Source organism: Microbispora sp. ATCC PTA-5024 (genome assembly GCF_000511135.2).
Classification (GTDB): Bacteria; Actinomycetota; Actinomycetes; order Streptosporangiales; family Streptosporangiaceae; genus Microbispora; species Microbispora corallina.
Map to the genome: position 1 here is coordinate 630,465 of NZ_KI866522.1, position 54,030 is coordinate 684,494.

Consider the following 54,030-nt stretch of genomic DNA (forward strand, 5'->3'; position numbering starts at 1 on the left):
GGGACGTCCTTGCGCCCGGCCTGGCGAGCCGCCTCGACCCGGGCCTTCCACTTCTCGTTGCCGAGCAGCCAGTCGAACGACTCGGTCTGCAGGGCGAGAAGGTCGGGAACTTCGAGCGGCTCCTGGATGCGAGAGAAGGAGACGCGATAGGGACCGGCGGGTACGGCGGAGGCGTTGCGCGAGGCTGCCAACAGATGTCCTTCCGAGGGCTCACGGACTGACTACACGCACGCTGGACGACATCACAGCCGATTGAGAGGAGCGGGACGCCGAGGCACACGTGGAAGGGCAGCATAAACCAAAACGCAGACGAGTTCCACTGATATCTCTATCGTCAACCTCAATCCCGTAAGCAGGATCGCACGCCCTCACGGAAACCGTCAAGTCACACGCGACAGTCCCGTTCGCTTCACTGGGGCCGGCGTCATCCCTTGCCCGCCCGGGGTCCGCGTCTCCCCGCACACTGATTTGCCGTTCCGGCAACGACTTTTGTCACCGTCGCCCCGGACCGCGCATCATCTCCGGCGTGAAGGCGAACGGAGGCATCCCATGACCGTGCGGAAAACGGAGCGGTACGACGTGGTGGTCGTCGGCGGCGGCGCGGCCGGGCTGAGCGGCGCGCTGACCCTGGCCCGGGCCCGGCGGTCGGTGCTCGTGATCGACGCGGGCCGGCCGCGCAACGCCCCCGCGGCCCAGGTGCACACCTACCTCGGGCGCGAGGGGACGCCGCCCCTCGACCTGCTCGCCACGGGCCGCTCCGAGGTGGCCGCGTACGGCGGCCGGGTCGCCGAGGGCGAGGTGGTGACGGCCGGACGCGACGACGACGGCTTCCTGCTGGGGCTGGGCGACGGCTCCGCCGTCCGGGCCCGCCGGCTGCTCGTGGCCACCGGCCTGACCGACGAGCTCCCGGACGTGCCCGGCCTGGCGGGGCGCTGGGGCCGGGAGGTGCTGCACTGCCCGTACTGCCACGGCTGGGAGGTCCGCGACCTGCCGATCGGCGTGCTGGGCACCGGCCCCTGGGCCGTGCACCAGGCCCTGCTGTGGCGGCAGTGGAGCGCGGACCTGACGCTCTTCCTGCACACCGCGCCCGCGCTCGACGACGACCAGGCCGAACGGCTGGCCGCCCGCGGCGTCACGGTGGTGGAGGGCCGGGTGGCGGGCCTGGAGGTCACGGACGACCGGCTCACCGGCGTACGGCTCGCGGACGGCCGCACGGTCCCCCGCCGTGCCCTCGCGGTCACCTCCCGCCTGACCGCCCGCGCCGCGATCCTCGAGACGCTCGGCCTGAAGCCGGTCGAGCACGAGATGGCCGGTCACGTCATCGGCACCCACATCGCCGCCGGCCCGACGGGCGCGACCGAGATCCCCGGGGTGTGGGTGGCGGGCAACGTCACCGGCCTCCTCGACCAGGTCGTGGCCGCCGCGGCCGCCGGAGTGCGCGCCGGCGCCGCCGTCAACGCGGACCTGATCGAGGAGGAGACCGCCCAGGCGGTCGCCGCCCGCCGCGCCCGGGCCGCGGACGCCACCACCTGAGACCGACGCCCTCGCCGGGGAACGGCTGCCCATTCGCCCTCTCCTTGCCCGAAGAATGGGTAGATATCGGACAGTCATGAGGGCCGTTGGATCGAAACGGCTCATGCGTCGGCTAGAGTCGTACGTGGTCGATGTGGTTTGTGTCCCCCGGGCCGCAATTACCGCCTTCACGGAATACCGTTCGGCTGGAGCCGTGTTGTGCATCTCGCCGAGGAGGCGACCGCCACATCGGCCTTTATCGTGGGCGCCCCGCGAGGCCACCTGGTCTCGCGGGGCGCTTCGCTTTCCGCCCCTGACGTAGCCCCGCACCCCTCGCCGCCGTACGTCACTTGGCGTAGCCGTACAGAAAAACGGGGGCCGAGTTGCACGGGGCGCACACCCAGCGCGGGGGCGGGGCGTCCTAGGGTGTCCCCATCGCCCTGTGAAGGAGAGCCCGTGCTTTACCGCGCCGCGAAGATCATCAGCGTCCCCCTCATGCACGCGGTCTGGCGGCCGAGGGTTGAGGGCCGCGAGAACGTCCCGGCGCGGGGACCGGCCATCCTGGCCTCCAACCACCTGTCCGTGCTCGACTCGTTCTTCCTGCCCGCGCTGCTGCCGCGCACGGTGCGGTTCGTGGCCAAGAACGAGTACTTCACCGGCAACCGGCTGACGGCCATGTGGATGCGGTCCACCGGGACCGTCGCCATCGACCGGCAGAACGTGACGGCCGCCCAGGCCATGCTCGACGCGGCGGTGGGCGTGCTCAGGGCGGGTGAGCTGTTCGGCATCTACCCGGAGGGCACCCGCTCCCCCGACGGCCGGCTGTACCGCGGCAAGATCGGCGTGGCGTGGCTGGCGCTGACGACGGGGGCGCCGGTCGTCCCGGTGGCCATGCTCGGCACCGAGAAGGTGCTGCCGCCCGGGACGTCCGTCCCCCGGATCCACCGGATCGGCGTGCGGATCGGGGAGCCGATCACGTTCACCGGCGACCCCGGGAACGCTCGCGACCGCCGGCGGGTCACCGACGAGGTGATGGAGGCCATCGCCAAGCTGTCCGGCCAGGAGTACGTGCCGAGGTACGCCACCAGCGTCAAGTCGGAGGCCTGACCGCGCGCGCCCGTCGTCCACAGGCGCCCGCCGGGCGCGTGTGGGAGGAGGCCCGGCCGCGCTAGGCTCGGGACGACTCGGACACAGGGGGTGGCAGGTGCCGCGGGGACGCACTGTGGCGATCGCATCCGCCGTCGCGGTTCTGGTGGCGGCCGGCGCGGCCGGAGGGGCCTACTACGTGCTGCACACGCGGGGCACGCCGGCCGAGACCGCGCAGCGCTTCACCGCCGCGTGGACGCGCGGCGACCTGGCGGCGATGAAGGCGCAGCTCGCCTCCCCCGCCTCCGGCTTCGACGCGGCCTACGCCGAGCTGACGAAGAACCTCGGCGCGACCGGCGTGGCGGTGAGCGGCCTCCAGGTGAGCGCCCCGGCGAACGACAGGGCCACGGCCGGGTTCACGGTCACCGCCGCGCTCAAGAACGTCGGCGACTGGACCTACCAGGGCCGCCTGAACCTGGTGGTCAAGGACCACTACTGGAAGGTCGACTGGTCGCCCGCCGCGGTGCACCCCGCCCTCGACGGCACCGGCCACCTCGCCCTCAAGACGACGTGGCCCCAGCGGGCCGTCATCACCGACGCGAACGGCGACCGCATCGACGGGACCGACGTCGGCGGCTCGGTGCAGCAGCTGGTCGGCTACCTGGACAAGGCGACCCCCAAGGACGTCAAGAAGCTGGGCGCGGCCTACCGCCTGAAGGATCCCGTGGGCCGCGGCGGCCTGCAGGAGACGTTCCAGAAGCAGCTCGCCGGCACCCCCACCACCGAGATTCAGCTGGTCGGCGGCCAGGCCAAGACCCTCCACACCATCGAGGGGAAGCCGGGCGAGGACCTCAAGACCACCCTCGACCTGCGGGTTCAGACGGCCGCGGCCGACTCCGTGCGCGACCTCGACAAGCCCGCCTCGCTCGTCGCGATCCGGCCCTCCTCAGGGGAGATCCTCGCCGTCGTCAACAACAAGGGCGGCTTCAACCGCGCCCTCGACGGCCGCTACCCGCCGGGCTCGACGTTCAAGACCGTCACCGCGGCCGGGCTGCTGGCCGCGGGGCTCACGCCGTCCTCCGACGTGTCCTGCCCGAAGACGGTCAAGGTGGGCGGACTCGACATCCGCAACTCCGACCACGAGGCGTTCGGCTCGCTGTCGTTCCTCGACTCCTACGCCCACTCGTGCAACACGACGTTCGCGCCGCTCGCCGCCGAGAAGCTGAACGCGCAGAAGCTGTACGACATGGCGACCGACCTCGGGTTCAACCGGCCGCTGAACATCGGGGTCCCGGCCACCAGCGGGAGCATGCCGAAGGCGACCAGCGTCGCCGAGCTGGCCGCCGAGTCGTTCGGGCAGGCCCGGATCCTCGCGACGCCGCTGGTGATGGCGACGGTGGCCGCCGCGGTCGCCGACGGCAGCTGGCGGCCGCCCACGCTCGTGCCGTCCCTCAAGCAGAAGGCGTCGCCGCAGCAACTGCCCGACGGGGTGGCCGACCAGCTCCGGTCGATGATGCGCGCCGTCGTCACCAAGGGCACGGCCCACGCCGCCGGGCTCCCGTCGGGCACCGCCGGGAAGACCGGGACGGCGGAGTTCGGGGTGGGCGACAAGCTCGACACCCACGCGTGGTTCATCGGCTTCCGCGGCGACCTGGCCTTCGCCGTCATCGTGGAGGCCGGCGGCATGGGCGGCGAGGTGGCCGCGCCGGTCGCGGCCCACTTCCTCAAGTCGCTCCCCCAGATGTGACGGCCCGTGCATCCGATGAACCGGGCGCCGTTCACCACGGGGAGGCGTCGCCCAGGGTCAGGGCCCGGGATCAGGCCGGACGGCCGGTGAGGAGGGCGCGGAAGCGGGCCGCGCCCTCCCGTTCCAGCCAGGTCCCGAACGTCATCAGGCCGGGGTGGAGCGCCCGCAGGGCCGGGATGTCGGCCCGCCAGCCGCCGAACGACTCGACCCGTTCGAGATCGTCGGTGTTCATGCCCAACTGGGCGAGCGTCTCCTTCGGGACGGGGCCGGTCTCCAGCCGGCGGCCGACGGCGCGGGCGATCGCGTCGACCAGCTCGGCCCGGGTGAGCTCGTCCCCGGCGAGCTCGAACGCCTGCCCGGCGTAGCGGTCCGGGTCGGCGAAGGCGAGCCCCGCGAACGCCCCGATGTCGGTGACGGCGATCAGCTGCACCCGCGCGCCCGCCGGGATGATCCTGATCAGCGCCTTGTCCGCGAACACCCCGAACTCCGGCGACGCGTGGTTCTCCATGAACATCACCGGCCGCAGCACGGTAGCCCGCAGCCCCAGCCCCCGGATGTGCCGTTCGATCTCCCATTTGGTCTCCCAGTGGCTGACCCCGGTGTCGCGGTCGGCGCCGCCGACGGACGTGTACACGATGTGCCCGGCACCGGCGGCGTGCGCGGCGTCGGCCACGTTCACCCCCATCCGCACCTCGTCCTCGAGGAAGTGCGGGGCCTGCCGCGACGGCTGAACGCTGAAGACGCCGTACGCGCCCGCCATCGCGGCGTCGAGCGAGGCGCGGTCGAGCATGTCCCCGGCGACGGGCTCCGCGCCGGCCTCGGCCAGCGCGCGGGCCGCGGGCGCGGAGGGGTCGCGGACCAGGGCCCGCACCCGCCATCCGTCGGCCAGGAGCCGCCGCGCCGCGGCGCCGCCCTGGTTGCCCGTCGCGCCCGTCACGAGGATCGTCCGCTCTGATCTCGGCATGCCGTTCTCCCATCGGATAGCGTGATTACCGGAGCGATGCTCCGATAGTAGGCGGAGCACTGCTCCGGATGTCAAGACGGCGGGAGGGCCGAGTGAGCGAGGCGATGCGCGCGGACGCGCGGCGCAACTACGACATGCTGCTGGGAGTCGCGCGGCAGGCGTTCGCCGAACAGGGCACCGACGCCTCACTCCGGGACGTGGCGCGCCGAGCGGGGGTGGGCATCGGCACGCTCTACCGCCACTTCCCCACGCGGGAGGCGCTGCTCGAAGCGCTCCTGCGCAGCGGCTTCGACGGGCTGCGCGCGAAGGCCGACGATCTGCTGGAGTCGCCCTCGCCCAAAAACGCCCTGGCGGAGTGGCTCCTGGCGTTCGCCCTGGGCTCGGGCACCTACCGGGGGCTGCCGGAGTCGGTCATGGGCGCGCTCGCCGACGACACCTCGCGGCTGCACTCGTCCTGCGAGGCCATGCGGCACGCCGGCGGCCGGTTGCTGGCCCGGGCGCAGGAGACGGGCGCCGTACGGGACGACCTCACGACCGGGGAGATGCTCTCGCTCGCCGCCGGCGTCTCCTGGGCGGCCGGGCAGTCCCGGGCGCGCACCGAGGACCGGGAGGCGTTCGTGGCCCGCCTCCTGGAGGTCACGATGGAGGGCCTGGCGCCCTCCGGAGGGTGAGCGGCTACATCGGGAAGGCGGCGGCGTCGTGCCGCAGGGCCATGACCAGGAGGGTGGCGATCAGCGTCGCGATCAGCAGCCAGCTCACCGCGATGATCACGGTGGACCTGCGCGGCCAGCGCTGCCCGCCCCGGTCGGCCGCCCGGCGCCGCCCGCGCCTCCCGCGCTCGACACGCTGGTTGAACGACTGGAGGCGGGCGGCGAGCCTCGGGTCCTCATCGCTGAGGTGGCGCTCGATCATCGCCAGCATCCGCTCTTCGTCCTGCGACCAGGCCATTGCGCAACTCCACAGAACGCAAGGTGTGTGCGGACGTTCTGCCCAACGATGAAGATCGTTAGCCGTTTCGAGGGCCGCGATTTGCGATCGTTTCACGTTGCGATCACGCTCGAATATTTGTTCTAATGGCGGCATGCGCTGGGACAACCTGCGCCTCGCGGGGGACGGTACGGGCGACCAGGCCCTACCGCTGTTCGCGCGCGGCGCGATCACGAGGACGTTCGACACCCCGGAGTTCCGGGGGATCACGTTCTACGAGATCCACGCGCGTTCGATCATCAACCGGGTCCCGGGCGCCAGCCGGGTGCCGTTCGAGTGGACGATCAACCCCTACCGGGGGTGCAGCCACGCCTGCGTGTACTGCTTCGCCCGCAAGACCCACGAGTACCTCGACCTCGACGCGGGCCGCGACTTCGACTCCAAGATCGTGGTGAAGGTCAACGCGCCCGACCTCGTCCGCCGCGAGCTCGCCGCGCCCAAATGGACGGGCGCACCGATCGCGATGGGCACCAACGTCGACTGCTACCAGCGGGCCGAGGGGCGTTACCGGCTGATGCCGGGCATCATCGCCGCGCTGCGCGACGCGGCCAACCCGTTCTCGATCCTGACCAAGGGCTCGCTCATCCTGCGCGACCTCGACCTGCTCGTGGAGGCGTCCCAGGTCACCGAGGTCAGCACGGCCGTCTCGGCCGGCTTCCTCGACGACGACGCCTGGCGGGCGGTCGAGCCGGGCACGCCAAACCCGCGCAAGCGGCTGGAGGTCTGCGCGACGCTCAACGAGCACGGCGTCCGGTGCGGCGTGCTGATGGCCCCGATCCTGCCCTACCTGACCGACTCGCCCGCCCTGCTGTCCGCGACGGTACGGCGGATCGCCGAGGCGGGGGCCGTCCACGTCACGCCCATCGTGCTGCACCTGCGCCCGGGGGCCCGGGAGTGGTTCATGGCCTGGCTGTCCCGCGAGCATCCGCGGCTCGTCCCCCGCTATCTGGAGCTGTACGGCAGGGGCGCCTACGCCCCCAAGGCGTACCAGGAGCGGATCGGCCGCCAGGTCGCGGAGCTCGCCCGGCAGCACGGGGTGGGCCGGGCCACTCCTCGGGAGGCCCGCCGGATCCGCCCCACCGCCACGCCCCAACGCCCATCCGGGCAGTGGCCCCAGCCCGGATCCGTCCCCCCGCTCGAGCCCGCATCGGCGCGGGGGCCGGACGAGCACACGCCCGATCAGAGGTACGCCCACCGGCCCGGCCGCACGGCCGCCGAGACGCGCCGCCCTCCCACCCCGGAGCAGCTCACGCTTCTGTGAGCCCGGGAGAACGCCGAAACCGGGGGATGCCGGGAGCGACGGCACCGGGCCGGATACGATCCCGCGGCGTGGAAGAGTTCGTCCGCGCCCATACGAGGCTCGCGCCGGCGCCGTACGTGCCGGAGATCCGCCTCCACCTGGCCGTCCCGTCGGGCGGTTCGTCCTCCGGCGCCGGGCCCGGGCACGCCGGCCCGGACGACGAGCTGTACGAGATCTGGGAGCGGGCCGGGAGCCTGCCCTTCTGGGCCTACGCGTGGGCCGGCGGGCAGGCGCTCGCCCGGCACGTGCTCGACCATCCCGAGACGGTGCGCGGCCGGACCGTCCTCGACCTCGCCACCGGCTCCGGCCTGGTGGCGATCGCGGCGGCCGTGGCAGGGGCGGCCGAGGTGGTCGCGAACGACGTGGACCCGCACGCGCTGGCCGCCGCCGCGCTGAACGCCGAGGCCAACGGCGTGCGGATCCGGCCGGTCGCGGGCGACGTCCTCGATGGAACGCCGGAGGAGGACGTGGTGCTGGCCGGCGACGTCTACTACGAGAGGGCGCTCGCCGAGCGGGTGACGCCGTTCCTGGCCAGGGCCCGGGGGACGGTCCTGGTGGGGGTTCCCGACCGCGCCTGCACCTACCTCCCGGCCGGTCTCTTCACCGAGGTCGCCGTGCACGCCGTCCCCGCCGCGCTGGAGGACACCCCCACCAAGCGCACCTCCATATACCGATTTATCGGCTCATTGTGAGCTAGATCACATCAACAACCGGCCCCGTTGGCACGTCGCAGGGAAGGGGGATCGACATCGACGCGAACGGGGCATGACATTGTCGTTACTACGGCGTACCGCGGCACGCACACTCCTTCGGATGCTGGAGGCACGCGACCGCCGGCGCGCGGGGACCGCGCCGCCGCCGGACGACCACGAGGTGCGCATCCTGCTCCTGCACGCCAACGGGATGGGCGGCACCATCAGGACCGTCTTCAACCTGGCCGGGTACCTCGCGCGTACGCACGACGTGGAGATCGTGAGCGTCGTCCGGGAGCGCGAGGAGCCGTTCTTCCCGGTGCCGCCGGGCGTGCGGATCCGGTACCTGGACGACCGCCTCCCCCGGCGCAGGGGCCTGCTGTCGCGTTTCCCGAGCCTGCTGGTGCCGAAGGACGAGGCGGCCTTCCACTGGTTCACGCTCCGGACCGATCTCAAGCTGGTGCGCTACATCCGCTCGCGCCGCGGCGGCGTGCTCATCGGCACCCGTCCGGGCCTGAACCTCATCGCCGCCCGGTTCGCGCCTCCCGAGGTCGTCACGGTCGCGCAGGAGCACGGCAACCTGGCCGGGCACCAGCCGGGGGTGCGGAGCCAGATCATGCGCCGGTACGGCCGGCTGGACGCCCACGTCACGCTGACGGAGACCGACCTGCGGGCGTACGAGCGGGCCTACCGGAAGGCGGGCAGGGGCACGCCGCGGGTGCTCGCCCGGATCCCGAACGCCGTGACCCGGCTCGGCGGCGGCGTCTCCCCGCTGACGGCCACGACCGCGGTGACGGTGGGCCGGCTGACCCACGTCAAGGGCTACGACCTGCTGATCCGCGCGTGGGCGCACGTGGCCGAGCGGCATCCTGACTGGACCCTGCGCATCTACGGCGGCGGGCCGCGCCGGGAGAAGCTGCAGGCGTCCATCGACAAGCGGGGGCTCACGGACGCGGTCGTGCTGGAGGGCCCGGCGGCCGACGTCGGCGGGGCGCTGGCGGCGGCCTCGATGTTCGTGCTCAGCTCTCGCCGTGAGGGCATGCCCATGGTCGTCCTGGAGGCGATGAGCAAGGGCCTGCCGGTGGTCAGCTACGACTGCCCGACCGGGCCGTCCGAACTGATCACCCACGGCCTCGACGGCCTCCTCGTGAAGCCGGAGAAGATCCACGCCCTGGCCGACGCGATCTGCTCGGTGATCGAGGACGAGGACCTGCGGCGCAAGCTCGGGCGGCGCGCCCAGGAGACCGCGGCGGGCTACGACATCGAGGTCATCGGGGCCCGCTGGGAGTCACTCCTCGACCGCCTGGTGCGTGCCCGCCTCGACGGCGGCGCCGTACCGCCGCCGGACGAGTCGGGCGGAGCCGCTGACGGGGCTGCCGACGGAACGGCGAAGGCCGAGCGGCCGGTGAGGGGCGTGACGCCGGACACGAGCGGGGCCGACACCGCGACACGCGAGGGCGACGCCGGCGGCGTCCGTCGGGCGCGTGCGGTCGCCGTTCCCTTCGGAGGCCTGGCCCGGAGGTGAGTCCGTGCGACGGGCCTGTATTTGTCGGTGGCCCGCCCTACTGTGGAGGCGGTTGAGGTCCTCGACGAGGAGGTTTCCATGACGACCCTGCCCGATCGGCCGAACACGGCGTTGCTCGTCATCGACGTCCAGAACGGGGTCGTGAACGGCTCGCACAACCGCGACAGTGTGATCGCGAACATCGACAGGCTGATCGCCAAGGCGCGCGCCGAGGACGTTCCCGTGATCTGGGTGCAGCACTCCGACGACAATCTGAAGCGGGGCAGCGAGAGCTGGGCGTACGTGCCTGAGCTCGTCCGCCGCGAGTCCGAGCCCCTCGTCCACAAGAGCTACGGCGACTCCTTCGAGGACACCGAGCTGGAGGTGCTGCTCGCCGACCGTGCGGTGGGCCGGATCGTCGTCACCGGCGCCCAGACCGACGAGTGCATCCGGGCGACCCTCCACGGGGGTTTCGTCCGGGGGTACGACGTGACGCTGGTCGGCGACGCGCACATGACGGAGGACCTCAGCCCGTACGGCGCGCCCACCCCCGACAAGGTGATCGCGCACACCAACCTCTACTGGCAGTACCACCGGGCACCCGGCCGCCGAGCCGGCACCGTGAGCACGGACGAGGTGAGCTTCACCACGGACGCCGGCTGAGCCGTCGCGGCCCGGAGCTCGGCCGTCCGTCCGCGCGGGCCGGAGCTCGGCCGTCCGGGCGCGCGGGCCGGAGCTCGGCCGTCCGGGCGGACCGGAGCTCGGCCGTCCGGCCCGCGCGGGCGTTCGATCGACGGCGCCCTGCCCCTCGCGGCGCAGGCACGGCCCGTAGGGCCCGTGTTCGGGAGGCGCGGCCCGGGGACCGTCCTGTGGATCTGTCAGGCCCAGTGGTTCTAACCTGGGGCGATGTCGGTTGGCGGTACTGCGGCGTATGCCGACCTCGCGGGGTTACCTCCAGTGGTCAGGCGTGCGGTCCACGCAGCCCGGCAGGCGGGTTTCGCCCCTTCCTGCCGGCCTGAGCAGGGGCGCCTGCTGTATGCGCTGGCGGCAGGGGCCGACATGATCGGGGAGACCGGCACCGGGTGCGGGGTCGGCCTGGCATGGCTGGCCGCAGGCGCCCGGCCCGGGGCCCGGCTGGTCAGCGTCGAACGGGATGCACATCGGGCGTCCCTGGCCGCCCAGGTCTTCCTCGATCATCCGCAGGTCTCGGTGCTCTGCGGCGACTGGCGGGAGATCTATCGGGACGGGCCGTACGACCTGCTCGTGCTCGACGGTGGCGGCCAGGGCAAGAGCGGTGAGCAGCCGGCGGATCCGCACCGGCTGCTCAGACCGGGAGGCACGCTGGTCATCGACGACCTGACCCCGGCCCGGCACTGGCCGCCACGGTTCGGCGGCGCCGTCGACCAGGCGCGGATGCACTGGCTCGACCACCCCGGGCTGGATGCTGCCGAACTTCGGCTCGCCCCGGATCTGGCCGCGCTCGTGGCCACCCGCCGTTTCGGCGAGACGTCCGGCACACCGGATCACTGAACCGCATAGCCCGGCCAGATCCTGATCGAGGCGACCTCGACGGCACCGCAGCTCCGTCCGCACTGCCGGTGCGGGCAGCCGCCGCCGTCGAGGATCCCCGGGACCGTCGAGGAACCGCGGGATCGTCGAGGACCCACGGGCCGGTCCCTACGAGAGCGGGCGGACCTGCACGGCACGGATGAACCAGTCGAACGCCGGCGCCAGGCTCTGCGGGGGCCGCCAGCCGTTGACCACCGCGAGCAGCCGGAGGTACAGCTCCCGGCGGGGGTCGTTCACGGTCTGCGCCCAGGCGAGCAGGTCGCGGCGGAGATCCGGGTCGTCGGGGCGGTCCAGGGCGCGCGCGTACGAGGCGGTCACGGCCGCGACGACCGGTGCGGCCTCGGGCGACGCCGGGTCGACACCGGCCGCGAGAGCAGGTTCGACGAGGTCGCGCACCGTCGCCGCGGCGTCCCTGCGCGGAACCCCGCCCCCGCCACGCCTGGCTCCGCTGGGCTCCCCCATGGCGTCTGCGGCACGCTCGCCCACACCGCTACGGTCCACGCCACGCTCGCCGACACCGCTACGGCCCACGCCACGCCCGGCTCCGCTGGGCTTCCCCATGGCCTCTGCGGCACGCTCGCCCACACCGCTACGGCCCACGCCACGCTCGCCTATGGCGTCTCCGCCTTCGGGCCCGCCCTGCGCGGCACGCTGGCCCACACCGCGCCCGTCCGCCGCACATGCGCCGAGGGCGTCGTCGCCGCCGGGCCGTGCGTCGATGGGGCGCCGGCCTTCGGGGTGTCCGCTCGCGGCGCGCTCGGCGGCGTGGTGTTCGGCGAGGCGGCGCATCACGGCGCGGAACTGCGGATCGCGGGTGAGCTCGGCCAGCCGCACCCACGCCTCGACCTGCTCGGCCGCGGGATGGTCGGGCAGCTCGGGCGTCATCGAGCGCCGCGCGCCCAGGAACCCGTGGTCGGTGTCCAGCTCGCCGAAGGCGGCGTCCAGGAAGTCCCCGACCAGACGCAGCCGTTCGTCCGCGGAGAGCGTGGCAAGGTCGCGCATGAGATCCATCTCCTCAGGTGTGGACCCGTGCCTGGCCACCGCCAGCAGGACCGCGCGCCGCAGGAGCAGCGTCCGGATCTGCACCGCCAGCGCCTCGGCGTGCGACGCCGCGACCTCGGTCAGGGTCGCCTCCCGGTCCACGACCCGGCGGATCGTGGGGAGGTCCAGCCCGAGGTCCCGCAGTGTGCGCACGAGGTCGAGGCGGGCGGCGGCGTCGATGTCGTAGAGGCGGTGGCCGGCCGGGCTGCGGACGGTCGGCGGCACGATCCCCGTGTCCGCATAGAACCTGATGGCCTTGACCGACAGGCCGGTCCGCCTGGCCAGATCCCCGATCGAGTAGAGCGTGTCGCCGTCCATGCGGGCCACTCTCGCGCCTCCCCCTACTGGAGGCGCAAGCCGGGGGTCAGGCCTCACCGAGGAGCCGCCGGGCGAGCGCCCGGACCTCGCCGCGCAACTCGCCGGGCCGCACGATCGTGAACGGCCAGCCGAGGCCGGCCAGCATGCGGGCCATGCCGTCGAGCCGTTCGGCCCGGGCGACCACCCGGACCTCCCCGTCGCTCCCGCTCAGCGTGGCGACCGACGGCGGGATGCGCCGGCGCGCCTCGGCCAGCGTGGTCTCCAGCACCACCTCGACCTCGTACCGGTACGGCACGCCGGCGAGGGACTCCAGGACGTGTCCCACCGGGTCGAACCCGTCCGGCTCGGGGAACTCCTCGCCGGTCGGCACGGCGCCCGACACCCGGTCGACCCGGAACGTGCGCACCTCGCCGCTGCGGTGGTCGTGCCCGGTCAGGTACCAGCGGCCCGAGTGGAAGACCAGGCCGTACGGGTCGACCGGCCGCTCGCTGGCCTCTCCCCGGAACGACCGGTACGCCAGGCGCACCCGCACCCGGCGGCGGGCGGCGTCGGCCAGCGTGAGCAGCGTGCCGGCGGTCGCCGGGGCCGGCACGGCCGCCCGCGCGGTGAGCGCGAGCGTCTCCTCGACCGCGCGCACCCGTTCCCGCAGGGACGCGGGCAGCACCCGCTGGATCTTCGCGAGCGCGCTCTCCGTGGCCGCCTCCCCCACCGACATGCCCGTACGGCGGCCCGCCAGCAGGCCGAGGACCACGGCCGTCGCCTCGTCGTCGGTCAGCATGAGCGGCGGCAGCCGGTACCCCGGCATCAGGCGGTATCCGCCGTACCGTCCCCGCTCAGCCTCCACCGGCACGCCGAGGTCCGTCAGGCGCACGGCGTAGCGGCGGACGGTCCGCTCGTCCACCTCGAGCCGGGCGGCGAGCTCGGGCCCCGTCAGCCCCGGCCGGGCCTGGAGCAGCTCCAGGAACGCCAGGACGCGATTCGTCGACATATCAGGACCGATTCTGCCCGGATTCGGTCCTACGGTCGATCCATGACGACATACGTACTGGTCCCCGGATTCTGGCTCGGCGCGTGGGCGTGGAGAGGCGTGACGGAGCGCCTGCGCGCCGACGGGCACGAGGTCCACCCGCTGACGCTCACCGGCCTGGCCGACCGCGCGCACCTGCTGTCCCCCGGCCTCACCATCGACACCCACATCGCGGACATCACCGGCCTGCTGGTGTACGAGGACCTGCGTGACGTCGTGCTCGTGGGGCACAGCGGCGCGGCGGCGGCCGTCACCGGCGCCGCCGACCGGACGGCCGGCCGCGTCGCCCGCGTCGTGTACGTCGAGAGCGGGCCGGTCCCCGACGGCATGGCCCAGGCCGACCTGTCCGGCCGCGAGCGCATCGAGAAGCAGGCGGCCGACGGCCTCGGGTACCCCTTCCCCACCTGGGACGAACTGGAGGAGTCGGGCGCGAGTCTCGCGGGCCTCGGGGAGGCCGAACGCGCGCTGATGACGCACCGGGCAACCGACCAGCCGCTCGGCCCGATCACCACGCCGCTGCGGCTGTCGGGAGCCGTCGAGACGCTGCCGAAGACCCTGGTCAGCTGCTCGTACCCGCTCGACCAGGTCAGGGCGCTCATCGCGCAGGGCCACCCGTTCTTCGCGGCCCTCGGCGGCCCGGAGTGGGACCTGCGGGAGCTGCCGACCGGCCACTGGCCGATGCTCTCCCGTCCAGCTGATCTGGGTGCTCTGCTCTCCATGATCGCCTGACAACCGAGTTCCTTTACAATGTAGATCACATGGGATATTTGTCCTGGCCGACTGCGGATTGATCGATCTACTGGCCAGGCCCGCGTCTTCCTAGCGTTGGGCCCGTGGATGACATCGCCGTGTCACTGGAATCGGTGACCAAGACCTTCGGCCCCGTGCGTGCCGTCGACGACCTCACGCTCGCCATCCCCCGCGGGCAGACGGTCGCCCTGCTCGGCCCCAACGGGGCCGGCAAGTCGACCACCATCGGCGTCCTGCTCGGGCTCGTCCCGCCCGACTCGGGCCGTGTGTCCCTGTTCGGCGCCGGCCCCGACCAGGCCGTACGCCGCGGCAGGGTCGGCGCCATGCCCCAGGAGGGCGGGCTCATCCCCCGCGTCACCGTACGGGAACTGGTCTCGTTCGTAGCCGGGACCTACGCCGCGCCGCCGCCCGTCGACCAGACCCTGGAGCTTGCCCGGATCTCCGATCTGGCCGGTCGGCGCGTCGACAAGCTGTCCGGCGGCCAGGGCCAGCGCGTCCGCTTCGCGATGGCCCTGGCCGGCGGCCCCGACCTCGTCGTCCTCGACGAGCCGACGGCCGCCCTGGACGTCGAGGCCAGGCGTGAGTTCTGGCAGAGCATGCGCGGGCTGGCGAGCCGGGGGACGACCATCCTGTTCTCCACCCACTACCTGGAGGAGGCCGACGAGCAGGCCGACCGCGTCGTGGTCGTCGACCGCGGACGGGTCGTGGCCGACGGCAGCAGCGCCGAGATCAAGCGGGTCGTCGCCCTGACGACCGTCAGCGTCACCGCCCAGGGCGAGGTCCAGTGGCTCGCCGCGCTGCCCGGCGTCCGTCACCTGGAGGTCAGGGGCGAGCGCGTGCACCTGCGCAGCGGCGACCCGGACGCCACCGTCATGGCCCTCGCCGAGGCGGGAGCCGTACGGGACCTGGAAGTGACCCCGGCCGACCTGGAGGACGCCTTCATGGCGTTGACGAGCAAGGAGACCGTGTGATGCTGGGCTACATCCGGCTGGAGCTGATCCGGACGATGCGCGACGGCGGCTACATCATCTTCGGCGTCGCCACGCCGGTGGTCATGTACCTCGTCTTCACCAACCTCGGGCTCGCCGGCGGCGACAAGCACCACGCCGCGATCTTCGTGATGGTGAGCATGGCCGCGTACGGCGCGCTGGGCTGCGCGTTCAACAACGGCAGCGGCATCGCCGAGGACCGGGAGGCGGGCTGGCTGCGCCAGCTGCGACTGACCCCGCTCACCTCCCTCCAGGTGGTCGCCGGCAAGGTCGTGACCGGCGTCGCCGGCGTCGTGCCGAGCATCGTGGCCGTCCTGCTCACCGGGGCGCTGGTCAACCACGTCACGCTGAGCGCCGGGCAGTGGCTGTCGATCGTCGGCCTGCTGTGGGGGGGCACCGTGCCCTTCTCGCTGCTCGGGCTGGGGAACGGCTACCGCCTCACCGGCCAGACGGCCGGGATGGCCAACATCGCGACGATGCTCACCCTGGCCATCGTCGGCGGCCTGTGGGTGCCGGTGGACGGCTTCCCCACCTGGCTGCGGCGCATCGCGGAGTGGACCCCGTCCAACAGCTACGCCTCGCTGTCCTGGCACGTCGCCTTCGGCCAGACGCCGGCGGTCCGGGAGGTCGCCGTCCTCGCCGGTTGGCTGGCCGTCTTCGGCGCCTACGCCCTGTACGGCTACCGCCGCGCCGGCCGCACGGCCTGACGGCTGTGCAATCATCGAGCGCGATGAGCACGGATCGGCAGCACTGGCTCAACCCGCTCCACGAAGGAGAGCGCGGGCCCGACGCCAAGGGCATGTTCATGTGGGTCACCCTCGCCGGCGGCGCCGTGTGGGACGTGTGGCAGGGCCGGTCCCACCCGCTGTGGGTGGCCTGGCCCGCCGTGATCGCCTCCGCGACGCTCTACCTCGGGGTGATCCACCAGGCGTTCGCGAACCGGCGGCGGGCGGAGCGGCTGTTCCTCCCCGCGCTGGCCGTCGTCTGCCTGTCGGGGGCCGCCGCCTTCGGGGACAACTGGCTCTACCTGCTGCCGATGCTGTCCATCGCGATCGGCACCACCGTACGGCACCGGGGGTTCCCGGTCTTCACCCTCGGCGTCTGCGTGGCGGCGGCCCTCATCGTCACCGCGCGCGGCGGCGGGATCGGCGACGCGCTGCTCCTGTGCTGGGGGATCTTCACGGCCGGGATCATCCCGGCGATCATCATCCGGCTGTGGGAGGCCATCCGGGAGCTCCAGCGCACCCGCGAGGAGCTCGCCCGGGCGGCCGTGACCGAGGAGCGGCTGCGGTTCTCCCGCGACCTGCACGACCTGCTCGGCCACACGCTGTCGGTCATGGTCGTGAAGGCGGAGGTGGTCCGCCGGCTCGCCGCCGCGGACCCGGGGACGGCCGCGCGGCAGGCCGCGGACATCGAGGAGATCGGCCGCCGGGCCCTCACGGAGGTCCGCACCGCCGTCACCGGCTACCGGGGCCGCGGCCTGGCGGCCGAGCTGGAGACGGCCCGCACGGTGCTCGGCGACGCGGGGCTGCGGGCCGTCATCCGCGCCCCCGTCGTACGGCTCGCGCCGGAGACCGACGCGCTGCTCGGCTGGGCCGTACGGGAGGGCGTGACGAACGTGATCCGGCACAGCGGGGCCGGGTCCTGCGAGATCAACCTGCGGGACGGCGACGGGCTGGTGCTGGAGATCCGCGACGACGGCGGCCCGGCCGCGCCGTCCCGGAGCGGCCGGGGCAACGGGCTGACCGGGCTGCGCGAACGGGTGGCGGCAGTCGGCGGCTCGATGGAGGCGGGGCCGCTCCCCCGGCGGGGCTTCCTGCTCCGGGTGGTCGTGCCGGACGACGAGGAGGGGCGGGCGTGATCCGGGTGCTGCTGGCGGAGGACCAGGGCATGATGCGCGGCGCCCTCGCCCTGCTGCTGGGCCTGGAGGACGACATCGAGGTCGTCGCGCAGGTCGCCTCCGGCGACGAGGTCGTGCCGGCCGCGCTCGACGCCCGGCCCGACGTCGCGCTGCTCGACATCGAGATGCCCGGCCGCAACGGGCTCGACGCCGCGGCGGAGCTGCGCCGGCGGGTGCCGTCGTGCCGGGTGCTGATCCTCACCACGTTCGGCAGGCCCGGCTACCTGCGCCGGGCGATGGAGGCGGGGGCCGACGGCTTCCTGGTGAAGGACGGGCCGGTGGAGGAGCTGGCCGGCGCGATCCGCCGGGTCCTGCGGGGCGAGCGGGTCATCGACCCCGCCCTCGCCGCGGCGGCGCTCGGCACCGGGCCGAGCCCGCTCACCGACCGGGAGCGGGACGTGCTCGCCGCCGCCGCGGACGGCTCGACGATCGCCGACATCGCGGCCCGCCTCCACCTGTCGGAGAGCACGGTGCGCAACTACCTGTCGTCGTCCATCGGCAAGACCGGCACGCGCAACCGCATCGAGGCGGCCCGCCTGGCCCGCCACAACGGCTGGCTCTGACCGGCCGGAGTCGTCAGCCTCTCATGAGCTGGGTGAGGCGGTCCCACGCCGGAGACGAGGCTCCGGGCTGAGAGTGCGCGGCCAACCGGGCGATCGCCGGGTTGCCGGCAGGACGGGTCTCAGCCCGGCTGCGGTGATCGGCCAACCAGTTCCGGGTACGGGCCGCGAGGCCGGGGAGGCGGGGGTCGTCCGGCGACCAGTCGTAGGCGGCGTCGTGTTCGAGGTAGAGGGCGCGGAACTCCGGATCGGTCATGAGCTCGCGTTTCTCGGCGATCCACAGGGCGGCGTCCTCGGGTGAGGCCGTTCGCATGAGGATCCAGCCGTCGCGTTCCAGCTGCGTCTGGCGCTCGCTGACGCCGAGTTCACGTAGATCGTCGAGATGGTCGGCGACCTCCGGGGAGACGAAAAGCCGGTCGCCGCCGCGCAGCTGGGCGAGTTGGCCGCGGATTCGCCGCAGCCGCGCGATGCGGTCCTGGAGGTCGCGGTCGATCTCGGCGATGGCGGCCGTGAGCGTGCCCGGCCCGGCGTCGAGGAGGTCTTTGACGCGGGCCAGTGGCACGCCGGCATCGGCCAGGATTCTGATCTTGACGAGGTCGACGGCGTCCTTGGCGGTGTACCGCCGGTAGCCGGACGAGTCGCGGACGGGCTCAGGGAGCAGACCGCGCTCGTGATAGTGGCGGATGGCCTTGATGGTCACTCCGGCGTAGTCCGCGAGCCGGCCGATCGTGAGCATGGTGGACATCCTTCCACCCGGCGGGAAGCCTTCAGGCCCGGCGGGTCAGGCGGCCGCCGGCGTTGCGGAAGCGCGCCCGGCCGTCGCGGATGTCGTGGTAGGAGACGAGCAGCAGCCGCAGGTATACGTCGAACATCTCCACCGGGTAGCCGGCGGGCGCGAACAGGCCCGGTCGCACCGGCACGTAGCGCTTCGGCGGGGCGGAGGTCGTGCCGCCGGCGAACGCGGTGAAGATGCGCTCCTGCGACTCGTCCGCCGGCTCGTAGGTCGTGCGCTCCTCCAGCTGTCCGTCGACGATCGTGACGTCGACGCGAAGCTGGTTGGAGCGGTAGGTGCCCACGTAGGGGGCGAGGTCGACATCCTGCTCCATCTCGGTCACCAGCCGGGGGATCCGGATACCGAGGTGCTCGCTCAGCAGCCATCGCAGGAGCTGGTCGTGCAGGAGGATCGCCCCCGGGGTGTTGCCGTACGCGGTGAAGACCAGGTCGTGCTCGGGGACGACGCACAGCAGGGAGACACCGCCTGGCGACGCGCCGGACATGGCCAGGACGGTCGTGTCTCCGAACGGGTAGAGCACCCAGCCCAGGCCTATCGGCGGGACGTTCGGGGTCGCCATGTCGTACGAGACCTGCCGCATGAGCGCGGTCGACTCGGCCGACAGGACGCGCGCGCCGGATGGGGACACACCACCCGCGAGGTGGGTGCGTCCGAAGGCGAGCAGGTCGGCGACGGTGCCGATCGGCGTGCCGCCAGCCGGCCCCCAGGTGTCGGGAAGCATGAACATGCCCGTGGGTTTGGCCGCCATGGTCTCGGGGTCCGTGAAGTGGCCGACCGCCGTGCCGCGCAGGATGGCCCGCTCGGCCGAGGTGCCGGAGTCCTTCATGCCGACGGGTGCGTAGAGGTCGCGTTCGAGCAGGTCGGGGAAGGACAGGCCGGTCACCGCCTCCAGCACGCGGCCCGCGACGATCACGCCGCCGTTGGAGTAGCTGAGCTGCTCGCCGGGCTCGAACAGGGCGCCGCAGCTGCTCGCGAGGCCGTTCACGTAGGTCTTCAGGGCGTCGCGGCCCTTGGCGTCGGGGAAGAACAGGTCCGCGTCGATGCCGTTGGTGTGGGAGATCAGATGCCGGACCAGGATCCTGTCCGCCGCGCCCGGCGCGGTCAGGGCGAAGTCGGGAAGGTACGTCACCACCGGCGTGTCGAGGTCCAGCAGTCCACGGTCGGCCTGCCGCAGGACCAGCGTGGTGGTCAGGACCTTGGTGACGGAGCCGAAGAGGAATCCGGTGTCGTCGCGCATGGGCGCGCCGGTGGTGACGTTCGCGGTGCCGTGGGCGACGACGATCTGGTCGCCGTCGTGATAGACGCCGGCGACGAATCCGGGGAGGTTGGCGGACTCGCAGTAGGCGGCGACCTGGGCACGGATCTGGGCTTCGACGGTGTGCAGCGAGGTTGTGTCCATGTGAGGCATCGTCGAACCCTGCCCCCGGGGGCAGGGTCAAGCCCGGAACGGAAAACGGTTCGTCAGCCCCCACGTCGAGCCGCGCGCCGCGCGGTGAGGGCGTCGAGCAGGCCGGGGAACGTCTCGTCCATCTCGGCCCGGCGCAGGGCGTTCATCCGCGAGGTCCCGACGTAGTAGTGCCGGATGAGGCCCGCCTCGCGCAGCACGGTGAATTGGTGGGTGGCGGTGGATGCCCTACCTGACCGCGTACGGCGCGATGGTGGAGGTCGGCGGAGTGCGGGCGGGCGACACGGTGGTCCTGAACGCCGCGTCGAGCAGCGTCGGCCTCGCCGCGATCCACACCGCCGTCCGCGCGGGAGCCACCCCCATCGCCGTCACCCGCACCCGCGCCAAGAGGGCGCGGCTGCTGGAGGAGGGCGCGGCCGAGGTGATCGTCTCGGACGAGGAGGACGTGGCGGAGCGGGTGCTGGCGCTGACCGGCGGACGGGGCGCCGAGCAGGTCCTCGACGCCGTCGCCGGGCCCGGCGTGACGGCCCTGGGCCGGGCCGTCGCCCCCGGCGGGACGCTCGTCCTGTGGGGGGCGCAGAGCGGGCAGCCCACGCCGTACCCGGGGTTCGACCTGGGCATGCCCGCCCTGAACATCAGGACCTACACGGTGCTGGAGATCACCCGCGACCGGGAACGCCTGCGCCGGGCCGCGGCGTTCGTCTCCTCGGGGCTGCGGACCGGGGCCTTCCGCCCGGTGGTGGACCGCCTGTTCCCGCTGGAGGAGATCGTCGAGGCGCACCGGCACCTGGAGTCCAACACCCAAGTCGGCAAGATCGTGGTCACCGTGGCCCGCTGAGGCGCGGCCGGCCTACTGGACGTCGAACTCGTTGCCCTCCGGGTCGGCCATCGTCACGTGGTGGTCGCCCGGCTCCTCGACGGTCCACAGCACGGTGGCGCCGAGCCCCTTGAGCCGGTCCACCTCGGCGTCCCGGCGCTCGGGGCCGACGTGCAGGTCGACGTGCAGCCGGTTCTTGACGGTCTTGGGCTCGGGGACGCCCTGGAAGAGGATCCGCCGCCCGAGTCCGACGCCGCTGACGGGATCGGCGGGGTCGTCCGGGTGCCGGACGGCCTGGAGGGTCCGGAACGCCGTCCGGTCGGGGGTGAGCGCGCTGTCGTCGATCGCTCCCTGGTCGAGGAGGCGCCTGATGAGCGCGCTGTTGTCCTCCACCACGTAGCCCAGCGCCTCGGCCCAGAAGGCTGCCTGGCGGTGGGGGTCGGCGGCGTCCATGACGAGCTTCCATGCGATGGTCATGTAACTACTTATACTAGTTACATGCCTGTGACGCTACGCGGTTCGGACGGCGTCTCCTACCGTTTCGACCCGGGGGCCCTCTGCCTGGAGTTCGTGACCACCGGAGGATCCGTCGTGTACCCCCGCTACGAACTGCTCCACGAGCCGGCCGACCTCGGCCGGTGGACGGCGGAGTCCCGGCTGGGCCTGGACCGGGTCGAGACCACCCCCGAGCAGCTCGGCAGGGCCAAGACCCTGCGCGCGGCCCTGTGGAGGATGGCCGCCGACAGGGCGAACGGCCGCGCGACGGCGCCCGCCGACGTCGCGGCGCTGAACGAGGCGGCGCGGCTGGCGCCGCCCGTGCCGGAGATGGACGAGGACGGCCGGACGGCGCGGCTCGCCCCGGCGACCGGCGACCAGGTCGTCTCGGCCATCGCCCGCGACGCGATCGACCTGTTCACCGGCCCGTACGCCGACCGGATGCGCGAGTGCGCGGGGTACGGCTGTCACCTGCTCTTCGTGGACACCTCGCGCCCGGGGAGGCGCCGGTGGTGCTCGATGGAGCGGTGCGGCAACCGTGACAAGGTCCGCCGCCACCGTGCCCAGTCCCGCTGACCACCACACCCCCACCTCAAGCGGTGCCGCCGCAGCGCGTCGGGCGCTCAGACGTGCTCCATGACGACGACGGCGGCGGTGCCGGCGGCGAGGGCCTGGAAGACGTGCGGCTCGTCGCCGGGGTAGACCACGTAGTCGCCCGGTCCGAGCTCGACCGGCTCCGCCGCCGGCCCGGCCAGTGCCCGCCCGGCGCCGAGCACGACGTGCTCGGCGGTGCCCGGCATGTGCGGCTCGGAGACCCGGGGTTCGCCCGGCTCCGCCTCGATCCGGTAGATGTCCCGGCGGGCGGACGGCGGGCAGGAGGCCAGCAGCGTGGCCGCGTAGTCGGAGCGCTCGGAGTACGTCGCCGGGCCCTCCCCCGCCCGGATCACCCGCACGCTGGGGCGCGGCGGGTCGACGAGCCGGCTGAACGGCACGCCGAGCGCGACCCCCAGCGCCCACAGCGTCTCGACGCTCGGGTTGCCGGAGCCCGACTCCAGCTGCGACAGCGTGGACTTGGCGATGCCCGCCCGCCTGGCCAGCTCCGTCAGGGACATGCCGGCGCGCTCCCGCTCCCGCCGGAGGGACGCGGCGATGACCCCGATCAAGCCCGGGCTGCCGGTCTGCATGGTTCGCTCCATACTGTCAATTGTTCGGTTTGACGAACACCGTCATCGGTGTTCATTATAAAAGACATGCGTTCGTTCTGGCGAACAATCGATTCCGGCACGCTGCGCGACATCGCCCTGGTGTGCGCCGCGGACGCGATCGTCGGCGCCTCGTTCGGCGCGATCGCGGTCTCGGGCGGCCTCGACCCCTGGGTACCGGTCGCCATGTCCCTGCTGGTCTTCGCGGGCGGCGCGCAGTTCGCCGCCGTCGGCGTCGTGCTCGCCGGGGGCGGCCCCGCGGCGGCCGTCGCCGCCGGCCTCGTGCTGAACGCACGCCTCCTGCCGTTCGGCTTCGCCGTCGCCGACGCCCTGGGGAGCCGGTGGTGGACCCGCCTGCCGGGCGCTCACCTGATCATGGACGAGGCGGTCGCCTTCGCGATGCGCCACGACGACCCGCGGCGGCGCAGGGACGTGTTCTGGACCTGCGGCGTCGCGTTGTTCGCCTGCTGGAACGCGGGCGTCGCCGCCGGGGTGGCGGCCGGGCGGGCGATCGGCGACACCGCCGCGCTGGGCCTCGACGCGGCCTTCCCCACCGTGCTGCTGGCGCTGGTGCTGCCCTCGCTCGCCTCCCCCGGCGTCCGCCGCGCCGCCCTGACCGGCGCGGGCGTCGCCGTGGCGGCCACGCCGTTCCTCCCGGCGGGGCTGCCCGTGCTGCTCGCGCCGGCCGGGCTGCTGGCCGCCGCGCGGCGGCGCCGGCGCGGCACGCCGGGAGACACGATGCCGGGGGAGACGTGATGCCGCCCCTCGCCGTCGTCCTGCTCGCGGCCGGGACCTACGCGTTCCGGCTGGCGGGGCCGCTGCTCGGGGACCGGCTCCGCCTGCCCGATCCGCTGCGGCGCCTGCTGTCCGACGCCGCGGCCGTGCTGCTCGTGGCCCTGGTGGCCGTGGCCGCGCTCACCGAGGGGCACGGCTTCGCCGGGTGGGCCCGGCCGGCCGGAGTGCTGGTCGGCGGGGCGCTCGCCCTGCGGCGGGCGCCGTTCCCCCTGGTGGTCGTCGCGGCCGCGGCCACCACCGCGGCGCTCCGCCTCGCCGGGCTGCCCTGACGCGGTCCGGGGGCTCAGGGCTCGACGGCGGAGTAGAAGCCCGCGTCGAACGTGACCTTGGCCAGGGCCCGCTGCCCGTCGGCGTTCGGGTGGAAGTAGTCCCAGGGGCTGAGCAGCTTCAGCGTGAAGGGGTAGCCGAAGACCGCTCCCCCGTCGTACCTGCAGGTGGGACCGTACGCGGCGCAGGCCTGCCTGAGCTCGTCGTTGTAGGCCATCACCCGCTCGCGCACCGCGTCGCGCCGGGCCACGTCCTTCTTGGCTGTGGAGGTGGGGGCGGCCAGCATCGACTGGCAGATGCGGCCGACCGCCCAGAACGCACGGGCCCAGGCGTTGTCCTTGCCCACCCGCCACAGCCGCTTCAGGTCGGGGATGCTGGCGACGAAGACCTGGGCCCCCGAGGGCTTGAGGACGTTCAGGGCCTCGTCGATCCGGCGGCGGTAGACGGACACAGGGGTCATGTCCCTCTCGGAGCCCATGCAGGCGTCCTGCGCGCCGATCAGGATCGTCACGTACTGCGCCCCGCCCCGGACGGCCTGCCGCGCCTGGCCCGCCAGGTCGGCGCTGGTGGAGCCGGGAACGGCGAAGTTCAGGTTGTGGCCCTTGATCGCCGGGGCGAGGGACAGCAGCCGGAGGTAATGGCTGTTCACCGAGGGATGGTCCCCGGCCGACCACGAGCGCGAGGTGCACGCGACGTACCAGCCGCAGGCGTTGAAGCCCGCGCTGATCGAGTCGCCGAGCGCGGCCATGACGGCGGGCGTCGTACGGGCGTGGGCAGTGCCGGGCGCGAGCAGGACCCCCGCGACCAGGACTGGCGTGATCTTCTTGATCATGGACACCTCCGGGAGATCAAAGGTAGAGATCACGTGGAGGTGTGCTCTATCGCCCGCAGGGAAGGTGGACCTTCCATGACCAAGTTCCTATCGCCGCTTGACACCGGGACTTCCGGCCTCCGAGGGGGGCTGCGGTCGAACACGTTCAGATCGTGCGTAGAGTGATTCGGGTGAGTGTCGCCCTAATCCGCCCCCTCGCGGTACGCACGGTCGCGGTGAGCGACCCCCACGATCTCCTCGCGCGCCTGCCCGACGCCGCCCCCTACGCCTGGGTCCGGCACGGCGAGGGCCTGGTGGGCTGGGGGGAGGCGGCCCGCGCCGTCGTGCCGCCCGGTCCCGGCCGCTTCGAGTGGGCCCGCGGCTGGCTGTCCTCCCTGTTCGAGGGCGCGCACATCGACGACGAGGTCGGCATGCCGGGCTCCGGGCCGGTCGCGCTCGGCTCGTTCACCTTCGACGCGGACACGCCCGGCTCGACCCTGGTGGTCCCCCGGGTGGTGCTCGCCCGCCGCGGAGGCCGGGCCTGGCTCACCACCGTCGGCGACGACCGGCTCACGCTGGCGACCCCGCCCGTGCCCCCCGGCCGCATCCGGTACGGCGACGGCTCCTTAACGGCCCCCGAGTGGGAGCACCGGGTCGCCCGCGCGGTCCGGCGGATCCGGGACGGCGCGCTGGACAAGGTCGTGCTGGCCCGGGACCTGACCGCGGTCGCCGACCGCGACATCGACCCCCGCGTTCTGCTCGCCCGCCTGGCCGACCGGTACCCGGAGTGCTACACCTTCTCGGTCGGCGGCCTCGTCGGGGCCACCCCCGAGCTGCTGGTCCGGCACACCGGCCAGTCGATCGAGTCGCTGGTCCTCGCCGGCACGGCGGCGCGCGGCGCGGACGCCTCCGAGGACGCCGCCCGCGGGATGGCCCTGTTCGCCTCCGAGAAGGACCGCCACGAGCACGCCTGCGCGGTCGCATCGGTCCGGGAGGCCCTCACGCCCCTGTGCGCCGACCTCGACGTGCCCGACCGTCCCGAGCTGCTCGTGCTGCCCAACGTGCAGCACCTCGCCAGCCGCGTGACCGGCCGTCTGTCGGACGGGGCGTCCGTGCTCGACGTGGTCGCCGCCATGCACCCCACGGCCGCCGTCGGCGGCACGCCCACCGGCACGGCCCTTTCCGTCATCCGTGAGCTGGAGGGCATGGACCGGGGCGGCTACGCCGGCCCGGTCGGCTGGATCGACGCCCGCGGCGACGGCGAGTGGGGCATCGCGCTGCGCTGCGCGTACGTGTCCGGCGACCGGGCCCGGCTGTTCGCGGGCTGCGGCATCATGGCCGAGTCCGACCCGGCGGCGGAGCTCGCCGAGGCGCAGGCCAAGCTCCGCGCCATGCAGTACGCCCTGGAGGGCTGACCTCCGGCGGCCGCGCACTCCCCGGTCCGGCTACCCACAGGTCCTCCTGTCAGGAGCGCAGAACTCGACCTCCGGGTAGCGCGGCGAGCGCCGGTCCAGGATGGTCTGCGGCTCGTGACGCAGGTGCAGGTCGAGGAAGGCCCGGACGTACACGCGGGTGATCTCGAGTGACCGGGCCGCGGACAGACCGTCCGGGAGGGCGATGCCCAGGGGACCCGCGAGGAGCGGCACATCGGTGAAGGACTGATGGTCCGCGCCGGGCAGCGCGATCCAGCGCTTCCATCCGGTCAGGAGTCTCCAGTCACGGTCCCACGAGTTGTCGCGGCCTCCGGGCACGTGGCCCGCCGAGCCCATGAACAGGAACGGCCGCGACAGCCCCTTCTTCGGGATACGGGCGTACGTCGTGCCGTCCATGTCGATCCCGGCGCGCACCCGGCGGTCCTTCAGCATGGCCGCGACGGCGGCGGCCCCACCGATGGAATGCCCGGCCAGCGCGATCTCGGACGGGTCGATCAGGGAGGAGCCCTTCCACTTCGCGTCCGGCCCGGTCAGCCGGTCGAGCACGAAGGAGACGTCGGCCGCCCGGACTCCGGCCACTTTCGCCCCGAAGCCGGGGTCGGAGTCGGAGTCGCACGCGACGCACTCGGCGATCCGCCCATCGGGGAAGGTCGTCGCGTAGTTCTCATACGTGTGGTCGACGCCGGCCACCACGTACCCCCGGCTGGCCAGTTCCTCAGCAAGGGCGGTCAGAGTGCTCCGGGGCATGGTGAACCCGGGAGAGAGCACCACCAGGGGCAGAGACCCCTTGCGCCCCGCCGGTCTCGCGTCGCTGAAGGCGTTGGTGCGCGTCCTGCTCAGCATGTCGTACGGCACACCGGTCACCCTCTTGCCCTTCAGGGTGAGCTCCGACTCCTTCGCGGTCATGTATGGCGCCCGCCGCCCTTCACGCGCCCGGGCCGGGTACCACAGGGTGACCATGAGCTCCCGGGCCTTCGCTTCGGGCACCCACGGGTCGGAGCGGGAGGTGTCCGTCAGATGCAGGGCTGTGGTGCCGACCGGATGCGGCCCGGTGGGCGCGGGCAGGATCGGGGTGCCCGCGGGCGCGGCCGACGGACCGGTGGACGCGGCGGTCTCCGACCTGGGAGGGGTGGGCGCGTAACAGGCGGCCGCAGCCAGGACGGCCAGCCCGGCGGCCGCCGCCAGGCAGGCACGCCGGATCGGCTTCGGTTCGATGGCATGACTCATGGAGGTGTCCGCCCTTCCGGCTGGGACGACCTGATGGCAGGGGGTGTGGTCCACGTGGCGGCCTCCGCCACGGTTCGTCACGGGTGCAGCAGGGTCAGCGCCAGGGCCAGAGCGGGGTCGCGCCCGGCGGCGGCGTCCCCGGGAGTCGGCGGCACGTAGTGGTCGGGCGCCACGCCGATGCGGTCGACGACCTCCCGATCGGGGGCCAGGTGGTGCTTGGACGGAAGCCCCAGGACGGTGTTGTTGCCGAGAAGGTACATCTGCGCCGGGCCAGACACGGCGCCGGCGGTCCGCGTCCCTACCAGCCGGCCGAGATGGAGGTCCTTGACGGCGGAGCTGAAGTGCTCACAGGCCGACGCGCAGCCGCGACCGGTGAGCACCACCAGCGGCAGGCCGAGCAGCGGGACCGTGTCGTCGGTCCGCAGGGTCTCGCAGGCGCCGTCCGCGGCGCACAGGTACGCGGTGACCTTGCCGTGGGCGAATCCGCCCAGCAGGCGGTCGGCCTCATCGGGACTGCCGCCGCCGTTGTCCCGCAGATCCAGCACGAGGCCGGTGAGGGTCCGGCCGGTGCCCAGCCTGGAGATGGCCGTGAAGACCCTGTCCGCGGCGTCGGGGGCGAACCCGTCCAGCCGTACGTAGGCGATGCCGTCCCGCAGCAACCTGGACGACACCGGTTGCGTCACGGCCGGATCGGGCTGGTAGAGGCCGGGCTTCAGGGTCACGGTCCAGCGGCGGCCGGTGCCTTGCCGAAGCAGGCGGAGCGTGACCGGACCGTCCTGCGGATACCGCGGGTAGAGCGCGGTGACCGCGGCCGGGGTGACGAGTCCGTCGACGAAGGGCGCCGATCCGTTGATCGATTCGATGACGTCGCCGGGACGCAGCCCGGCGCCCTTCGCCGGCCCGCCCAGGACGGCGGTGACGAACAGCGGGGGCAGGGCGCTCCCGGGACTGCCGGCCACCTGCGGGCCCACGCTGGCCTTGAGACCCAGGTCGTACCGGTCGTCGTCGTAGGAGTCGGGCGGCCGCTGGACGCCGTACGTCCAGCGGACGTGGTCGTCGCCAAGACCGGCCACGATGGCCTGCAGGGTGGCGGCGGCCAGCCTCTGCCGGAGGCCGGCGTCGTCGGGCAGCTGGTCGGTGGTGCGCCGGTAGGCCGCCTCGAACGCGGCCCAATCGGCCTTCCGGTCACCGGTCAGGGCCGGTGCGGTGGCCCCGGGCAGGTCGCGCCCGTTGCGGTTGAGCTCCTGCGTGAAGGCGGCGAATGCCCCGGTCAGCAGCGAGCGGGTGTCCAGCGTGGCCCCGCTGTAGTAGTAGGCGAGGATGCAGTTGTAGGCCTGCTCGACGACGTCGATCGTGGTGGGCGTCTCCGGCGCGGGGTTGCCCTGAGGCTTCGCGCATACGGCCTTCCCGGCGTCGGCCGCCGTGCTGGGCTGGGTGCGCGGCGGCGTGCTCCCCGTACAGGCCGCCGCCAGGAAGAGCAGGAGCCCGGCCGTCACGGTCCTGACGGTCATGACACGCGCCTGCGGAGCCACCAGAAGCAGAATCCGGCGAGGCCCAGTGCGAGGAGGGCGTAAAGCCCGGTCTCGATCAACTGGAAGGGCCAGAAACGGTCGAATGGCTGGTAGGTGGCCTGTTGCCGGTAACCCAGCCGGTTGATCTCGGCCAGGCACCCGGCATAGTGATCCCCTGCCTGTGCCGTCTCCGGTCGCTGCTCCGGCGGTGCGCAGGGTCCGGAGGACGTGGACACGGCGATGGCGCCAGGGCCGCCGTCGTCGAGCGTGCGCCCGGAGCGGTCGACGAGGTGGCTGGACAGGACCCAGGCGCCTGTCCGGCCGGGTATCGCCGAGTCCAGGGTCAGTGCCAGGGATCCGCCGTCGCGCGGCATGTGGATCCCGTCCACGTTCGCAGGGCTGAGTTCGAAGGCCGAGCTGACCGGGGGGAGCAGGTGGGGCCGGACCACCAGCGGCATGGCGATCTGCACGGCCGCGAAGACGGCCAGAGTGAGGGCCATTGCGGGCAGGGTCCGGCGGACGAGCATCCCCACGGTCACACCGAGGACGAAGGCGAAAGCCGCGTACGCCATGGGGACGATGCCGCGCGCGCCGAACACCAGGGGATCCATCAGCGTGAAGCCCGGGGCGGCGGACTTGTCCAGGGGCTCGGCCCACCAGGTCGCCGCGAGGCTGCAAAGGCCGGCGGCGGCCATGGAGGCCAGGCCGGTGAGCGCGAGTTTGACGGCCAGCCAGCGGGTGCGGGTGATGCTCTGGTTCCACACCAGCAGGTGCGTGCCGGCCTCCAGCTCACGGGCGATCAGCGGCGCTCCCCAGAAGAGCCCGATCAGGGCCGGCAGGATCAGCGTGACGACCGTGACGGCCAGGAAGGGGATCTGGTGATCGTCGAAGAACCGGTCGAAGAAGCGCGCGCAGTCGCCGCCCCGGGTGCAGGCGGTGATTCCGGAGGAGTAGTCGGAGGCCAGGGTCGGGCCGGTCAGGGCAAGGACGGCGGCGAGCGCGGCGAGCGCGACGGCCGTCGTCACGGCGCCGCCGCGCAGCTGGCGCCAGGTCAGCCAGATCATTGCTGTACCTCCAGAAGCGGCCGGGCGGCGGCGGGCTTTTCCATGTAGGCGAGGACGAGGTCTTCCAGACTGAGCCCGCTGACCGTCCAGGCGGGGTCGTGGATCGGCGCCTCGGTGCGTACGACGAAGGTGCTCTGCCGGTCGGTGTGGCTCGCGGAGACGACGTGCTGGCCGGCGGGCAGGCGGCCGGGATCGCGGCGCGGGCCGGTGAGCCGGTGATGGGTGGCCAGCAGGTTCTCGATCTGCCCGGCGACCCGGACACGCGAGTCGACGAGCACGACGATGTAGTCACACGTCCGTTCCAGGTCGGCGACCAGGTGGGAGGAGAGCACCACGCTGAGCTCGTGCTCGGCGACCGCCTCCATCAGGCCCTGCAGGAACTCACGGCGGGCGAGCGGGTCGAGCGAGGCGACCGGCTCGTCCAGGATCAGGAGCTCGGGCCGCTTGGCCAGGCCCAGGGTGAGGGCGAGCTGGGCCCGCTGACCGCCCGACAGGTTCCCCGCCCGGTGCGACGGATCGAGCCCAAGCTGTCCGATCCGGTCCCGTGCCAGCGCCGCGTCCCACCCGCGGTTGAGCCGGGCTCCCAGCCGCAGATGGTCGGCGACGCTCAGCCCGGCGTAGACAGGGGTGTCCTGGGCGACGAAACCGACCTTTGCCAGCTGCGCCGGGCCACCCGCCGGAGGGCCGCCGAGCACGGCGACGCTGCCCGATGTCGGCGCCAGCTGGCCCCCGGCGAGCTTCAGCAGTGTGGTCTTGCCGGCCCCGTTGGGGCCCACCAGCCCGACGACGTGCCCGGCCGGGATGTCGATGGTGCAGTCGCGCAGCGCCCATCGCCTGCCGTACCTCTTGCCCAGCCCCCGGGCCTGCAGGACGGCGGTCACGAGGCGTCCTCCTGAGCCCTCACGACCAGGGTGCTGGCGATGCCCTCGCTACGCTCGGTCACGCTATGTCCTCCTCTGAGGCGGTCCGAAAGGTTGTCGTGAACAGGGCCTCGATGCTCTCGTCGTCAAGACCGGCCTGACGGGCCCGGGCCAGCCAGCGCTGCAGCTCTCGGCGTAACGGGGCGTGCGCGGCCAGCGACGCGTCGGTCAGCGTACTGGTCACGAACGTCCCGACCCCCGGCCTGGCAGCCGCCAGGCCCTCGTGCTCGAGTTCCCGATAGGCCTTGAGGACCGTGTTGGGGTTGATCGCCAGCCGCGCGACCACGTCCTTGACGGTCGGAAGCTGGTCGCCTTCACGCAGCAGTCCCAGCCGCAGCGCGTGGCGTACCTGGTGGACCAACTGCAGGTACGGCGAGACACCGGACCGGCCGTCCAGATGGAACTCGATCACTCAGGCCTCCATTTATCTAGACTCCTAGCACTTTAGGAGTGTAGTTGTTAAGCCGTCGTAAGGATCGCGGCGCGCGCGAGATGTGCGCGGTTCCAGAAGACGTGAGGGCGCCGGCCGGTACGGCGACCGCCTGCGGCGCGCCGCCGCTACCGGGGCAGGTAGACGCGCTCGCCGAAGCCCAAGGCGGCGCGGCCGGCCGTGGCCGTGGCGAGCCAGCGCTCGAACTCCGGCACGCCGTCCTCCGCCACCGCGACCTCGAACGTGACGCGCGCGCCGTAGTCCACCCCCCGCAGCGCGTACGGCGAGGCCCGCAGGTCGTTCTCCAGCCGCCCGGCGTGCCCGTGGTCGATCGACACGGCGACGAGCGTGGCGGGGACCATCTCCACCACCTCGGCCCGGTCGAGCGCCTCGCCCACGGCGCCGCCGTACGCGCGGGCCAGGCCGCCGGCGCCGAGCAGCACGCCCCCGAAGTAGCGGGTCACGACCGCCACGACATCGGCGAAGCCGCGCCGGGTGAGCATCTCCAGCATCGGCGTGCCCGCCGTGCCGCCGGGCTCGCCGTCGTCGTCGGCCCGCCGCTGCCCGGTCCCGAGGACGTACGCCGTGCAGTTGTGGGTGGCGTCGGCGTGCAGCCGCCTGCGCGTGGCGACGAACTCGCGCACGGCCTCCTCGCTCGGCGCGGGCGCGAGCGCGCAGAGGAACCGCGACCGGCGGACCTCGGTCTCGTGCTCGATGACGGTCCTGATCGTGCGGTACGGCGCGGCCACCCGGTCAGCGTACCGACCGGGCGCCTTTACGAAGTAAGGTCATCGGTGCGGCCGAGGCCGACAGGGCCCTCCCAGGCCAGCGAGGGCAGGTTGACCACGATGGCCTCCTGCGTGCTGCGCGCGATCACGACGACCGCCTCCGCCTCCGGGTCGGGGTTCTCCTCGCGGTGCGGGACGAACGGCGGGACGTAGACGTAGTCCCCCGGCCGGGTGTCGATCCGCACCTCCCGGGGCCGGTCCCCCTCGACGTCGAGGAAGACGAACGACGGCGTGCCGCTCACCACGTAGATCGCCGTCTCGCAGGCCCCGTGGTGGTGGTCGGCCGAGACCGTCCCGGGCGCGACGTGGGTCTGGCCCATCCACAGGCCGGCAGAGCCGACGGTGGCGCCGCTGATGGCCGCCCAGCGGACCATGCCGCCCGTCTGGGCCGTCTCCGCGGTCAGGCCGCCCGGCCCGACGTGGTGCAGCCGCCGGTGGAACGGGTCCTCGGGCGGCGTGACGCCGTCAGCCATCGGCACCTCCGATCAGGTCTCGGGGATCCAGGCCCGAGAGGATGCGGTACGTCCCGTCGTGGTAGACCAGCGGGTCGAGCTCCGGGTCCGCCCGGCCGTCCGTGACCAGGCCGAGGACGAGCCGGTGGTCGCCGGCGATGAACCGCTCGCGGGTCCGGCAGCGCAGCCAGGCGGCGGCGCCGTGGAGCAGCGGCTCCCCGCCGGGCAGGCGGCTCCAGCGCGTGTGCGGCCCGAAACGGTCGGCCCCGCGGCGGGCGAACAGCGCCGCCAGATCGCGCTGCCCGGACGCGAGGATGTGCACCACGAAGGCGTGGCCGTCGCGGATGGCCGGCCAGCACGACGACGACGTCCCGATGCCGAAGGCCAGCATCGGAGGCTCCCGGGACACCGACGTGACCGAGGTGGCGGTGAACCCCACCGGCCCGTGCTCCGACATCGTCGTCACGACGGCGACCCCGGCCGCGTGCCGGCGGAAGGCGGACAGGAAGGCGTCCCGCGGGGACCCGTCCTCGATCGCGTCCGCGCTCATGCGCTCCCCGCCGGGGGTACGGCAGCCGGCTCCGAGCCGGGGAGCGGGGGCGGGCCGGGCCGGCGTGCCGGGGCGTGGGCGTCTGGGGGCGCCGTCATGAACCGAACCTCCCTCAATCGTGGGGCGCCTTCAAGTGTCGTCGGCCCTTCCGATGTGCCGTCACCCGGGGTCCCCTCCCCCGGCTCCCTCACGAAGGGGTGTCGGTGCGGCGCAGCTCGTGGGCCAGCTCGTCGAGCTCGGCTCCCCCGGCCATCAGCGAGGTCAGCTCGTCCCTGCCGATGTCGGCCTTGCCGTACTCCCCCATACCGGTCCCCCGGTTGAGGAGCAGGAACCGGTCCCCCACCGGGTAGGCGTGGTGGGGGTTGTGCGTGATGAACACCACACCGAGGCCCCGGTCGCGGGCCTGGGCGATGTACCGCAGCACGACCCCGGCCTGCTTCACCCCCAGCGCGGAGGTCGGCTCGTCGAGGATGAGGACGCGGGCGCCGAAGTGGACGGCCCGGGCGATGGCGACCGACTGCCGCTCGCCGCCGGACAGCGTGCCGACCGGCTGGTCCACGTCCCGGATGTCGATGCCCATGCGGCGCAGTTCCTCGCGGGCGACCCGCTTGGCCGTCGCCACGTCGAAGCCGCCGAGCGCACGGGACGGGCCGCGGGCCGGCGGCTCGGAGCCGAGGAAGAAGTTCCGCCAGACCGACATCAGCGGGATCATCGCGAGGTCCTGGTAGACCGTGGCGATGCCCCGGTCGAGCGCCTCCCTCGGGCTGCCGAACCGGACCGGCTCGCCGTCCACCAGGTACGTCCCGGAGTCGGGGGCGTGGACGCCGGAGAGGATCTTGATGAGGGTGGACTTGCCCGCGCCGTTGTCGCCGAGCACGCAGGTCACCCCGCCCCGCTCGACGGTCATCGACACCCCGCGCAGCGCCACCACGCTGCCGAAGGTCTTGCCCACGTCGCGGGTCTCCAGGAGCGGGGTCACCGCCTCACCTCCTCCGCGTAGCGGCGGACCAGCCGGTTGGCGAGGGTCGCCAGCAGGAGCATCGCGCCGAGGAAGAACTTGAACCAGTCGGCGTCCCAGCCCGCGAACACGATGCCCTTGTCCGCCATGCCGAAGATGACCGCGCCGATCGCCGCCCCCACCGGCGAGCCGTACCCGCCGGTGAGCAGGCAGCCGCCGATGACGGCCGCGATGATGTAGATGAACTCCTGCCCGATGCCCGCGTTGGCCTGCACGGACGTGAAGCGCAGCGCGAGGATCGAGCCGACCAGCCACGCCGCGCCGGCCGTCGTCATGAACAGGGCGATCTTCACGCGGGCCGCCGGCACGCCGACCGCGCGGGCGGCCTGCTCGTTGCCGCCGACGGCGAACACCCAGTTGCCGGCCCGGGTCCGGGTGAGGACCCAGGTGGCCAGGGCCGTCACGGCCACCCACCACAGGATCGCCACCCGGAAGCCGGTGCCGCCCAGCGTGACCGACCCGGCGAGCACCGCCCGCGCGCCGTCGTACCCGGGGGCGTGGCGCAGGCCGCTCACCTGGACGGTCCCGGTCAGCGCCTTGGTCACCCCGAGGTTGAGTCCCTGGAGCATCAGGAACGTCCCGAGCGTGACGATGAAGCTCGGCAGCCTCGTCCGGACGACCAGCAGGCCGTTGACGAACCCTACGAGCAGGGCGACCACCAGCCCGGCCAGCATGGCCGCCCACACGTTCCACCCGGCCCTGGTGGCGAGGGTGACCAGCACCAGCCCGCTGGTGCCGGTCAGCACCCCCGCCGACAGGTCGAACTCGCCGCCGATCATGAGCAGGGCGATCGCCACGGCCATCACGCCGAGCGTGGAGGCCGGGTCGAGCCAGTTGGCCACGCCGTCGACCGACCGGAAGACGGCCGACTGCCCGGAGAAGAACGCGAAGACCACGATCGCTCCGACCACCGAGCCGAGTTCCGGCCGGATCAGCAGGCGGCGCAGGCGGCCCGGGTCCGCGACGCGCTCGTCCTGTGCGACGGCCGTCATCGCCGCTCCTCCCGCCCGGCGGCGCCGCTCACCGGGTGCCGCCGCTCGCGAGCTGGGCGACCTGGGCCGCGTTGTCCTTGGTCACGAAGCCCGGCCCGGTGTTGATCGGGAGGCCGCCGCCGACGGTGTTGAGGTTCTTCTTGTACAGGTACAGGAACGTGATCGGCAGCCATCCCTGCAGGTACTGCTGCTGGTCGACGGCGAAGAGGATCTCGCCGTCCTCGATCGCGGTGACGACGTCGCCGGACAGGTCGAAGGTCGCCAGCTTGGCCTGCGACCCGCCGTCCTTGATGGCGTCCCTGGCCGCGATCGCCACGGCGGGGTTGAGCGTCAGCACGCCGTTGACCGAGGTGTCGCTCTGCAGCTTCGCCTTGATCTTGGACGTGGCGTCCGCAAGGTCGCTGACGTCGACCTGCAGCCGCTCGACGGTGCCGCCGAGCGTGGCCGTCGCGCCGTTGCACCGCTGGTCGAGGCCCACGTTCCCGGCCTCGTGGATCACGCACAGCAGCTTGGTGACCCCGGCCTCCTTGAGCTTCTCGCCCGCCCCCCGGCCGGCGACGTCCTCCGACTGGCCGACGTGGGTGATCGCGCCGAACTCCTTCGACCGGTCGCCGCCCGAGTTGATGGTGATCACCGGGATTTTGGCGGCCACGGCCTTCCCGATCGACTCCTTGAGGGCGTCCGGGTTGGCCATCGAGACCACCAGGCCGTCCACCTTCTCGCTCACCGCCTGGTCGATGAGCTGCGACTGCTTCGCCGGGTCGCCGTCACCCTGGTAGGTGACCGTGACCCCGTACTGCTTTCCCGCGGCCTCGGCGCCGTTCTTCACCACGTCCCAGAAGGCGTCCCCGGCCCCTCCGTGCGTGATGACGGCGAACTTCGCGGCGGGCGCCGCGGCGGCCTGCTGCGACGGCGCGTCCTGCGACGCCCCGCCGGCACTCGAACATCCACCCAGGGCGGTCAGCAGGACGGCGGCGATCGCCATGGTCGTCCGCTTCATCGATTCCTCCTCACGTCGGCTCGTGCCCCCCCGTGAGATCACCGGTGCTTGTTTCTAACCCCGCCGGACACCCCTGTCAATGATTTGTCCTGACAATAGGACTTTCTGTCCTGCCGACGTTTGTCCGGACATCAGGACGGTGGATAGGATCGGGGCCCCCGGAGGAGGAGAACATGAGCGAGCTGGAGATCGACCTCGACCGGTCCAGCCCGGTCCCCCTCTACTTCCAGGTGGCCGAGCAGATCTCGGAGGCCATCAGGCGAGGCGACCTCGCCCCCGGCGCGCGCCTCGACAACGAGATCCTGCTGGCCGACCGGCTCGGCCTGTCCCGCCCCACGGTGCGGCAGGCCATCCAGTACCTCGTCGACAAGGGCCTGCTGGTGCGCAAGCGCGGCGTGGGCACCCAGGTCGTCCACGGCCAGGTGAAGCGCTCCGTCGAGCTGACCAGCCTGTACGACGACCTGCGGCGGGCCGGCCAGCAGCCCGAGACGCGGGTGCTGTCACTCGAGACCGTCCCCGTGGGCGAGGAGATGGGCGCCGTCCTCGGCCTGCCGCCCGACGCGCAGGTCCTGCGGGTCGAGCGGCTGCGCTACGCCTCCGGGGAGCCGCTCGCGCTGCTGCACAACTGGCTGCCGCCCGGCCCCGCCGCGCTGTCGGCGCCCGCGCTCGAGGAGCGCGGCCTGTACGAGCTGCTCCGGGCCGCCGGGGTGCGGATGCGGGTGGCCAACCAGCGGATCGGGGCGCGGGCCGCCACGCCCGCCGAGGCCCGCCTGCTCACCGAGCGCCGCGGGGCGCCGCTGCTCACCATGGTCCGGACGACGTACGACGACCAGGGACGGGCGGTGGAGCATGGCTCGCACGTCTACCGGGCCTCGCACTACTCCCTGGAGGTCACGCTCATCGAGCGCTGACCGGCTCCGCCGTCTCGGGCTCCTCCACCGCGACGGCCTTCGCGGCCTTCCGCTTGAGCCACAGCGTGCTCGCGAGGCCGAACGCGATCGCGACGGCGAGGCCCGCCCACGAGAAGTTCTTCAGCCACCGGTCGGCCACCACGCCCAGGTAGTACACGCCCGCCGTGGTGCCGCCCGCCCACAGCGCGCCGCCGAGGACGTTGGCCACGAGGAACCGCCAGTACGGCATGTGCAGGGCGCCGGCGAGCGGCCCGGCGAGGATGCGCAGCAGCGCGACGAACCGGCCGAAGAACACGGCCCACATGCCCCACCGCGTGAACATCTGCTCCGCCTTGGCGAGGTGCGCCGGGCCGAAGTGCTTGGGGAACCGCCGCCCGAGCCGGTCGAACAGCGCCCGGCCCCCCTTGCGCCCGATGGCGTACCCGATCGAGTCGCCCACGATCGCGCCCGAGCTCGCGCAGATCCCGACGAGGACCGGGCTGACGACGCCCTTCGCCGACAGGAGCGCGGCGCTCACCAGGACGATCTCGCCGGGCAGCGGGATGCCCAGGCTCTCCAGGCCGACGACGGCGCCCACGAGCACGTAGACCCAGACGGCGGGGATGGTCTGCAGCCACTCGTCGACGTGCATCTCACTCCTCGAGGCGGGGGAACACGACCCATTGTGCCGTCGGTGGAGGCGTGCGCCATCCCTCTGGAGGACCAGAGCGCGTCCGCCCCCGGGACGACCCCCGCCCGTACGGCTCCCCTTCCGCGACGATCGCCGGGGTCAGCGGCGCCCGCCCACAGCGGTCTCGATCACGTCGTCGACCACCTGGCGGATGCGGGCCGCGGCCGTCTCGGGGTCGGGACGCCCGGCGTCGAGCCAGGCGATGACGGCCTCGACCGTCACCACGGGGAGCAGCCGCGACGCCCACTCCAGCCAGGCCGGATCGGGGATGCGCGAGACCAGGTGGCTTCGGCTGACCTCCCGCGACTCCTCGGTGAGCGCGTCGATCACGCCGCGGAACTCGGGCTCCCCCGCCGCGTGGCGGAACAGCAGCCGGAACGCGTCCGGGTCGGCGGCCGCGGCGCGCACGAGCGCCGGGATCGTCTCCCCGCCGAAGCCGCCGGCGCCGACCGACTCCTCCAGCCGCGCGAACCCCCGGTCGAGCACCGCCCGGTACAGGTCGGCCTTGGAGTCGAAGTGCCGGTAGAGGATCACCCGGGTGACCCCCGCCTCGGCGGCGACGTCGTCCAGGCCGGTCGCCGTGAAGCCCGCGCGGGCGAACGCGCGGGTCGCCGCGTCGAGGATCTGCTCGCGCCGGTCGGCGCGGCGCAGCCGCCGCACCGGCGCCTCCCGCTCCGCGCCCTCGCCGTCCCGCTCGCCTGCCGGCATCCCTCGCCCTCCCTTGTGTACGCGGGAGTATACAAGTAGCCTTTGTTTACTCTCAGATATACAAACGGGCGTATACGAAGGAGACGTCGATGGCCGACCTCCCCCTGCTGCCGTTCGAGCAGCCGCACCCGCTCCGCCCGGCCCCGGCGCTGGCCGATCTCCAGGCGACCGGCTGCCCGGTCCACCGTGTGCGGACGCGGTCCGGACACGAGGCCTGGCTGGTGACGGGGTACGAGGAGGTGCGGGGCCTGCTGGCCGACGACCGGCTTGGCCGCTCGCACCCCGACCCGGCGAACGCCGCGAGGACCGGCGACTCCGCGCTGTTCGGCGGCCCGCAGGGCGACTTCGCAACCGAGCGCGAGGACCACCGCCGCATGCGCGCCCTGCTCCAGCCGCACTTCTCCCCCGGGCGCATGCGCGTCCTGCGCGACCGCGTCGAGACGCTGACGGCCGGGCTGCTCGACGACCTCGTCCAGCGGGAGCCGCCGGCCGACCTGACCGAGGCGCTGGCCCTGCCGCTGCCGATCCTGGTCATCTGCGAGCTGCTCGGCGTGCCGTACGAGGACCGGGACCGGTTCCGCGCCTGGACCCTCGCCGCCGCCGACGTGCGCGACCGCGCCCGCTCCGAGCAGGGGCTGGGCGAGCTGTTCGCCTACGGGCGGCATCTCGTGCGGCGCAGGCGCGACGAGCCGGGCGACGACGTGATCTCCCGGCTGCGCGCGGCCGAAGGACTCGGGGACGACGAGATCGCGATGCTCTCGATGGCGCTGCTGTTCGCCGGCCACGAGACCACGGTGGTCCGGATCGGAATGGGCGCGCTGCTGCTGCTCACCACGCCGGGCCAGTGGCGGGCGCTGCTCGACCGCCCCGGGCTCGTCCCGGCCGCCGTGGAGGAGGTGCTGCGGGCCCCCCAGCGCAGCGGCGGCGGCGCCGGCATCCCCCGCTACGCGCGGGAGGACCTGGAGGTCGCCGGGCTGCCGGTGGCCGCCGGGGAGATGGTCCTCCTCGACACGACGGCCGCCGACCACGACCCCGCCGTCTTCCCCGACCCCGATCGCTTCGACGTGCTCCGCTACTCCGGCGACCGGGCGGCGCAGCACCTCGCGTTCGGGCACGGGCCGCGTTACTGCATCGGGGCGCCGCTCGCCCGGATCGAGCTCACGGCCGTGTTCTCGCAGCTCGTGCCGCGATTCCCGGACATGCGGCTCGCGGTGCCCGCCGAGGAGCTCCAGGTCAGGCGCGACGCGCTGACCGGCGGCCTGGTCGAGCTGCCCGTGACCTGGTGAGCGCTACGGCCGCATGGCGGCGCGCACGGCGTCGCGCATCGCCGCGTGCACGGCCGCGTTGGTTTCCCGGTCGGTGCGGGCCTCCACCAGGCGCACCCCGTCCCCCTTGAGCGCCCGCGACAGCTCCTCGGGCTCGGTGACCAGCGTGTACGGCAGGCCGCTCGCGGCCGCAAGATACGCGAAGTCGACCCCGTGAGGCGTCCCGAAGACGCGCTCGAAGGGCGCCTCGAGCGCGGCCTGCGGCAGCAGCGAGAAGATCCCCCCGCCGTCGTTGTTGACCACGACGAGGCACAGGTCAGGGCGGGGCTCGCGGGGGCCGAGGATCAGGCCGTTCTGGTCGTGCAGCAGGGTCAGGTCGCCGATCAGGGCGTACGCCGGGGCGTTGTGCGCGAGCGCCGCGCCCATGGCGCTGGAGACGAGCCCGTCGATCCCCGAGGCGCCCCGGTTGGCCATCAGCCGCAGCCCGCGCCGGGGCCGCATGGCCTGGTCGAGGTCCCGGATCGGCATCGACGACCCGCAGAACAGCAGCGACCCGTTGGGCAGCAGCTCGGCGAGGTCTCTGGCCAGCCGGGGCTCGCTCAGCCCGTGGGAGTCGAGCACCTGGTCGAGCGCCTCCCGGGCGGCGTGGTCCGCCTGCCGCCACGAGCCGAGCCAGGCGTCGTCGCCGGAGGCGATCGGGATCTCGACGGCCTGCGCGACCTGCGTGGCCGAACGCGTCGGGTCGGGCCAGCGGGTGAGGTCGGGCGCGACCACGATGTGCTCCTGGGCCCGCCGCAGCCACGACAGCAGCGGCCGCGACAGCCCCGGCCTGCCGAGGGTGACCACGACGTCCGGCCGGTGGGCCTCGGCGAACTCCGGGTCCCCCAGCAGGAAGTGATAGGCCGAGATCGCGTGGTCGCCGTACCGGCCGCCGCCGGTCGGCTCCGACAGCACGGGCCACCCGGCCATGCCGGCGGCCGCGACGTACCGGCGCACGTTGACCGCGCCGTCCCCCACCACGAGCACGCCGCGCCGCGTGGGCGGGATGTGCAGGGCGGAGGCGGGCGGCGCGACCCTGGCCCGGATCCACGCCCCGCTCGCGTCGCCCTCCAGCGACTCGCACCACGTCGCGTCGCCGTCGGGCACCAGCGGCTCGCGGAAGGCCACGTTCAGGTGGACGGGCCCGGGGTCGGCGGGGCCGGTCGCCCGCTGATGGGCCCGGCAGACCAGCGACCGCCAGTAGGCCACCTGGCCGGGCCGGTCCTCCGGCACGCCGATCTCGGCGAACCAGCGCACGGCCGAGCCGTACAGCTTGACCTGGTCGATCGTCTGATTCGCCCCGGTGCCGCGCAGCTCAGGCGGCCGGTCGGCGGTGAGCACGAGCAGCGGCACGCCGGCCTCGGACGCCTCGACGACGGCCGGGTGGAAGTTCGCGGCGGCCGTGCCGGAGGTGCACACGACCGCGACCGGGCGCTCGGAGCGCTTGGCCAGCCCGAGCGCGAGGAACGACGCGGACCGCTCGTCGATGCGGACGTGCAGCCGCAGGCGCGACTCGGCGTGCGCGGCGAGCGCCAGCGGCGCCGACCGGGAGCCGGGGGCGAGCACGAGGTCGGTGACCCCGCACCGGACGAGTTCGTCGACGAGAACGGTGGCGAGCGCGGTCGCCGGGTTCACGGACGGTCTCCCGCGCCGGGACGCCCCGCCGTGCGCGGGTCGCAGGCCGCCGTCTCAGAGGCGCGGCGGGGGCGGGCCGCCGTCATGGGCATCCTCATCGGGCCCGCTACGGCCGGCGGGGGAACTTCGCGAAGTCGGGCGCGCGCTTCTCCTTGAACGCGTCGCGGCCCTCCTGGGCCTCCTCGCTCATGTAGTACAGGAGCGTGGCGTCGCCGGCGAACTGCTGCATGCCGGCCGCGCCGTCGGTGACCGCGTTGAGCGCGCCCTTCAGCATGCGCAGGGCGAGGGGCGACTTCTCCAGCAGCTCGCGAGCCCACTGGACCGTCTCCTCCTCCAGCCGCTCCAGCGGCACCACCGCGTTGACCAGGCCCCACTGCAGGGCGGTCTGGGCGTCGTACTGGCGGCACAGGTACCAGATCTCGCGGGCGCGCTTGAGCCCGACCGTCTCGGCCAGCAGCCAGGAGCCGTACCCGCCGTCGAACGAGCCGACCTTGGGGCCGGTCTGGCCGAACCGGGCGTTGTCGGCGGCGATCGTGAGGTCGCAGCAGACGTGCAGGACGTGACCGCCGCCGATGGCGTAACCGGCCACCATGGCGATCACCGGCTTCGGGCAGCGGCGGATCTGCACCTGGAGGTCGAGCACGTTGAGCCGGCCGATGCCGTGGGTCTTGTCGTCCACGTAGCCGTCGTCGCCGCGGATCTTCTGGTCGCCGCCCGAGCAGAACGCCCGGTCGCCCGCGCCGGTGAAGATGATCACACCGACCTCGGTGTCCTCCTGGGCCACGTTGAACGCGTCCCGGAGCTCGAACAGCGTCGTGGGGCGGAACGCGTTGTGCCGCTCGGGCCGGTTGATGGTGATCTTCGCCATGCCCTCCGCGGTCTCGTAGATGATGTCCTCGTAGTCCCCCGACCGCTTCCAGTCGACGCCGCTCGCCACACTCGCTCCTCAGTCGTCACCTGCCGGGCGCTCACCGGTGGTGCCCGCGCCCGGACTAACCTTACGACCGTGCTCACCCGTCCCGGACACCGCCCGGTGCACGCCCTCGTGCTGCCGCCGGGCCCCGCGCTCTTCGAGTCCGTGCGGTCCGCGCTGGCCGGAGACGGGCCGTGCGTGCTGCCGCTGTCGCCCGATCTGCCGCCTCCCGCGCTCGGCGCCGCCCTCGACGCACTGCGCCCGACCCATGTCGTCACCCCCGATGGGGTACGGCCCCATCCCGGGGGCCGGCCCGGCGACGCCGCTGTGATCATCGCCACATCCGGCTCCACCGGCGTCCCCAAGGGCGTCGAGCTGACGGCCGAGGCGCTCACCGCGTCCGCCCGGGCCTCCCTCGACCGGATCGGCGCCCGCCCGCGTGAGCGGTGGCTGTGCTGTCTGCCCCCCTCGCACATCTCCGGCATGCAGGTGCTCGTGCGCTCCCTGCTCGGCGGGACCGAGCCGATCGTCCAGCCGCGGTTCTCCCCCGCCGACGTCGCGGCCAGCGGCGCCGACCACGTCTCGCTGGTGCCCACCCAGCTGCGGCGCATGCTCGACGCGGGGGCCGACGTCTCCGCCTTCCGCACGATCCTGCTCGGCGGCGCCGCCGCTCCCCCCGGCCTGCTGGCCGAGGCCAGGGCCGCCGGCGCCCGCATCGTCACGACGTACGGCATGAGCGAGACCTGTGGCGGATGCGTGTACGACGGCGTACCCCTTGACAATGTAGATCTCAAAATCGGCGACGACGGGCGGATCCGGATCTGGGGGCCCGTGCTGTTCTCCGGATACCGGCTGCGCGACGACCGGCCGTTCGAGGGCGGCTGGTTCGTCACCTCCGACCTGGGCGTGATCGATAACGGGCGGCTGACCGTGCTCGGCCGGGCCGACGACGTCATCAACACGGGCGGCGAGAAGGTCGTGGCGGGAGCGGTGGCCGAGGTGCTCGCCGGGCATCCCGGCGTCCGGGACGTCGTCGTGGTCGGCCGTCCCGATCCCGAGTGGGGGGAGGTCGTCGTCGCGGTCGTCGTCGGCGACGTCACGCTCGACGGGCTCCGATCCTGGGCGAAGGAGCGTCTGCCCGCCCACGCGGCGCCACGCGTGGTGGAGTTGGTGTCCCAGATTCCCCTGCTGCCCAACGGGAAACCGGATATCGTCGCCCTGAGGAACCGGAAATGACCTTCGTGCGTCTATAAGAGCAGGGGAAGGGGGCGTCGCATGAGGCCGAACCGCAGGATGCTGATCTCCGCCGGAGTCGTCGGCGCGGTCCTGATCGGAGGGATTTCGGTCACGGCCACCGCCTTCGCCGGCCGGCTCGAGCAGGCGCCGGGCTCCGGCCCCGCGGGCGCGGGACGGGTCACCCCGGCGACCCCCGGGCCGGTCGACGTCACCGGCCGGGTCACCCCGCCCCCCGACGACCCGGACGTCGTCTCCTCCGAGCTGACCGGCGACCCGGGAGACGTCGCCGACTACTGGACCGACGAGCGCCTCGAGGACGCCCAGCCCATGCCGATGCCGCAGGTCAGCATCAGCATCATCACCCCCGGCGACTGATCGGCCCGTCCCGCGTCCTCCCCCGCCCCTTCTCGGGCCGCGCCGCACGTCCGCGCCCGCCGCGCCGCCGTTCCCCCGGGCCGATCCGGCCCCGGCGGGCGCCGCAGGGAACAAACTGGGCGCGTCGGCGTTATTGATACTGGTGCGCAGAGCCGGAGCACGACCGCCGCGCCCCACCGAAACCATCCGTACGTGACGAACTCCGTCAAGGAGGAGGTGTCCTCATGCCCCGGACCGCCGTGGCGACCTCGCCCGGGCGCGAGGTGACCCCGACGACTCTCGACCAGCTCCTGGAGCGAGGGCGTGCGCAGGGTCACCTTTCCCTGGCGGAGCTGCGCGAGGCCTTCGCCGAGGCCGGCGTCAGCCCCGTCGAGGGCCGCTCGATCCTGCGCGAGCTCACCGAGGCGGGCGTGAACCTGGCCGCCGAGAACGAGCCGCACGCCGCCGGCACGGCGGCGGAGGGCAGGGCGCAGGTTCGGACCCCGGCCAGGAAGACCCGCAGGACCGCCACGGCCACGGCGGGCACGCAGGCCCCCGAGGACGCCGAGACCCCCGCGGCCGCCCCAGCGGGAGCGGCCGACAGCACCAGGAGAACCACCACGAAGACCACCAGAAGGTCCAGGGCGGCCGCCACGGCCACCGCCGAGCCGAAGCACGAGGACGACATGGCCGCCGAGGCCGTCGAGGCCGTCGAGGCCGTCGAGGCCGAGGTGGAGGAGAGCGAGACGCTCGACCTGGACGACAACTCCTCGGTCATGGGCGACTCCGTCCACACCTACCTCAAGTCGATCGGCCGCCGCACGCTGCTCACCGCCGCGCAGGAGGTCGAGCTGGCCAAGCGCATCGAGGCCGGCCTGTACGCCGAGTACAAGCTGGAGACGGCGCTGGAGAGCGGCGAGAGGCTCGCCCCCGGCGTCCGCGACGACCTGGAGTGGGTCATCGAGGACGGCAAGCGCGCCAAGGACCACATGCTGGAGGCCAACCTCCGCCTCGTGGTGTCGGTGGCCAAGAAGTACACCGACCGCGGCATGGCCCTGCTCGACGTCGTGCAGGAGGGCAACCTGGGCCTGATCCGCGCCGTCGAGAAGTTCGACTACACCAAGGGCTACAAGTTCTCGACGTACGCGATGTGGTGGATCCGGCAGGCCATCCAGCGCGGGTTCGCCGACTCGGCCCGCACGATCCGGCTGCCCGTCCACGTGCTGGAGATGCTGTCGAAGCTGTCGCGCGTCGAGCGCGACATGCACCAGCGCCTCGGCCGCGAGCCCACGCCGGAGGAGCTGGCGGTGGAGCTGGACAAGACGCCCGACCAGATCGAGGAGCTGCTCCGCACGAGCCGTCAGCCGATCAGCCTCGACTCGACGATCGGGGAGGACGGGGAGACCCGGATCGGCGACCTGATCGAGGACGTCGACTCGCCGGAGGCGTCGGAGGTGGTCGACCGCCAGCTGCTCGCCGAGCAGCTCAAGGGCGTGCTGGGCAATCTCTCGCCGCGAGAGGCGAAGATCATGAGCCTGCGGTTCGGCCTGGCCGACGGCAAGCCGCACACGCTCGACGAGATCGGCAAGCACCTGGGCCTCACCCGGGAGCGGATCCGCCAGCTCGAGAAGGAGTCGCTGTCGAAGCTGCGCCACCCGAGCAACACGCGCCCGCTCCTCGACTGGGCGAGCTGACCCCGCAGTTGTGAACGGCCCGCGCCGGATGGCGCGGGCCGTTTCCGTTTCCGAGCGGGACCTGCGTCTCCGCGGTCCAGCGGCTAGCGGATGACCGCGGCGGCGCGGGGCACGCGCGGAATGTTCAACCGGTGGGCCTCCCGCATCGTGCGCAGGCGGTTCACCTCGGCGGTCCACAGCGCGCCGTCGGGCGTCGCCCGGCCCTTGCGCCGCGCGATGCGGTCGTCGTAGGCCTTCACGCCGAACGTCGCCCGCTGGGCGGCCTCGGCGCTGCGCAGCGCGTCGGTCAGCGCCCGGTCGAGGCCGAGCGCGACCTCCCGCAGCTCCTCCACCGGGGCACCGGACGCCTGAACGGCGCGGTAGCGGCGCTCGGCCTCGCGAAGCCGCTCCAGCTTGTCGCCGAAGCCCTTGGCGATCTCCTGGTCGGAGTGGTAGCGGACCTCAGCCTCCCGGCTCACCCGCGGACGGAAAAACGCCATCGTCAGCCCTTCCAACTCTCACAACGCGTCGCTGGCGGTAGCGTACGCGCTGCCCGCGCCCCCTCGCACATCAGGGGTGCGATGTCCTTTACGTAGTAAGGTCAGATGTGGCAGCATGATCGCCATGCCTGCCAAGCGACCACCGGTCCCGCTGTCGAGGGAACGCATCATCGAGGCCGCCCTGCACATCGCCGACGGGCAGGGCCTGCGCCGGCTGACCATGCGACGGCTGGGCGACGCGCTCCAGGTCGAGGCGATGGCCATCTACCACCACCTGCCCCGCGGCAAGGAGGCGCTGATGGACGCCCTGGCCGAGCACGTCACCACCGTCGCCGTCGACCCGTCGGGGGCCGCCACCTGGCAGGACCGCGCCCGGGCGTGGGCCCGCGCGAGCCGCGCCGCGCTGCTGGAGCACCCCGGGGTGCTGTCGCTGGCGCTGACCAAGCCGCCGAAGGGCTCGGCCCTGATCGCCATCGGGGAGCAGATCGAGCAGCTCAGGGAGGCGGGGCTCGACGGCGACGCGGCCGCCGCGGTGCGCGCGCTGCGCGCGTACGTGTTCGGCAGCGTGGCGGTCGAGGTGCAGCAGTCCGGATGGGCCGACCCCGACGCCGCCGTGCGGGACGCGCGCACGGCCGAGGGAGAGCGCGAGTTCGAGGAGGGCCTCGACGCCCTGCTCGCCGGCCTCGCCCGCGTCTGAAGCCCTGCCTGAACCCCCGCCTGATTCCCTGCGTGAAGCCGCGCCTGAAGCTCCGCAGACGCCGATCTCACCCACTCACCGCCCGGCTGCCCGGACGCGACGGCGTGGCGTGCTGACGCGGAGCTCTTCCGACTGGTAATTCCTCAGTTACCAGACGGACGGCGTGTCGAGGTTGGACCGTTATCATCCATGGGGCACTCTTGTGTACTAGGTCACATCAGTGTGCACGCACCCCGCGCGGGTCGCGGCCGGGCCCCCTACCCCGACCGGCGGAACCGCCCGAACGGGCTATGTCACGCCGATGGGACCGAGACGCAAACTGGAGGTGTCCAGTGTGCTGTACGTCATATACGTCGACCCCACCAGGCTCGACCCTCACCATCGGGGGACACGTCGGTGACGGAGGCCGTTGGCCCACCCGAACCGACCACGAGCATACGAGAAAGACACGGAGCCCCGGCGATGTGCCCTCATGAACCGGCCTGTCCCAACGCGGACGCGAAGGACCGAGAAGCCGCCCGCACGATAGCGTCGCACCCGGAGCAGGGCTGGAGCCTGCTCTGCAACGGCGTCGTGCTGTTCGAGGACACCGGCGAACTGCTGCCCGACGGCGGCGTCATCGCGCCCCACCGCCCCACCGACATGGCCATCAGCGCGGCCTAGGCTCCAGCAGCCACCGCGCCACCTCCTCGCCCACCCGGGCGGGGTCCTTCCGCAGCTCGTGTCCCTCCCCCGGGAGGACCACGAGACGCGCGGCGTCCTTCTCGTCCGGGATCCCGAAGGGGTCCCGCTCGCCGCTGACCGCAAGCACCGGAACGCCCGCCCGCCGCAACTCGTCCACCCGCGACCGCTCCGGCCTGCCGGGCGGGTGCAGCGGGAAGGCGAGCGCCACCACCGCCTCCGCTCCGGTCTCCGGGGCCGTACGGCAGGCCACCCGGGCGCCGTTGCTGCGGCCGCCCTGGACCAGCGGCACCCCCGGATGACGTTCCCGCAGCGCCGCCACGAGCGCGATCCACGCCTCGTCCTGCTTGGCCGCCGAGCCCGGCGCCCGGGCCCCGCGCATCCGGAACGGCTGCAGGACCCGCGCCACCGCTCCCCCGATCCCCAGGACCGCCTCCCGTACGGCCAGCAGGTCGGGGGCGTCCACGCCGCCGCTCGACCCGTGGGTCAGGACAAGCAGCAGCCTCGGGTCGCGGACCTCGTCCACCTCGGCGGACGCCGGTCCGTGCGGTGTCGGGATCTCCATGGCGGCGACGCTACCGCCTACGACCTGGGCATGACGCGCCGACCCTCCCCGCGGAGGATGCCGGCGACCGCCGTTCAGGTGGACAATGGCACGATGCCGGACACAGCACCGCAGCCTCCCTACGGCGGGTACCCCGCGCCGCCGCCGTACGCCACCGTGCCGGGCCCCATCGCGTCCCCCGGCGCTCCCGGGCCGCAGCCCCCGCGCACGTCGCCCTCCACCAGGGAGGACCTGCGCGCCGTCATCGCCGCCCGCCGCGACCTCGGGCCCGACTACGAGGACGCGCTGGTCGACTCGTTCCTCGACAAGCTCGACGTGGAGATCGCCGCCCGGGTGCGGGGCGAGGTGGCGGCCCACCTCCAGCAGCAGGGGCCGAGGCCGCCGCGCAAGGACGCCGGCGTGGCGGTCGCCCTCGGCTCGCTCGGCATCGGCGTCCCGCTCACGGCGATCGCCGCGGGCACCGCTCACGGCGCCGGCATGCTGCTCGCCTGGTGCGGGATCGTCGGCGTCAACCTCGCCTACGCGCTGAGCCGCCGCAACTCCCGCTGACCCGCCCGGACGCCCGGTCCCCGCTCCGCCTCACCGGCGGCGGCGCGGGCCGGTCTCAGGCGTCGGTGCCCTCCATCACCGGGCGGACGTCACGGCCCAGGCGCAGCCGCACCTGCTCGGCCAGGATCCGGTCGGGGTGGTCGAGGCCGTACCGCCAAACCGTCTCGGCGTCGTCGTCCCGGCCGCGCAGCGGAAGCGTCCGCGCGAGCAGTTCGATCGCGAGCGCGCCGGTCTCGGCGTCGCCCTCCTCCCACCGGCCCTCCTCGACGGCCCCGGCGAACTCGGCGCAGGCCATCTCCAGGTGGGCGATCCCGAGCAGCACCCGCAGCCGCGCCGCGTCGGCCACGGCCTCCACGGACAGCGCCTCCAGCAGCACGTCGGCCGCCTGGCCGGGCTCCCCGTCGTCGAGCAGCCGGGCCGCCATCCGCTCCGCGACGACCGACAGCCCGGCCCCCGCCTCCGTCCGGTCGGGCCCCTCCTCCTCCGCGATCTCGGCGAACGCCGCCGCCGCGGCGTCGAGGTCACCGGTCTCGGCGAGCCGGCGCGCGTGGTCGAGCCGCCGCCCGGGGTCGATGGCCGTCATGGAATGGGCCTCGCAGGGATCAGAGGTGGCAGAAGACGATCACCATGATCCTAACGACACCGGCTCCCCCGCGGGGGCGACATGCGCAAGCCGTACGGGCCACTGGCGCGGGGGTCAGAACCGGCCTGCGGGCGGGCACGGCGAGGCGCCGCGCCCACGGGGGACGCGGCGCCTCACCGGTCTCCTCAGTCCTCGTACGCCTCGAGGGGCGGGCAGGAGCAGACGAGGTTGCGGTCGCCGTAGGCCTGGTCGATCCGGCGGACCGGCGACCAGTACTTGTTCTCCCGCAGGGCGGGAACCGGGTAGGCGGCCTCGGCCCGCGAGTAGGGGTGGCCCCACTCGCCGGCCAGCAGCGCCTCGGCCGTGTGCGGGGCGTTGCGCAGCGGGTTGTCCTGCCGGTCGTACTCCCCCGACGCCACGGCGGCGATCTCCCGGCGGATGGCGATCATCGCGTCCGCGAAGCGGTCGAGCTCGGCCAGGTCCTCGCTCTCGGTCGGCTCGATCATCAGGGTGCCGGCGACCGGGAAGGACATGGTCGGCGCGTGGAAGCCGTAGTCGATCAGGCGCTTGGCCACGTCGTCCACGGTGACGCCGGTCTCCTTGGTGATCTGCCGGAGGTCGACGATGCACTCGTGGGCCACCAGCCCGTCGCGGCCGGTGTACAGCACGGGGTAGTGCGGGGCGAGCCGCCGGGCCAGGTAGTTGGCCGACAGGATCGCCTGCTCGGTGGCCTGGCGCAGGCCGTCGCCGCCCATCATCCTGATGTACGCCCAGGAGATCGGCAGGATGCCCGCCGAGCCGTACGGCGCGGCCGACACGTGCGCGGGAAGGTGCTCGGCGAGGTGGGCCTTCACCGCGACCGGGCCGACGCCGGGGCCGCCGCCGCCGTGCGGGATGCAGAACGTCTTGTGCAGGTTGAGGTGCGAGACGTCGGCGCCGAACTCCCCGAGCCTGGCCAGCCCGACGAGGGCGTTGAGGTTGGCGCCGTCGACGTACACCTGGCCGCCGGCCTCGTGGACCATCCGGCAGATCTCGACGATCGTCTCCTCGTACACGCCGTGGGTCGAGGGGTACGTCACCATGATCGCGGCCAGCGCGTCCCGGTGCTTGCCGATCTTCGCGGCGAGGTCGCCGAGGTCGACGTTGCCGTTCTCGTCGCAGGCCACCACGACCACGCGCATGCCGGCCATGACCGCGCTCGCGGCGTTCGTGCCGTGGGCGGACGACGGGATGAGGCAGACGTCCCGGCCGGTGTCCCCGCGGCCGCGGTGGTAGCCCCGGATGGCCAGCAGCCCGGCGAACTCACCCTGGGAGCCGGCGTTCGGCTGGATCGAGACCCGGTCGTAGCCGGTCACCTCGGCCAGCCAGCCCTCCAGGCCCTCGATCAGCTCGACGTACCCCCGGGCCTGGCCGATCGGCGCGAACGGGTGCAGCCCGGCGAACTCGGGCCAGGTGATCGGCTCCATCTCGGTCGTGGCGTTGAGCTTCATCGTGCAGGAGCCCAGCGGGATCATCGACCGGTCGAGCGCGATGTCCTTGTCCTGGAGACGCCGCAGGTAGCGCAGCATGGCCGTCTCGGACCGGTACGAGTGGAACACCGGGTGGGTCATGAACCCCGAGGTGCGCAGCAGGCCGGCCGGCAGCGCGTCGCCGGCGGACCGGTCGAGGTCCTCCACGACGGGCTCGGCGACGCCGAAGGCCCGCCAGACGGCCTTCAGGTGCTCGACGGCGGTCTTCTCGTCGCACGCGATCCCGACGTGGTCGGCGTCGGCGAGCCGGAGGTTCACGCCCTCCGCCTCGGCGGCCGCGACGACCTCGGCGGCCCGGCCCGGCACCCGGGCGAGCACGGTGTCGAAGAACTCCTCGTGGACGACCTCCACCCCGCCCTCGCGCAAGCCCGCGGCGAGCACGGCCGCGTGGCGGTGCGCCCGCTGCGCGATCCGCCGCAGCCCGTCCGGGCCGTGGTAGACGGCGTACATCGAGGCGATCACCGCCAGCAGGACCTGGGCCGTGCAGATGTTGCTGGTGGCCTTCTCGCGGCGGATGTGCTGCTCGCGCGTCTGCAGCGCGAGCCGGTAGGCGGCCTGCCCGTCGGCGTCGACCGAGACCCCGACCAGCCGGCCCGGCATCTGCCGCTGCAGCCCCTCCCGTACGGACATGTACGCGGCGTGGGGGCCGCCGAACCCGAGCGGGACGCCGAAGCGCTGGGTGGAGCCGACCGCGATGTCGGCGCCGAGCTCGCCTGGCGCGGCCAGCAGGGTCAGCGCGAGCAGGTCGGCGGCGGCGACGACGAGCGCGCCGGCGGCGTGGGCCCGCTCGGCCAGGTCGCGGAAGCCGGCCACCCGGCCGCTCGCGCCCGGGTACTGCACGAGGACGCCGAAGCACTCGGGCAGGTCCCCCGACAGGTCGGACTCGACGAGCGTGATCCCGAGCGGCTCGGCGCGGGTGGCCAGGACGGCCTTGGTCTGCGGCAGCGCGTCGGCGTCGACCACGAACACCGAGGACGCCGCCTTCCCCGCCCGGCGGGCCAGCGTCATCGCCTCGGCGGCCGCGGTGGCCTCGTCCAGCAGGGACGCGCCGGCCACGTCGAGGCCGGTGAGGTCGGCGACCACCGTCTGGAAGTTCAGCAGGGCCTCCAGCCGGCCCTGGGAGATCTCCGGCTGGTAGGGGGTGTACGCGGTGTACCAGCCCGGGTTCTCCAGCACGTTGCGGAGGATCACACCGGGGGTGATCGTGTCGTGGTACCCGAGCCCGATCATCGAGGTGAGGACGCGGTTCCTCCCGGCCAGGACGCGCAGCTCGGCGAGGGCCTCGGCCTCGCTCGCGGCCTCCGGCAGGCCGAGGGCGCCGGTCGTGCGGATCGCCTCGGGGACGGCCACGGCGAGCAGGTCGTTCACCGACTCGTACCCGACGACCTCCAGCATCCGGGCGCGTTCGTCGTCGGACGGCCCGATGTGCCGGGTCGAGAAGGGCGGAGCGGACAGGTCGCTGAGCGTGGACCGGTCGGTCATGACAGGGGCCTCCTGGACGGGATCGAGACCTGCGCGACCGCCCCGCGCCCCGGTGATGGGGCCGTGGCCGGTCGTCGTGCGGTCTCCCCCTCTGTCATCGGACCTGAGAGCTTCACCGGACCCGCCAGGCCCGGCTTTCCCCTTCGGTGGGGCCCACCTGGCTGGTGGCCCGCTTTTCAGAGTCGCCTCGTCCGTGCGGTACGGATGCCTGAGAGATTCCGGGGAGGTTTGCTCCTTCGGCGCCCCTGGTCAGAGGGGACTCTCCCGCACGAGGTCGTCGGCCCTGTCCACTGTACCCGGTGGGGCGGATCCCACTCGACTCGCAATGTGCTCTCTCACCGGCGCCCCTTCCGGGGGCGGGTCAGCCCGTCCTGCGGGCCTTCCTGCGGCGGGCGAGCTCGTCGGCGGGATGGTCCCCCTCCGCATCGGAGGGGGCGGCGGCACGCTCGCCCGGAAGCTCCGCAAGCGAGCCCTCCACCTCGCGCCAGACCCGGCCGAGAGCGATCCCGAACACGCCCTGGCCGCCCTGCAGCAGGTCGATCACCTCGTCGGCGGAGGTGCACTCGTAGACGCTCACGCCATCGCTCATCAACGTGATCTGGGCCAGGTCGTTGACGCCCCGGTCGCGCAGGTGCCGGACGGCGGTGCGGATCTGCTGGAGGGACACGCCCGTGTCGAGGAGGCGCTTGACGACCTTGAGGACGAGGATGTCGCGGAAGCTGTACAGGCGCTGCGACCCCGAGCCCTGCGCGGCTCTTATCGTCGGCAGGACCAGTTCCGTCCGCGCCCAGTAGTCGAGTTGCCGGTAGGTGATCCCCGCAGCCGCGCACGCGGTGGGCCCGCGGTATCCGATGTCCTCGGGCAGCGCCGCCGGCCGCTCGTCGAACAGCAGACCCTGCTCGCCGGCGCGCTCCCGCGCCGACTGCCGGACCGGGTCGTGCTGGCCCGCCGACTTACCCTCGCCGCTGCTGACCGCCACTGCGGACCTCCGGCTTTCTCTCATCCCACGGTCTGATCTGGGGGTTCGTGAATTACAACCGTGGTTTCCCTTGCACCGTAGGACCGGGGCCATCGTCAGTCAACGACCCCGTCCGGCGCGTCGTGAAGCGTAATCTCCCGAATTGGCCCGGCACGTCAGCCCGCCCGGCCGAAGTCTTCCGGTGTGATTTTGTCCAAGAACTCGCGGAACTTTTCCACTTCGTCCTCTTGATCATCGGGCATGCTGACGCCCGCCTCCTGGACCACGTCCTCACTGGCGTAGATCGTCGCGCCGGTCCGCAGGGCGAGCGCGATCGAGTCCGACGGCCGGGCGCTCACCTCCACCCCGTTGGAGAACACCAGATCGGCGAAGAAGATCCCGTCACGCAGGGCGACGATGTTGACGGTGCGCAACCGCACCCCCAGGGCCTCCAGCACGTCACGGAACAAGTCGTGGGTCAACGGCCGTGGCGGCGGCTCCTCCGCCTGCGCCAGCGCGATAGCGGTCGCCTCGGTCATGCCGATCCAGATCGGCAGGTACCGATCACCGCTCGTCTCCTTCAGGAGAACGATGGGCTGGTTGGTGGGCATCTCAACGCGAACCCCCACGACCTCCATCTGCAACACGGGCGGCTCCGTCTCAAAGCGTCGCGGCATATCACCAGGCATTCAACGTAACACCCACCAGGGAGCGGCCGCGCCGGTCACCGCCCCAGAATGCCGCGAACACTCCCTCGGAGTAACGCGTTGTGCAATTCCTGGAGATGTCCGGAGATCTCCCGGGCGGTCTCGTCCGCCTGCCCGATCGCTCCGGGCGCGCGGCGGCGCATGATCGGGGCCACGGCCTGCTCCACCAGAGCCGCCTCGCGCTCCACGGCGGCCTTGAGGGCGCGCAGGTGACGCGCCTGGACGCCGAAGCGCGCGAGTGCCCCCACGCTGCGGGCCGCCTCCAGCGCCTCCGCGTCGTAACGGCGGGCGACCGGGGCGACCAGGCCGAAGCTCTCCATCTCGGCCAGGGTCTCCTCGTCGATGCCCGCGGCCTCGATCAGCTCCTCGCGGCTGAGCCGTACGGGCGGGGCCTCGCCGGTCACCTCCCGTGGCCGCGCGGCCTGGCCGTCCAGGTGATCCTTGATCACCCGGAGCGGC

Annotated in this window: 60 protein-coding genes and 1 riboswitch (1 of these 61 cut by a window edge); of the genes, 27 read left to right on the top strand and 33 right to left on the bottom strand. The window is 73.1% G+C overall.

Annotation, left to right across the window (positions count from 1 at the left end):
* Positions 1 to 191: hypothetical protein (locus MPTA5024_RS02875; protein WP_036319448.1), on the bottom strand; the 191-nt coding region annotated here is incomplete at its 3' end.
* A 358-nt stretch (positions 192 to 549) separates the two neighbouring features.
* On the opposite strand from MPTA5024_RS02875, the gene MPTA5024_RS02880 reads away from it, so the two are divergent.
* The 3 genes from MPTA5024_RS02880 to MPTA5024_RS02890 all read left to right on the top strand — a co-directional run bounded on the left by MPTA5024_RS02880 (position 550) and on the right by MPTA5024_RS02890 (position 4,345).
* Positions 550 to 1,533: an NAD(P)/FAD-dependent oxidoreductase gene (locus tag MPTA5024_RS02880; RefSeq protein WP_036319450.1), complete on the top strand. Its 984-nt coding sequence runs from the start codon at positions 550 to 552 to the stop codon at positions 1,531 to 1,533.
* Positions 1,534 to 1,968: 435 nt separating this feature from the next.
* Positions 1,969 to 2,619, top strand: a complete 651-nt coding sequence (locus tag MPTA5024_RS02885) for a lysophospholipid acyltransferase family protein (RefSeq protein ID WP_036319453.1) — start codon at positions 1,969 to 1,971, stop codon at positions 2,617 to 2,619.
* Between the two features lie 115 nt (positions 2,620 to 2,734).
* Entirely contained in the window at positions 2,735 to 4,345 is a 1,611-nt protein-coding gene (locus MPTA5024_RS02890) for a penicillin-binding transpeptidase domain-containing protein (RefSeq protein WP_232326140.1), read from the top strand.
* 70 nt (positions 4,346 to 4,415) lie between these two features.
* Here MPTA5024_RS02890 and MPTA5024_RS02895 read toward each other — a convergent pair whose 3' ends face one another.
* A complete protein-coding gene (locus MPTA5024_RS02895) occupies positions 4,416 to 5,309 on the bottom strand; it encodes an NmrA/HSCARG family protein (protein ID WP_036319458.1) in 894 nt (297 codons plus the stop codon).
* 92 nt (positions 5,310 to 5,401) lie between these two features.
* Between MPTA5024_RS02895 and MPTA5024_RS02900 the strand changes: the two genes are divergently transcribed.
* Positions 5,402 to 5,980, top strand: coding sequence for a TetR/AcrR family transcriptional regulator (locus tag MPTA5024_RS02900; RefSeq protein WP_036319475.1), 579 nt, complete (start codon positions 5,402 to 5,404; stop codon positions 5,978 to 5,980).
* Between the two features lie 4 nt (positions 5,981 to 5,984).
* On the opposite strand, the gene MPTA5024_RS02905 is transcribed toward MPTA5024_RS02900, so the two are convergent.
* Entirely contained in the window at positions 5,985 to 6,257 is a 273-nt protein-coding gene (locus MPTA5024_RS02905; RefSeq protein WP_036319478.1) for a DUF3040 domain-containing protein, read from the bottom strand.
* Between the two features lie 133 nt (positions 6,258 to 6,390).
* Here MPTA5024_RS02905 and MPTA5024_RS02910 point away from each other — a divergent pair, with 133 nt between their 5' ends.
* The 5 genes from MPTA5024_RS02910 (at position 6,391) to MPTA5024_RS02930 (ending at position 11,322) form a co-directional block, all read left to right on the top strand.
* Positions 6,391 to 7,557, top strand: a complete 1,167-nt coding sequence (locus tag MPTA5024_RS02910; protein WP_084369391.1) for an Rv2578c family radical SAM protein — start codon at positions 6,391 to 6,393, stop codon at positions 7,555 to 7,557.
* A gap of 68 nt (positions 7,558 to 7,625) precedes the next feature.
* Positions 7,626 to 8,288: a class I SAM-dependent methyltransferase gene (locus MPTA5024_RS02915; RefSeq protein WP_198166923.1), complete on the top strand. Its 663-nt coding sequence runs from the start codon at positions 7,626 to 7,628 to the stop codon at positions 8,286 to 8,288.
* Positions 8,289 to 8,409: 121 nt separating this feature from the next.
* On the top strand, positions 8,410 to 9,813 hold the full coding sequence (locus MPTA5024_RS02920; RefSeq protein WP_063794608.1) for a glycosyltransferase family 4 protein: 1,404 nt from the start codon (positions 8,410 to 8,412) through the stop codon (positions 9,811 to 9,813).
* 78 nt (positions 9,814 to 9,891) lie between these two features.
* Positions 9,892 to 10,455 carry a cysteine hydrolase family protein gene (locus MPTA5024_RS02925; RefSeq protein ID WP_036319526.1) on the top strand — a complete coding sequence of 188 codons (564 nt, stop codon included), beginning with the start codon at positions 9,892 to 9,894 and terminating at the stop codon, positions 10,453 to 10,455.
* A gap of 396 nt (positions 10,456 to 10,851) precedes the next feature.
* Positions 10,852 to 11,322, top strand: a complete 471-nt coding sequence (locus tag MPTA5024_RS02930; protein ID WP_198166924.1) for an O-methyltransferase — start codon at positions 10,852 to 10,854, stop codon at positions 11,320 to 11,322.
* A 147-nt stretch (positions 11,323 to 11,469) separates the two neighbouring features.
* On the opposite strand, the gene MPTA5024_RS43195 is transcribed toward MPTA5024_RS02930, so the two are convergent.
* Both MPTA5024_RS43195 and MPTA5024_RS02940 read right to left on the bottom strand, forming a co-directional pair.
* Entirely contained in the window at positions 11,470 to 12,720 is a 1,251-nt protein-coding gene (locus tag MPTA5024_RS43195; RefSeq protein WP_232326142.1) for a MerR family transcriptional regulator, read from the bottom strand.
* A gap of 46 nt (positions 12,721 to 12,766) precedes the next feature.
* Positions 12,767 to 13,708 (bottom strand): helix-turn-helix transcriptional regulator, encoded by a 942-nt coding sequence (locus MPTA5024_RS02940; protein ID WP_036319605.1) that lies wholly within the window; start codon positions 13,706 to 13,708, stop codon positions 12,767 to 12,769.
* Positions 13,709 to 13,750: 42 nt separating this feature from the next.
* Here MPTA5024_RS02940 and MPTA5024_RS02945 point away from each other — a divergent pair, with 42 nt between their 5' ends.
* The 5 genes from MPTA5024_RS02945 to MPTA5024_RS02965 all read left to right on the top strand — a co-directional run bounded on the left by MPTA5024_RS02945 (position 13,751) and on the right by MPTA5024_RS02965 (position 17,949).
* Positions 13,751 to 14,476, top strand: a complete 726-nt coding sequence (locus MPTA5024_RS02945; protein ID WP_036319607.1) for an alpha/beta fold hydrolase — start codon at positions 13,751 to 13,753, stop codon at positions 14,474 to 14,476.
* Between the two features lie 104 nt (positions 14,477 to 14,580).
* A complete protein-coding gene (locus MPTA5024_RS02950; RefSeq protein WP_084369393.1) occupies positions 14,581 to 15,468 on the top strand; it encodes an ABC transporter ATP-binding protein in 888 nt (295 codons plus the stop codon).
* Complete coding sequence (locus MPTA5024_RS02955; protein WP_036322924.1) at positions 15,468 to 16,193, top strand: ABC transporter permease; 726 nt, start codon at positions 15,468 to 15,470, stop codon at positions 16,191 to 16,193. Before MPTA5024_RS02950 ends, MPTA5024_RS02955 begins: the two co-directional genes overlap by 1 nt.
* Positions 16,194 to 16,216: 23 nt before the next feature.
* Positions 16,217 to 17,347, top strand: coding sequence for a sensor histidine kinase (locus tag MPTA5024_RS02960; RefSeq protein WP_051457642.1), 1,131 nt, complete (start codon positions 16,217 to 16,219; stop codon positions 17,345 to 17,347).
* On the top strand, positions 17,344 to 17,949 hold the full coding sequence (locus tag MPTA5024_RS02965; RefSeq protein WP_036319611.1) for a response regulator transcription factor: 606 nt from the start codon (positions 17,344 to 17,346) through the stop codon (positions 17,947 to 17,949). The genes MPTA5024_RS02960 and MPTA5024_RS02965 overlap by 4 nt, the downstream gene beginning before the upstream one ends.
* Before the next feature lie 13 nt (positions 17,950 to 17,962).
* Here the strand turns inward: MPTA5024_RS02965 and MPTA5024_RS02970 are convergent, their stop codons facing one another.
* The 3 genes from MPTA5024_RS02970 to MPTA5024_RS02980 all read right to left on the bottom strand — a co-directional run bounded on the left by MPTA5024_RS02970 (position 17,963) and on the right by MPTA5024_RS02980 (position 20,344).
* Positions 17,963 to 18,682, bottom strand: a complete 720-nt coding sequence (locus MPTA5024_RS02970; protein ID WP_036319615.1) for a MerR family transcriptional regulator — start codon at positions 18,680 to 18,682, stop codon at positions 17,963 to 17,965.
* Between the two features lie 31 nt (positions 18,683 to 18,713).
* Positions 18,714 to 20,138: a serine hydrolase domain-containing protein gene (locus MPTA5024_RS02975; RefSeq protein WP_198166925.1), complete on the bottom strand. Its 1,425-nt coding sequence runs from the start codon at positions 20,136 to 20,138 to the stop codon at positions 18,714 to 18,716.
* A 62-nt stretch (positions 20,139 to 20,200) separates the two neighbouring features.
* Complete coding sequence (locus tag MPTA5024_RS02980) at positions 20,201 to 20,344, bottom strand: hypothetical protein (protein WP_332310597.1); 144 nt, start codon at positions 20,342 to 20,344, stop codon at positions 20,201 to 20,203.
* A 23-nt stretch (positions 20,345 to 20,367) separates the two neighbouring features.
* Between MPTA5024_RS02980 and MPTA5024_RS02985 the strand changes: the two genes are divergently transcribed.
* Positions 20,368 to 20,982 (top strand): zinc-binding dehydrogenase, encoded by a 615-nt coding sequence (locus MPTA5024_RS02985; RefSeq protein WP_084369395.1) that lies wholly within the window; start codon positions 20,368 to 20,370, stop codon positions 20,980 to 20,982.
* 12 nt (positions 20,983 to 20,994) lie between these two features.
* On the opposite strand, the gene MPTA5024_RS02990 is transcribed toward MPTA5024_RS02985, so the two are convergent.
* Positions 20,995 to 21,438, bottom strand: coding sequence for a VOC family protein (locus MPTA5024_RS02990; RefSeq protein WP_036319621.1), 444 nt, complete (start codon positions 21,436 to 21,438; stop codon positions 20,995 to 20,997).
* A 21-nt stretch (positions 21,439 to 21,459) separates the two neighbouring features.
* Here MPTA5024_RS02990 and MPTA5024_RS02995 point away from each other — a divergent pair, with 21 nt between their 5' ends.
* A complete protein-coding gene (locus MPTA5024_RS02995; RefSeq protein WP_036319623.1) occupies positions 21,460 to 22,032 on the top strand; it encodes a CGNR zinc finger domain-containing protein in 573 nt (190 codons plus the stop codon).
* Between the two features lie 47 nt (positions 22,033 to 22,079).
* Here MPTA5024_RS02995 and MPTA5024_RS03000 read toward each other — a convergent pair whose 3' ends face one another.
* Positions 22,080 to 22,652, bottom strand: a complete 573-nt coding sequence (locus MPTA5024_RS03000) for a helix-turn-helix domain-containing protein (RefSeq protein ID WP_232326143.1) — start codon at positions 22,650 to 22,652, stop codon at positions 22,080 to 22,082.
* Between the two features lie 54 nt (positions 22,653 to 22,706).
* On the opposite strand from MPTA5024_RS03000, the gene MPTA5024_RS03005 reads away from it, so the two are divergent.
* The gene (locus MPTA5024_RS03005) at positions 22,707 to 23,414 is read left to right on the top strand and encodes an AzlC family ABC transporter permease (protein ID WP_051457643.1); all 708 of its coding nucleotides are present in this window, start codon (positions 22,707 to 22,709) and stop codon (positions 23,412 to 23,414) included.
* Positions 23,414 to 23,722 (top strand): AzlD domain-containing protein, encoded by a 309-nt coding sequence (locus MPTA5024_RS03010; protein ID WP_036319628.1) that lies wholly within the window; start codon positions 23,414 to 23,416, stop codon positions 23,720 to 23,722. Before MPTA5024_RS03005 ends, MPTA5024_RS03010 begins: the two co-directional genes overlap by 1 nt.
* Positions 23,723 to 23,736: 14 nt before the next feature.
* Here MPTA5024_RS03010 and MPTA5024_RS03015 read toward each other — a convergent pair whose 3' ends face one another.
* The gene (locus tag MPTA5024_RS03015; RefSeq protein WP_036319632.1) at positions 23,737 to 24,552 is read right to left on the bottom strand and encodes a GDSL-type esterase/lipase family protein; all 816 of its coding nucleotides are present in this window, start codon (positions 24,550 to 24,552) and stop codon (positions 23,737 to 23,739) included.
* A gap of 164 nt (positions 24,553 to 24,716) precedes the next feature.
* On the opposite strand from MPTA5024_RS03015, the gene MPTA5024_RS03020 reads away from it, so the two are divergent.
* The gene (locus MPTA5024_RS03020; RefSeq protein ID WP_232326415.1) at positions 24,717 to 25,946 is read left to right on the top strand and encodes an isochorismate synthase; all 1,230 of its coding nucleotides are present in this window, start codon (positions 24,717 to 24,719) and stop codon (positions 25,944 to 25,946) included.
* 30 nt (positions 25,947 to 25,976) lie between these two features.
* Here MPTA5024_RS03020 and MPTA5024_RS03025 read toward each other — a convergent pair whose 3' ends face one another.
* The 11 genes from MPTA5024_RS03025 to MPTA5024_RS03075 form a co-directional block, all read right to left on the bottom strand.
* Complete coding sequence (locus MPTA5024_RS03025; RefSeq protein WP_036319637.1) at positions 25,977 to 27,191, bottom strand: alpha/beta hydrolase family protein; 1,215 nt, start codon at positions 27,189 to 27,191, stop codon at positions 25,977 to 25,979.
* A 77-nt stretch (positions 27,192 to 27,268) separates the two neighbouring features.
* A complete protein-coding gene (locus tag MPTA5024_RS03030) occupies positions 27,269 to 28,702 on the bottom strand; it encodes a S41 family peptidase (protein WP_036319640.1) in 1,434 nt (477 codons plus the stop codon).
* On the bottom strand, positions 28,699 to 29,766 hold the full coding sequence (locus MPTA5024_RS03035; RefSeq protein WP_036319642.1) for a transporter: 1,068 nt from the start codon (positions 29,764 to 29,766) through the stop codon (positions 28,699 to 28,701). Before MPTA5024_RS03035 ends, MPTA5024_RS03030 begins: the two co-directional genes overlap by 4 nt.
* A complete protein-coding gene (locus MPTA5024_RS03040; protein WP_036319645.1) occupies positions 29,763 to 30,647 on the bottom strand; it encodes an ABC transporter ATP-binding protein in 885 nt (294 codons plus the stop codon). Before MPTA5024_RS03040 ends, MPTA5024_RS03035 begins: the two co-directional genes overlap by 4 nt.
* A gap of 58 nt (positions 30,648 to 30,705) precedes the next feature.
* A complete protein-coding gene (locus tag MPTA5024_RS03045; protein ID WP_036319647.1) occupies positions 30,706 to 31,098 on the bottom strand; it encodes a GntR family transcriptional regulator in 393 nt (130 codons plus the stop codon).
* Between the two features lie 146 nt (positions 31,099 to 31,244).
* The gene (locus tag MPTA5024_RS03050) at positions 31,245 to 31,865 is read right to left on the bottom strand and encodes an IMPACT family protein (protein ID WP_036319650.1); all 621 of its coding nucleotides are present in this window, start codon (positions 31,863 to 31,865) and stop codon (positions 31,245 to 31,247) included.
* Between the two features lie 26 nt (positions 31,866 to 31,891).
* Positions 31,892 to 32,377, bottom strand: coding sequence for a cupin domain-containing protein (locus MPTA5024_RS03055; protein ID WP_036322934.1), 486 nt, complete (start codon positions 32,375 to 32,377; stop codon positions 31,892 to 31,894).
* Positions 32,370 to 32,906: a flavin reductase family protein gene (locus tag MPTA5024_RS03060; RefSeq protein WP_036319653.1), complete on the bottom strand. Its 537-nt coding sequence runs from the start codon at positions 32,904 to 32,906 to the stop codon at positions 32,370 to 32,372. The genes MPTA5024_RS03055 and MPTA5024_RS03060 overlap by 8 nt, the downstream gene beginning before the upstream one ends.
* A 187-nt stretch (positions 32,907 to 33,093) precedes the next feature.
* The gene (locus tag MPTA5024_RS03065; protein ID WP_036319656.1) at positions 33,094 to 33,885 is read right to left on the bottom strand and encodes an ATP-binding cassette domain-containing protein; all 792 of its coding nucleotides are present in this window, start codon (positions 33,883 to 33,885) and stop codon (positions 33,094 to 33,096) included.
* On the bottom strand, positions 33,882 to 34,916 hold the full coding sequence (locus MPTA5024_RS03070) for an ABC transporter permease (protein WP_036319659.1): 1,035 nt from the start codon (positions 34,914 to 34,916) through the stop codon (positions 33,882 to 33,884). The genes MPTA5024_RS03065 and MPTA5024_RS03070 overlap by 4 nt, the downstream gene beginning before the upstream one ends.
* Before the next feature lie 28 nt (positions 34,917 to 34,944).
* On the bottom strand, positions 34,945 to 35,916 hold the full coding sequence (locus tag MPTA5024_RS03075; protein WP_036319662.1) for a sugar ABC transporter substrate-binding protein: 972 nt from the start codon (positions 35,914 to 35,916) through the stop codon (positions 34,945 to 34,947).
* A gap of 173 nt (positions 35,917 to 36,089) precedes the next feature.
* On the opposite strand from MPTA5024_RS03075, the gene MPTA5024_RS03080 reads away from it, so the two are divergent.
* The gene (locus MPTA5024_RS03080; protein WP_036319665.1) at positions 36,090 to 36,827 is read left to right on the top strand and encodes a GntR family transcriptional regulator; all 738 of its coding nucleotides are present in this window, start codon (positions 36,090 to 36,092) and stop codon (positions 36,825 to 36,827) included.
* Here the strand turns inward: MPTA5024_RS03080 and MPTA5024_RS03085 are convergent.
* Positions 36,814 to 37,458: a DedA family protein gene (locus MPTA5024_RS03085; protein ID WP_036319668.1), complete on the bottom strand. Its 645-nt coding sequence runs from the start codon at positions 37,456 to 37,458 to the stop codon at positions 36,814 to 36,816. The genes MPTA5024_RS03080 and MPTA5024_RS03085 overlap by 14 nt on opposite strands.
* 138 nt (positions 37,459 to 37,596) lie before the next feature.
* Entirely contained in the window at positions 37,597 to 38,205 is a 609-nt protein-coding gene (locus MPTA5024_RS03090; protein ID WP_036319670.1) for a TetR/AcrR family transcriptional regulator, read from the bottom strand.
* A gap of 89 nt (positions 38,206 to 38,294) precedes the next feature.
* On the opposite strand from MPTA5024_RS03090, the gene MPTA5024_RS03095 reads away from it, so the two are divergent.
* Positions 38,295 to 39,491, top strand: coding sequence for a cytochrome P450 (locus MPTA5024_RS03095; RefSeq protein ID WP_084369396.1), 1,197 nt, complete (start codon positions 38,295 to 38,297; stop codon positions 39,489 to 39,491).
* A gap of 3 nt (positions 39,492 to 39,494) precedes the next feature.
* Here MPTA5024_RS03095 and menD read toward each other — a convergent pair whose 3' ends face one another.
* Positions 39,495 to 41,144 carry a 2-succinyl-5-enolpyruvyl-6-hydroxy-3-cyclohexene-1-carboxylic-acid synthase gene (menD, locus tag MPTA5024_RS03100; RefSeq protein WP_036319673.1) on the bottom strand — a complete coding sequence of 550 codons (1,650 nt, stop codon included), beginning with the start codon at positions 41,142 to 41,144 and terminating at the stop codon, positions 39,495 to 39,497.
* 106 nt (positions 41,145 to 41,250) lie between these two features.
* Positions 41,251 to 42,081 carry a 1,4-dihydroxy-2-naphthoyl-CoA synthase gene (menB, locus tag MPTA5024_RS03105; protein WP_036319676.1) on the bottom strand — a complete coding sequence of 277 codons (831 nt, stop codon included), beginning with the start codon at positions 42,079 to 42,081 and terminating at the stop codon, positions 41,251 to 41,253.
* A 69-nt stretch (positions 42,082 to 42,150) separates the two neighbouring features.
* On the opposite strand from menB, the gene MPTA5024_RS03110 reads away from it, so the two are divergent.
* The 3 genes from MPTA5024_RS03110 to MPTA5024_RS03120 all read left to right on the top strand — a co-directional run bounded on the left by MPTA5024_RS03110 (position 42,151) and on the right by MPTA5024_RS03120 (position 45,341).
* Entirely contained in the window at positions 42,151 to 43,293 is a 1,143-nt protein-coding gene (locus MPTA5024_RS03110) for an AMP-binding protein (protein WP_036319679.1), read from the top strand.
* Between the two features lie 39 nt (positions 43,294 to 43,332).
* Positions 43,333 to 43,668: a hypothetical protein gene (locus MPTA5024_RS03115; RefSeq protein ID WP_157099270.1), complete on the top strand. Its 336-nt coding sequence runs from the start codon at positions 43,333 to 43,335 to the stop codon at positions 43,666 to 43,668.
* Between the two features lie 224 nt (positions 43,669 to 43,892).
* Positions 43,893 to 45,341 carry an RNA polymerase sigma factor gene (locus MPTA5024_RS03120; RefSeq protein WP_036319685.1) on the top strand — a complete coding sequence of 483 codons (1,449 nt, stop codon included), beginning with the start codon at positions 43,893 to 43,895 and terminating at the stop codon, positions 45,339 to 45,341.
* A gap of 83 nt (positions 45,342 to 45,424) precedes the next feature.
* Here MPTA5024_RS03120 and MPTA5024_RS03125 read toward each other — a convergent pair whose 3' ends face one another.
* Positions 45,425 to 45,799 (bottom strand): hypothetical protein, encoded by a 375-nt coding sequence (locus MPTA5024_RS03125; protein ID WP_232326145.1) that lies wholly within the window; start codon positions 45,797 to 45,799, stop codon positions 45,425 to 45,427.
* A gap of 145 nt (positions 45,800 to 45,944) precedes the next feature.
* On the opposite strand from MPTA5024_RS03125, the gene MPTA5024_RS03130 reads away from it, so the two are divergent.
* Both MPTA5024_RS03130 and MPTA5024_RS03135 read left to right on the top strand, forming a co-directional pair.
* Positions 45,945 to 46,517: a TetR/AcrR family transcriptional regulator C-terminal domain-containing protein gene (locus tag MPTA5024_RS03130; RefSeq protein ID WP_036322940.1), complete on the top strand. Its 573-nt coding sequence runs from the start codon at positions 45,945 to 45,947 to the stop codon at positions 46,515 to 46,517.
* A 462-nt stretch (positions 46,518 to 46,979) separates the two neighbouring features.
* Complete coding sequence (locus MPTA5024_RS03135; RefSeq protein WP_036319691.1) at positions 46,980 to 47,180, top strand: DUF5999 family protein; 201 nt, start codon at positions 46,980 to 46,982, stop codon at positions 47,178 to 47,180.
* On the opposite strand, the gene MPTA5024_RS03140 is transcribed toward MPTA5024_RS03135, so the two are convergent.
* Positions 47,167 to 47,763: an alpha/beta hydrolase family protein gene (locus tag MPTA5024_RS03140; RefSeq protein WP_036319694.1), complete on the bottom strand. Its 597-nt coding sequence runs from the start codon at positions 47,761 to 47,763 to the stop codon at positions 47,167 to 47,169. The genes MPTA5024_RS03135 and MPTA5024_RS03140 overlap by 14 nt on opposite strands.
* Before the next feature lie 93 nt (positions 47,764 to 47,856).
* On the opposite strand from MPTA5024_RS03140, the gene MPTA5024_RS03145 reads away from it, so the two are divergent.
* On the top strand, positions 47,857 to 48,312 hold the full coding sequence (locus tag MPTA5024_RS03145) for a hypothetical protein (protein WP_157099271.1): 456 nt from the start codon (positions 47,857 to 47,859) through the stop codon (positions 48,310 to 48,312).
* Positions 48,313 to 48,367: 55 nt separating this feature from the next.
* Here the strand turns inward: MPTA5024_RS03145 and MPTA5024_RS03150 are convergent, their stop codons facing one another.
* From MPTA5024_RS03150 to ftsR, 5 genes are all read right to left on the bottom strand, one after another.
* On the bottom strand, positions 48,368 to 48,895 hold the full coding sequence (locus MPTA5024_RS03150; protein WP_051457644.1) for a hypothetical protein: 528 nt from the start codon (positions 48,893 to 48,895) through the stop codon (positions 48,368 to 48,370).
* A 185-nt stretch (positions 48,896 to 49,080) separates the two neighbouring features.
* Positions 49,081 to 51,906, bottom strand: coding sequence for an aminomethyl-transferring glycine dehydrogenase (gene gcvP / locus MPTA5024_RS03155; protein ID WP_036319698.1), 2,826 nt, complete (start codon positions 51,904 to 51,906; stop codon positions 49,081 to 49,083).
* A 186-nt stretch (positions 51,907 to 52,092) separates the two neighbouring features.
* A riboswitch (glycine riboswitch) is annotated at positions 52,093 to 52,183 on the bottom strand.
* An 84-nt stretch (positions 52,184 to 52,267) separates the two neighbouring features.
* Entirely contained in the window at positions 52,268 to 52,885 is a 618-nt protein-coding gene (locus tag MPTA5024_RS03160) for a MerR family transcriptional regulator (protein WP_036319701.1), read from the bottom strand.
* A 155-nt stretch (positions 52,886 to 53,040) separates the two neighbouring features.
* Complete coding sequence (locus MPTA5024_RS03165; protein ID WP_157099272.1) at positions 53,041 to 53,511, bottom strand: bifunctional nuclease family protein; 471 nt, start codon at positions 53,509 to 53,511, stop codon at positions 53,041 to 53,043.
* 77 nt (positions 53,512 to 53,588) lie between these two features.
* On the bottom strand, positions 53,589 to 54,030 hold the 3' portion of the coding sequence (ftsR, locus tag MPTA5024_RS03170) for a transcriptional regulator FtsR (protein ID WP_036319703.1). 215 nt of this gene lie beyond the right edge of the window; only the last 442 of its 657 coding nucleotides appear in the window; the start codon falls outside the window, past its right edge — the gene reads right to left on this strand; it ends in the stop codon at positions 53,589 to 53,591.

Coding starts and splice junctions, on each gene's coding strand:
- gcvP (WP_036319698.1), bottom strand. CDS start 51,906: ATGACCGACCGGTCCACGCTCAGCGACCTGTCCGCTCCGCCCTTCTCG.
- MPTA5024_RS02880 (WP_036319450.1), top strand. CDS start 550: ATGACCGTGCGGAAAACGGAGCGGTACGACGTGGTGGTCGTCGGCGGC.
- MPTA5024_RS02925 (WP_036319526.1), top strand. CDS start 9,892: ATGACGACCCTGCCCGATCGGCCGAACACGGCGTTGCTCGTCATCGAC.
- MPTA5024_RS03025 (WP_036319637.1), bottom strand. CDS start 27,191: ATGAGTCATGCCATCGAACCGAAGCCGATCCGGCGTGCCTGCCTGGCG.
- MPTA5024_RS03030 (WP_036319640.1), bottom strand. CDS start 28,702: ATGACCGTCAGGACCGTGACGGCCGGGCTCCTGCTCTTCCTGGCGGCG.
- MPTA5024_RS03150 (WP_051457644.1), bottom strand. CDS start 48,895: ATGACGGCCATCGACCCCGGGCGGCGGCTCGACCACGCGCGCCGGCTC.
- MPTA5024_RS02990 (WP_036319621.1), bottom strand. CDS start 21,438: ATGACCATCGCATGGAAGCTCGTCATGGACGCCGCCGACCCCCACCGC.
- MPTA5024_RS02940 (WP_036319605.1), bottom strand. CDS start 13,708: ATGTCGACGAATCGCGTCCTGGCGTTCCTGGAGCTGCTCCAGGCCCGG.
- MPTA5024_RS03130 (WP_036322940.1), top strand. CDS start 45,945: ATGCCTGCCAAGCGACCACCGGTCCCGCTGTCGAGGGAACGCATCATC.
- MPTA5024_RS02920 (WP_063794608.1), top strand. CDS start 8,410: ATGCTGGAGGCACGCGACCGCCGGCGCGCGGGGACCGCGCCGCCGCCG.
- MPTA5024_RS02930 (WP_198166924.1), top strand. CDS start 10,852: ATGATCGGGGAGACCGGCACCGGGTGCGGGGTCGGCCTGGCATGGCTG.
- MPTA5024_RS02985 (WP_084369395.1), top strand. CDS start 20,368: ATGCCCTACCTGACCGCGTACGGCGCGATGGTGGAGGTCGGCGGAGTG.
- MPTA5024_RS03005 (WP_051457643.1), top strand. CDS start 22,707: ATGCGTTCGTTCTGGCGAACAATCGATTCCGGCACGCTGCGCGACATC.
- MPTA5024_RS03015 (WP_036319632.1), bottom strand. CDS start 24,552: ATGATCAAGAAGATCACGCCAGTCCTGGTCGCGGGGGTCCTGCTCGCG.
- MPTA5024_RS03135 (WP_036319691.1), top strand. CDS start 46,980: ATGTGCCCTCATGAACCGGCCTGTCCCAACGCGGACGCGAAGGACCGA.
- MPTA5024_RS03095 (WP_084369396.1), top strand. CDS start 38,295: ATGGCCGACCTCCCCCTGCTGCCGTTCGAGCAGCCGCACCCGCTCCGC.
- MPTA5024_RS02975 (WP_198166925.1), bottom strand. CDS start 20,138: ATGGACACAACCTCGCTGCACACCGTCGAAGCCCAGATCCGTGCCCAG.
- MPTA5024_RS03080 (WP_036319665.1), top strand. CDS start 36,090: ATGAGCGAGCTGGAGATCGACCTCGACCGGTCCAGCCCGGTCCCCCTC.
- MPTA5024_RS02955 (WP_036322924.1), top strand. CDS start 15,468: ATGCTGGGCTACATCCGGCTGGAGCTGATCCGGACGATGCGCGACGGC.
- MPTA5024_RS03060 (WP_036319653.1), bottom strand. CDS start 32,906: ATGAGCGCGGACGCGATCGAGGACGGGTCCCCGCGGGACGCCTTCCTG.
- MPTA5024_RS02910 (WP_084369391.1), top strand. CDS start 6,391: ATGCGCTGGGACAACCTGCGCCTCGCGGGGGACGGTACGGGCGACCAG.
- MPTA5024_RS03070 (WP_036319659.1), bottom strand. CDS start 34,916: ATGACGGCCGTCGCACAGGACGAGCGCGTCGCGGACCCGGGCCGCCTG.
- MPTA5024_RS02945 (WP_036319607.1), top strand. CDS start 13,751: ATGACGACATACGTACTGGTCCCCGGATTCTGGCTCGGCGCGTGGGCG.
- MPTA5024_RS43195 (WP_232326142.1), bottom strand. CDS start 12,720: ATGGACGGCGACACGCTCTACTCGATCGGGGATCTGGCCAGGCGGACC.
- MPTA5024_RS02895 (WP_036319458.1), bottom strand. CDS start 5,309: ATGCCGAGATCAGAGCGGACGATCCTCGTGACGGGCGCGACGGGCAAC.
- MPTA5024_RS03145 (WP_157099271.1), top strand. CDS start 47,857: ATGCCGGACACAGCACCGCAGCCTCCCTACGGCGGGTACCCCGCGCCG.
- MPTA5024_RS03075 (WP_036319662.1), bottom strand. CDS start 35,916: ATGAAGCGGACGACCATGGCGATCGCCGCCGTCCTGCTGACCGCCCTG.
- MPTA5024_RS03090 (WP_036319670.1), bottom strand. CDS start 38,205: ATGCCGGCAGGCGAGCGGGACGGCGAGGGCGCGGAGCGGGAGGCGCCG.
- MPTA5024_RS03140 (WP_036319694.1), bottom strand. CDS start 47,763: ATGGAGATCCCGACACCGCACGGACCGGCGTCCGCCGAGGTGGACGAG.
- MPTA5024_RS02970 (WP_036319615.1), bottom strand. CDS start 18,682: ATGCTCACGATCGGCCGGCTCGCGGACTACGCCGGAGTGACCATCAAG.
- MPTA5024_RS02905 (WP_036319478.1), bottom strand. CDS start 6,257: ATGGCCTGGTCGCAGGACGAAGAGCGGATGCTGGCGATGATCGAGCGC.
- MPTA5024_RS03035 (WP_036319642.1), bottom strand. CDS start 29,766: ATGATCTGGCTGACCTGGCGCCAGCTGCGCGGCGGCGCCGTGACGACG.
- MPTA5024_RS03010 (WP_036319628.1), top strand. CDS start 23,414: ATGCCGCCCCTCGCCGTCGTCCTGCTCGCGGCCGGGACCTACGCGTTC.
- MPTA5024_RS02960 (WP_051457642.1), top strand. CDS start 16,217: ATGAGCACGGATCGGCAGCACTGGCTCAACCCGCTCCACGAAGGAGAG.
- MPTA5024_RS02995 (WP_036319623.1), top strand. CDS start 21,460: ATGCCTGTGACGCTACGCGGTTCGGACGGCGTCTCCTACCGTTTCGAC.
- MPTA5024_RS03115 (WP_157099270.1), top strand. CDS start 43,333: ATGAGGCCGAACCGCAGGATGCTGATCTCCGCCGGAGTCGTCGGCGCG.
- MPTA5024_RS03000 (WP_232326143.1), bottom strand. CDS start 22,652: ATGGAGCGAACCATGCAGACCGGCAGCCCGGGCTTGATCGGGGTCATC.
- MPTA5024_RS03055 (WP_036322934.1), bottom strand. CDS start 32,377: ATGGCTGACGGCGTCACGCCGCCCGAGGACCCGTTCCACCGGCGGCTG.
- MPTA5024_RS03120 (WP_036319685.1), top strand. CDS start 43,893: ATGCCCCGGACCGCCGTGGCGACCTCGCCCGGGCGCGAGGTGACCCCG.
- MPTA5024_RS03085 (WP_036319668.1), bottom strand. CDS start 37,458: ATGCACGTCGACGAGTGGCTGCAGACCATCCCCGCCGTCTGGGTCTAC.